The 57,671-nt window shown below is 68.9% G+C and carries 51 protein-coding genes and 1 pseudogene (1 of these 52 running past the window's edge); 28 read left to right on the top strand and 24 right to left on the bottom strand.

All coding sequences use genetic code 11. From position 1 onward, the window contains the following. Positions 1-176 precede the first annotated feature (176 nt). The 3 genes from A5655_RS01700 to A5655_RS01710 all read left to right on the top strand — a co-directional run bounded on the left by A5655_RS01700 (position 177) and on the right by A5655_RS01710 (position 4,328). On the top strand, positions 177-758 hold the full coding sequence (locus A5655_RS01700) for a TetR/AcrR family transcriptional regulator (RefSeq protein WP_067004893.1): 582 nt from the start codon (positions 177-179) through the stop codon (positions 756-758). A 136-nt stretch (positions 759-894) separates the two neighbouring features. Next, complete coding sequence (locus A5655_RS01705) at positions 895-2,682, top strand: NAD(P)/FAD-dependent oxidoreductase (protein WP_067004895.1); 1,788 nt, start codon at positions 895-897, stop codon at positions 2,680-2,682. Beyond that, complete coding sequence (locus A5655_RS01710; RefSeq protein ID WP_082978428.1) at positions 2,679-4,328, top strand: NAD(P)/FAD-dependent oxidoreductase; 1,650 nt, start codon at positions 2,679-2,681, stop codon at positions 4,326-4,328. The genes A5655_RS01705 and A5655_RS01710 overlap by 4 nt, the downstream gene beginning before the upstream one ends. A gap of 405 nt (positions 4,329-4,733) precedes the next feature. Here the strand turns inward: A5655_RS01710 and A5655_RS29070 are convergent. Continuing rightward, a pseudogene (locus A5655_RS29070) lies at positions 4,734-4,925 on the bottom strand (MerR family transcriptional regulator); the annotation flags it as partial. Positions 4,926-5,002: 77 nt separating this feature from the next. Here A5655_RS29070 and A5655_RS01720 point away from each other — a divergent pair. Continuing rightward, entirely contained in the window at positions 5,003-6,283 is a 1,281-nt protein-coding gene (locus A5655_RS01720; protein WP_082978430.1) for a cytochrome P450, read from the top strand. Positions 6,284-6,482: 199 nt separating this feature from the next. On the opposite strand, the gene A5655_RS01725 is transcribed toward A5655_RS01720, so the two are convergent. Beyond that, complete coding sequence (locus tag A5655_RS01725) at positions 6,483-7,493, bottom strand: GlxA family transcriptional regulator (protein WP_067005270.1); 1,011 nt, start codon at positions 7,491-7,493, stop codon at positions 6,483-6,485. Positions 7,494-7,592: 99 nt separating this feature from the next. On the opposite strand from A5655_RS01725, the gene A5655_RS01730 reads away from it, so the two are divergent. The 4 genes from A5655_RS01730 (at position 7,593) to A5655_RS01745 (ending at position 11,896) form a co-directional block, all read left to right on the top strand. Then, on the top strand, positions 7,593-8,510 hold the full coding sequence (locus A5655_RS01730) for an NAD-dependent epimerase/dehydratase family protein (RefSeq protein ID WP_231999043.1): 918 nt from the start codon (positions 7,593-7,595) through the stop codon (positions 8,508-8,510). Beyond that, a complete protein-coding gene (locus tag A5655_RS28150; protein ID WP_067004901.1) occupies positions 8,507-8,932 on the top strand; it encodes an SRPBCC family protein in 426 nt (141 codons plus the stop codon). Before A5655_RS01730 ends, A5655_RS28150 begins: the two co-directional genes overlap by 4 nt. A 125-nt stretch (positions 8,933-9,057) precedes the next feature. Further along, positions 9,058-10,137 (top strand): sulfate ABC transporter substrate-binding protein, encoded by a 1,080-nt coding sequence (locus A5655_RS01740; RefSeq protein ID WP_067004902.1) that lies wholly within the window; start codon positions 9,058-9,060, stop codon positions 10,135-10,137. A gap of 19 nt (positions 10,138-10,156) precedes the next feature. After that, complete coding sequence (locus A5655_RS01745; RefSeq protein WP_067004904.1) at positions 10,157-11,896, top strand: SulP family inorganic anion transporter; 1,740 nt, start codon at positions 10,157-10,159, stop codon at positions 11,894-11,896. Here the strand turns inward: A5655_RS01745 and A5655_RS01750 are convergent. Together A5655_RS01750 and A5655_RS01755 are read right to left on the bottom strand one after the other, a co-directional pair. Beyond that, positions 11,884-12,729 carry an SDR family oxidoreductase gene (locus tag A5655_RS01750; protein ID WP_082978431.1) on the bottom strand — a complete coding sequence of 282 codons (846 nt, stop codon included), beginning with the start codon at positions 12,727-12,729 and terminating at the stop codon, positions 11,884-11,886. The genes A5655_RS01745 and A5655_RS01750 overlap by 13 nt on opposite strands. A 23-nt stretch (positions 12,730-12,752) precedes the next feature. Then, positions 12,753-14,057, bottom strand: coding sequence for a sodium:proton exchanger (locus A5655_RS01755; RefSeq protein ID WP_067005275.1), 1,305 nt, complete (start codon positions 14,055-14,057; stop codon positions 12,753-12,755). Positions 14,058-14,375: 318 nt separating this feature from the next. Here A5655_RS01755 and A5655_RS28475 point away from each other — a divergent pair, with 318 nt between their 5' ends. After that, positions 14,376-14,978: a bifunctional 2-polyprenyl-6-hydroxyphenol methylase/3-demethylubiquinol 3-O-methyltransferase UbiG gene (locus A5655_RS28475; RefSeq protein ID WP_067004906.1), complete on the top strand. Its 603-nt coding sequence runs from the start codon at positions 14,376-14,378 to the stop codon at positions 14,976-14,978. On the opposite strand, the gene A5655_RS01765 is transcribed toward A5655_RS28475, so the two are convergent. Genes A5655_RS01765 through A5655_RS01775 form a run of 3 tightly spaced genes read right to left on the bottom strand, consistent with a single transcriptional unit; the run spans position 14,975 to position 17,256 of the window. Next, the gene (locus A5655_RS01765) at positions 14,975-15,793 is read right to left on the bottom strand and encodes an SDR family NAD(P)-dependent oxidoreductase (protein ID WP_067004908.1); all 819 of its coding nucleotides are present in this window, start codon (positions 15,791-15,793) and stop codon (positions 14,975-14,977) included. The genes A5655_RS28475 and A5655_RS01765 overlap by 4 nt on opposite strands. Next, entirely contained in the window at positions 15,794-16,207 is a 414-nt protein-coding gene (locus A5655_RS01770) for a nuclear transport factor 2 family protein (protein WP_067004910.1), read from the bottom strand. After that, the gene (locus tag A5655_RS01775; RefSeq protein WP_067004913.1) at positions 16,207-17,256 is read right to left on the bottom strand and encodes a zinc-binding dehydrogenase; all 1,050 of its coding nucleotides are present in this window, start codon (positions 17,254-17,256) and stop codon (positions 16,207-16,209) included. Before A5655_RS01775 ends, A5655_RS01770 begins: the two co-directional genes overlap by 1 nt. Before the next feature lie 125 nt (positions 17,257-17,381). On the opposite strand from A5655_RS01775, the gene A5655_RS01780 reads away from it, so the two are divergent. From A5655_RS01780 to A5655_RS27655, 8 genes are all read left to right on the top strand, one after another. Further along, positions 17,382-18,242, top strand: a complete 861-nt coding sequence (locus tag A5655_RS01780) for a helix-turn-helix domain-containing protein (protein ID WP_067004915.1) — start codon at positions 17,382-17,384, stop codon at positions 18,240-18,242. 39 nt (positions 18,243-18,281) lie between these two features. Further along, positions 18,282-19,991 carry a serine/threonine-protein kinase PknH/PknJ gene (locus tag A5655_RS29170; protein ID WP_304441636.1) on the top strand — a complete coding sequence of 570 codons (1,710 nt, stop codon included), beginning with the start codon at positions 18,282-18,284 and terminating at the stop codon, positions 19,989-19,991. Then, entirely contained in the window at positions 19,988-20,479 is a 492-nt protein-coding gene (locus A5655_RS27650; RefSeq protein WP_156764649.1) for a nuclear transport factor 2 family protein, read from the top strand. Before A5655_RS29170 ends, A5655_RS27650 begins: the two co-directional genes overlap by 4 nt. Continuing rightward, positions 20,476-21,735 (top strand): hypothetical protein, encoded by a 1,260-nt coding sequence (locus A5655_RS01795; RefSeq protein ID WP_082978434.1) that lies wholly within the window; start codon positions 20,476-20,478, stop codon positions 21,733-21,735. The genes A5655_RS27650 and A5655_RS01795 overlap by 4 nt, the downstream gene beginning before the upstream one ends. 8 nt (positions 21,736-21,743) lie before the next feature. Then, positions 21,744-23,150, top strand: coding sequence for an MmgE/PrpD family protein (locus tag A5655_RS01800; protein ID WP_067004919.1), 1,407 nt, complete (start codon positions 21,744-21,746; stop codon positions 23,148-23,150). A 47-nt stretch (positions 23,151-23,197) separates the two neighbouring features. After that, positions 23,198-23,962 carry a DUF2127 domain-containing protein gene (locus A5655_RS01805; RefSeq protein WP_067004921.1) on the top strand — a complete coding sequence of 255 codons (765 nt, stop codon included), beginning with the start codon at positions 23,198-23,200 and terminating at the stop codon, positions 23,960-23,962. Further along, complete coding sequence (locus A5655_RS01810) at positions 23,963-24,808, top strand: SDR family oxidoreductase (protein WP_067004922.1); 846 nt, start codon at positions 23,963-23,965, stop codon at positions 24,806-24,808. 154 nt (positions 24,809-24,962) lie between these two features. Next, complete coding sequence (locus tag A5655_RS27655) at positions 24,963-25,127, top strand: hypothetical protein (protein ID WP_156764650.1); 165 nt, start codon at positions 24,963-24,965, stop codon at positions 25,125-25,127. Positions 25,128-25,143: 16 nt separating this feature from the next. Here the strand turns inward: A5655_RS27655 and A5655_RS01815 are convergent, their stop codons facing one another. After that, on the bottom strand, positions 25,144-25,734 hold the full coding sequence (locus A5655_RS01815; RefSeq protein WP_231999044.1) for a CGNR zinc finger domain-containing protein: 591 nt from the start codon (positions 25,732-25,734) through the stop codon (positions 25,144-25,146). An 85-nt stretch (positions 25,735-25,819) separates the two neighbouring features. Here A5655_RS01815 and A5655_RS01820 point away from each other — a divergent pair, with 85 nt between their 5' ends. From A5655_RS01820 to A5655_RS01830, 3 genes are all read left to right on the top strand, one after another. Continuing rightward, positions 25,820-26,512 (top strand): SDR family oxidoreductase, encoded by a 693-nt coding sequence (locus A5655_RS01820; RefSeq protein WP_067004924.1) that lies wholly within the window; start codon positions 25,820-25,822, stop codon positions 26,510-26,512. A 241-nt stretch (positions 26,513-26,753) separates the two neighbouring features. Beyond that, the gene (locus tag A5655_RS01825) at positions 26,754-27,206 is read left to right on the top strand and encodes an SRPBCC family protein (protein ID WP_067004926.1); all 453 of its coding nucleotides are present in this window, start codon (positions 26,754-26,756) and stop codon (positions 27,204-27,206) included. Between the two features lies 1 nt (position 27,207). After that, positions 27,208-28,014, top strand: coding sequence for an SDR family oxidoreductase (locus tag A5655_RS01830; RefSeq protein WP_067004928.1), 807 nt, complete (start codon positions 27,208-27,210; stop codon positions 28,012-28,014). 16 nt (positions 28,015-28,030) lie between these two features. On the opposite strand, the gene A5655_RS01835 is transcribed toward A5655_RS01830, so the two are convergent. The 3 genes from A5655_RS01835 to A5655_RS01845 all read right to left on the bottom strand — a co-directional run bounded on the left by A5655_RS01835 (position 28,031) and on the right by A5655_RS01845 (position 30,898). Then, positions 28,031-28,777, bottom strand: a complete 747-nt coding sequence (locus A5655_RS01835; RefSeq protein ID WP_067004930.1) for a class I SAM-dependent methyltransferase — start codon at positions 28,775-28,777, stop codon at positions 28,031-28,033. Positions 28,778-28,885: 108 nt separating this feature from the next. Further along, positions 28,886-30,262 carry an adenylate/guanylate cyclase domain-containing protein gene (locus tag A5655_RS01840; protein ID WP_067004932.1) on the bottom strand — a complete coding sequence of 459 codons (1,377 nt, stop codon included), beginning with the start codon at positions 30,260-30,262 and terminating at the stop codon, positions 28,886-28,888. A 42-nt stretch (positions 30,263-30,304) separates the two neighbouring features. Then, positions 30,305-30,898: a TetR/AcrR family transcriptional regulator gene (locus tag A5655_RS01845; protein WP_067004934.1), complete on the bottom strand. Its 594-nt coding sequence runs from the start codon at positions 30,896-30,898 to the stop codon at positions 30,305-30,307. Between the two features lie 105 nt (positions 30,899-31,003). On the opposite strand from A5655_RS01845, the gene A5655_RS01850 reads away from it, so the two are divergent. Next, on the top strand, positions 31,004-31,939 hold the full coding sequence (locus A5655_RS01850; protein ID WP_067004936.1) for an oxygenase MpaB family protein: 936 nt from the start codon (positions 31,004-31,006) through the stop codon (positions 31,937-31,939). Here the strand turns inward: A5655_RS01850 and A5655_RS01855 are convergent. After that, a complete protein-coding gene (locus A5655_RS01855; RefSeq protein WP_067004938.1) occupies positions 31,936-32,922 on the bottom strand; it encodes an amidohydrolase family protein in 987 nt (328 codons plus the stop codon). The genes A5655_RS01850 and A5655_RS01855 overlap by 4 nt on opposite strands. A 255-nt stretch (positions 32,923-33,177) precedes the next feature. On the opposite strand from A5655_RS01855, the gene A5655_RS01860 reads away from it, so the two are divergent. The 3 genes from A5655_RS01860 (at position 33,178) to A5655_RS01870 (ending at position 36,578) form a co-directional block, all read left to right on the top strand. Further along, entirely contained in the window at positions 33,178-33,963 is a 786-nt protein-coding gene (locus A5655_RS01860; protein WP_067004940.1) for an SDR family oxidoreductase, read from the top strand. A 114-nt stretch (positions 33,964-34,077) separates the two neighbouring features. Next, entirely contained in the window at positions 34,078-35,166 is a 1,089-nt protein-coding gene (locus A5655_RS01865; protein WP_067004942.1) for an AMP-binding protein, read from the top strand. 35 nt (positions 35,167-35,201) lie between these two features. Then, entirely contained in the window at positions 35,202-36,578 is a 1,377-nt protein-coding gene (locus A5655_RS01870) for an aldehyde dehydrogenase family protein (protein WP_067005284.1), read from the top strand. Here the strand turns inward: A5655_RS01870 and A5655_RS01875 are convergent. After that, positions 36,575-37,309: a cutinase family protein gene (locus A5655_RS01875; protein WP_067004944.1), complete on the bottom strand. Its 735-nt coding sequence runs from the start codon at positions 37,307-37,309 to the stop codon at positions 36,575-36,577. The genes A5655_RS01870 and A5655_RS01875 overlap by 4 nt on opposite strands. A 256-nt stretch (positions 37,310-37,565) precedes the next feature. Here A5655_RS01875 and A5655_RS01880 point away from each other — a divergent pair, with 256 nt between their 5' ends. Together A5655_RS01880 and A5655_RS01885 are read left to right on the top strand one after the other, a co-directional pair. Next, positions 37,566-38,480, top strand: coding sequence for an SDR family NAD(P)-dependent oxidoreductase (locus tag A5655_RS01880; RefSeq protein WP_067005285.1), 915 nt, complete (start codon positions 37,566-37,568; stop codon positions 38,478-38,480). After that, positions 38,477-40,048: an AMP-binding protein gene (locus A5655_RS01885; RefSeq protein ID WP_067004946.1), complete on the top strand. Its 1,572-nt coding sequence runs from the start codon at positions 38,477-38,479 to the stop codon at positions 40,046-40,048. The genes A5655_RS01880 and A5655_RS01885 overlap by 4 nt, the downstream gene beginning before the upstream one ends. Here the strand turns inward: A5655_RS01885 and A5655_RS01890 are convergent. The 3 genes from A5655_RS01890 to A5655_RS01900 form a co-directional block, all read right to left on the bottom strand. Continuing rightward, positions 40,045-44,886 carry a cation-translocating P-type ATPase gene (locus A5655_RS01890; RefSeq protein ID WP_067004948.1) on the bottom strand — a complete coding sequence of 1,614 codons (4,842 nt, stop codon included), beginning with the start codon at positions 44,884-44,886 and terminating at the stop codon, positions 40,045-40,047. The two genes, A5655_RS01885 and A5655_RS01890, sit on opposite strands and share 4 nt — an antisense overlap. 361 nt (positions 44,887-45,247) lie before the next feature. Then, on the bottom strand, positions 45,248-45,472 hold the full coding sequence (locus A5655_RS01895; RefSeq protein ID WP_067004950.1) for a hypothetical protein: 225 nt from the start codon (positions 45,470-45,472) through the stop codon (positions 45,248-45,250). A gap of 42 nt (positions 45,473-45,514) precedes the next feature. Then, entirely contained in the window at positions 45,515-45,913 is a 399-nt protein-coding gene (locus A5655_RS01900) for a nuclear transport factor 2 family protein (protein ID WP_369807139.1), read from the bottom strand. A gap of 43 nt (positions 45,914-45,956) precedes the next feature. On the opposite strand from A5655_RS01900, the gene A5655_RS01905 reads away from it, so the two are divergent. Both A5655_RS01905 and A5655_RS01910 read left to right on the top strand, forming a co-directional pair. Further along, a complete protein-coding gene (locus A5655_RS01905; protein WP_067004952.1) occupies positions 45,957-46,814 on the top strand; it encodes a rhomboid family intramembrane serine protease in 858 nt (285 codons plus the stop codon). Positions 46,815-46,822: 8 nt separating this feature from the next. Beyond that, positions 46,823-47,272 carry an SRPBCC family protein gene (locus A5655_RS01910; RefSeq protein WP_067005287.1) on the top strand — a complete coding sequence of 150 codons (450 nt, stop codon included), beginning with the start codon at positions 46,823-46,825 and terminating at the stop codon, positions 47,270-47,272. Positions 47,273-47,283: 11 nt separating this feature from the next. Here A5655_RS01910 and A5655_RS01915 read toward each other — a convergent pair whose 3' ends face one another. The 8 genes in view from A5655_RS01915 to A5655_RS01950 are tightly spaced (at most 46 nt apart) and all read right to left on the bottom strand, a layout consistent with a single transcriptional unit that may run on beyond the window. Continuing rightward, a complete protein-coding gene (locus A5655_RS01915) occupies positions 47,284-48,426 on the bottom strand; it encodes an NDMA-dependent alcohol dehydrogenase (protein WP_067005289.1) in 1,143 nt (380 codons plus the stop codon). Between the two features lie 46 nt (positions 48,427-48,472). Continuing rightward, positions 48,473-49,894 carry an aldehyde dehydrogenase family protein gene (locus tag A5655_RS01920; RefSeq protein ID WP_067004954.1) on the bottom strand — a complete coding sequence of 474 codons (1,422 nt, stop codon included), beginning with the start codon at positions 49,892-49,894 and terminating at the stop codon, positions 48,473-48,475. Positions 49,895-49,910: 16 nt separating this feature from the next. Then, positions 49,911-51,623, bottom strand: a complete 1,713-nt coding sequence (locus A5655_RS01925; RefSeq protein ID WP_067004956.1) for a thiamine pyrophosphate-binding protein — start codon at positions 51,621-51,623, stop codon at positions 49,911-49,913. Between the two features lie 2 nt (positions 51,624-51,625). Further along, entirely contained in the window at positions 51,626-52,801 is a 1,176-nt protein-coding gene (locus A5655_RS01930; protein WP_067004958.1) for a CaiB/BaiF CoA-transferase family protein, read from the bottom strand. Further along, positions 52,794-53,729 (bottom strand): SDR family NAD(P)-dependent oxidoreductase, encoded by a 936-nt coding sequence (locus A5655_RS01935; RefSeq protein ID WP_067004960.1) that lies wholly within the window; start codon positions 53,727-53,729, stop codon positions 52,794-52,796. Before A5655_RS01935 ends, A5655_RS01930 begins: the two co-directional genes overlap by 8 nt. After that, a complete protein-coding gene (locus tag A5655_RS01940) occupies positions 53,730-55,577 on the bottom strand; it encodes an NAD(P)/FAD-dependent oxidoreductase (protein WP_067004962.1) in 1,848 nt (615 codons plus the stop codon). Further along, positions 55,574-56,953 carry an SRPBCC family protein gene (locus A5655_RS01945; protein WP_067004964.1) on the bottom strand — a complete coding sequence of 460 codons (1,380 nt, stop codon included), beginning with the start codon at positions 56,951-56,953 and terminating at the stop codon, positions 55,574-55,576. The genes A5655_RS01940 and A5655_RS01945 overlap by 4 nt, the downstream gene beginning before the upstream one ends. Beyond that, positions 56,950-57,671, bottom strand: the 3' portion of a protein-coding gene (locus A5655_RS01950) for an SDR family NAD(P)-dependent oxidoreductase (protein WP_067004966.1). It continues 127 nt past the right edge of the window; only the last 722 of its 849 coding nucleotides appear in the window; its start codon lies off the right edge, out of view; its stop codon occupies positions 56,950-56,952. Before A5655_RS01950 ends, A5655_RS01945 begins: the two co-directional genes overlap by 4 nt.

The raw sequence follows: 57,671 nt of genomic DNA on the forward strand, positions 1-57,671 counted from the left end.
CTGGCCACACACCGCATGGCCGCGGCGATGATCCGCCGGCGGGTCTCCTCGCCGCTGGCGCCGCCCGGGCGCCCCAGTTGTGCCCGCGTCATTGTGACGTCCTCACTTCCGGCTAACAGCGTCAAATATAATCGGCCGATCAATTTATGTGCCGGTTCCGTAGGGGGGTGCCCCGCATGAGCCCCGCCCGGTCGCAGCTGGGGCGCCCGCCGGGCGCCAGCGGCGAGGAGACCCGCGCTCGAATCATCGTCGCCACCATGCGCTGCGTGGCCAGGGCCGGCTATTCGCGCGCGACCATCCGCGAGATCGCCCGCACGGCCGAGGTGACCAGCGCCAGCCTGTACAACTACTTTCCCACCAAGTCCGAGCTGATCAAGGCCGCCATCGCGGCCAGGACCGACGTGGCGCTGCCGCGCCTGCGCGAGGCCGCCGGCGGCCCCGGCGACGTGATTGACCGGATCGAAGCGGTGCTCGACGAATCGGGCCGGCTGATGCGCGAATACCCCGACCTCGCGGCTTTCGAGTGGGCGATCCGCGCCGAAGGCGCCATCGACCCCCGGGAGGCCGGCGCCGGGTTCCAGGCGTTCCGCGAGATCATCGAGGGCATCGTCGAAGGGGCCGACAGACCCGGATCGGTGGAAGCGATCTACTCGCTGATCTATGGCCTGACCGAGCTGGCCGCCACGCTGCCGCCGGACGACTACCACGCGGCGCTGGGGTCGGCCAAGCGACTGATCAGGGGCACGCTATTTGGCTGAGGCGCCTGGCCGCATCGAGACTGCGGCCAGAGCGCCGTTCGGCCAGAATTTCGCGCGCTGAGTGCAGACTCGGCGCGCATTGATATGATCAACTGATTGATTATATAGTCGGCGGGGAACCAGGACGAGGAAGCCGATGCCAAGACCTGCGACCGTTGGCGTGGGGTTCGACGTCGACGCGCTCCGCCGCAAATACGCGGACGAGCGCGCCCGTCGGCTGCGCCCGGACGGAATCGCGCAGTACGTCGAGACGGCGGGCGCCTTCGCGCGATTCGCCGAAGACCCATGGGTGGACGGAACGTTCACCCGCGAGCCGCTCACCGACGAGGTCGACGTCGCGGTCATCGGAGCCGGTTTCGGCGGGCTGCTGACGGGCGCGCGACTGCGTGAGCTCGGTGTCGAAAGCGTGCGCCTGATCGACCGGGCGGCCGACGTGGGCGGCACCTGGTACTGGAACCGGTACCCGGGGATCGCCTGTGACGTCGAATCCTATGTGTACATGCCGCTGTTGGAGGAACTCGACTATGTCCCCGCGGACAAGTACGCCAGGGGATCGGAGATCTTCGCCCACTGCCAGCGCATCGCCGAGCACTACGAGCTCTACCGCGACGCGTGCCTGCAAACCGACGTGCATGAGATCCGTTGGGATTCAGGGACTTCCCGCTGGATCATCCGGACGAACCACGGCGACGAGATGCGGGCCAAGTTCGTCTCCATGGCCAACGGCTACCAGGCCAAGCCCAAGCTGCCCGGGATCGCCGGCCTCGGCAGTTTTCGCGGTCCGGCCTTCCACACCAGCCGGTGGGACTACGGCTACACCGGCGAACAACTGGAAAACCTGGCGACCAAGCGCGTCGGCATCATCGGCACCGGCGCCACGGCCATCCAGTGCGTGCCACACCTCGCCGCTGCGGCACAGCACCTCTACGTCTTCCAGCGCACGCCGTCATCCGTCGACGTGCGGGCCAACCGGGCCACGGATCCGCAGTGGGCCACCACATTACGGCCGGGCTGGCAGTCCGAACGCATCCGCAACTTCCAGATCCTGACGGCCGGCGGCCAGGCCGACGAGGACCTGGTCGCCGACGCCTGGACGAGTATCACCCGCAAACTTCCGGTCATGCGCCACGACGGCGCCGCCCCGGCCCCCAGCATCGAGCTGGCCGACTTCGCCAAGATGGAGGAGATTCGCGCGCGCGTCGACGAGATCGTGGTGGATCCCGCGACCGCCGAGGCGCTCAAACCGTGGTACGGCTACTTCTGCAAGCGGCCCTGTTTCCACGACGAGTACCTGCAGACCTTCAACCGCGACAACGTCACGCTCGTCGACACCCGTGGCCGTGGGGTCGAGCGCATCAGCGAGGCCGGAGTCGTCGCCGACGGGGCGACATACGAACTCGACTGCCTCATCTTCGCAACGGGTTTCGAGGTCGGCACCGACTACTGCCGCCGCACCGGGTTCGAGCTGATCGGCCGCGACGGCGTGACGCTGACCGACCGATGGCGCGACGGCGTGCGCACGTTCCAGGGCTTGTGCGCCAACGGCTTCCCGAACTGCTTCATCGAAAGCATCGCCCAGGCGGGGCTGACGGTGAACTTCCCGTACCTGTTGGACGTGCAGGCCAGCCACGCCGCGTGGATCATCGCCCGGGCGCTGGAGGGCGGCGTCACCGAAATCGAGGCGTCACCCGAGGCCGAGGCCGCGTGGGTCGACCTGGTGGTGGCCCGCTCCGCGGCGACCGCCGAGCGCGCGAGGACCTGCACCCCCGGCTACTACAACCGGGAGGGGAAGGCGGACGCCAAGACTCGGCAGGGCAGCTTCTTCATCGGCGCACCCACGGAGTACGCGGACATGCTGGAGGCGTGGCGCGCGAAGGGGGACCTGCAAGGGTATGAGATCCGCGGCGCAAAGGCCACGCCGTGACGAGCCGGGGGGCCCGTCGGCGCTACGCGGTCGGCCGGCTGCGGGCGGCGACGCGCCGTCGGCGCCCACCGAGGGTGGCGATCATCGGCGCGGGCTTCGGCGGCCTCGGCGCGGCGGTGGCGCTACGCCGCGCCGGCATCGACGACCTGGTCATCATCGAGGCCGGCGACGGGGTCGGCGGCACCTGGCGCCGCAACACCTATCCCGGCGCCGCCTGTGACATCCAGAGCCACCTGTACTCCTTTTCCTTCGCGGCCAACAAGGCCTGGAGCCGCACCTACGCCCGACAGCCCGAGATCCTGGCCTACCTCGAGTCCGTGGCCGACGACTTCGACCTGCGCCGCCATCTCATGCTCGGCACCAAAGTGCGTTCCGTGCAGTGGAATTCCGACGGGTGTTGCTGGGACTGCGAATTGGACCACGCCGGGCAAGCCGCGACGCTGACGGCCGACGTCGTCGTCTGCGCCGTCGGATTGTTCGGGTCGCCGAAGCGTCCCGAGATCGCGGGGCTGAGCGAGTTCGGCGGCACCCTCATGCACACCGCCCAGTGGGATCACCGCGTCGAGCTGGCCGGCAGGAAGGTAGCGGTGATCGGCACCGGCGCCAGCGGCGTGCAGGTGGTCCCGGAGCTCGCGAAGGTCGCGCAGCGGGTGACGGTGTTCCAGCGGACTCCGCCGTGGATGGTGCCCAAGGACGACCGGCCCTACAGCGCAGCGGAATTGGCGCGCTTCCGGCGCGACCCCCTGGCGGTGCGCCGCGCGCGCTGGCAGATCTGGAAATTCCAGCACGACAACACGGCAACCTTCGCCGACGACCCGGTGGTCGCCGCGCGCACGCACGTCGCGACGTCGTTTCTGAAGCGCACCGTGGCCGACGGGCGGCTGCGCCGCGCGCTGACCCCGGACTATCCGTTCCGCTGCAAGCGGGTGCTGCTGGGCGACGAGTATTACCGCGCGCTGCAGGCGGACAACGTCGAGCTGGTCACCGATCCCATCGCGCGGGTCGCCGAGACGTCGGTGATCACTGCGGGGGGCCGGGCCGTCGATGTCGACGTGATCGTCCTGGCGACCGGGTTCGAGACGTCGCGCTACCTGTCGGGGATCGACGTGATCGGCGTCGGGGGTCAGCGGCTGCACGAGCGCTGGGGCGCGGACCCGAGCGCCTACCTTGGCGTGGCGGTCGCGGGCTTCCCGAATTTCTTCATGCTCTACGGCCCCAACACCAACCAGGGCGGCAACTCGATCGTCTACATCCTGGAGGCGGGCGCGCGGCTGGTGGCCAGCGCCGTCACCCGGGTGGCGCGCCGGGGCGGCTACATAGATGTGCGCCCGGAGGCCGAAAGGCGCTACAACGAACGGCTTTCCGCGGATCTCGAGCGCACCGTATGGACCCAGTGCGACAGCTACTTTCGATCACCCAGCGGCCGCATCGTGACGCAATGGCCCTACACCGAACTGGACTACGCCCGCCGCACGTGGCGGCTGCGCCGACGAGATTGGGTGCACCAATCAAGAAGTGCTCCGCCGCTTTCGGGGTCTCCTGGGCACGTCCATCTTGGCGGCTTCCTCGGTGGCGATCCGGCCCGCCACGTTGTCTATCGCCCGGCGGAACGCCTGCATGCCGAGACCGATTCCCAGGGACCGTAATTGGACGGTCTTCTCGGCGATCGCGGGCCAGTCGTCGATGGGTAGCCCGGCATGCAGGAATGGCTCCCAGATTTCATCGCGATAGAGGTCGACGAACGCCTGCATGCTGGCGATCTGGTGATTGGTCATGTCGGTCAGCGCCCACGCGATCTTGTCCAAGGGCAGGCCGATCGCGACGAGCTTCTCGACGTAGTCGAACGTGCGCGTGTCGGTGATGACGAGCAGCTCGTCGTTTACGACGTCGATCAGCCCGCAGCCCGCCAGGTGGCGCTCCGCGTCGGGGCCGAACTGTTCGGCCAGGTCGGCCCGTTTCATCTCCATCGAGCCGGTGAGGTTGGCGGGGCTGAGCGCTTGCGAGGTCAGCCGCCGCAACTCCGGCGCCGAGTCACCGGACTGGTCCAGGACTCGCCGGATGATGTCGAGCGGAAACCCCTGTGCGCGAAGAGATTTGATGCGCTCGATGTGTGAGATGTGGTCGTCGTTGTAGATCCCGACCCGACCGCGTCGCTCTGGCGGTGGCACCAAGCCGTTGGTTTGCCACTCGCGGATGTTCCGCGCCGTCATATCGACGCGGCGCGCGAGTTCGTCGATCGTCATGTCCACCGCGATGACCCTTGTCGATTACGGAAAGTTACGTTACGGTCCAGTGCGTAACTATACAGGTTAGGTGATCGATGACGCTCACTGACGGGGTTCGCTTCACCGGCTCGGCGGCGCGCACACTGGCCGGCGCCGTGCTGGCCAACGCCGCTGGCGCCCGCCGGCGCTCGCCGGTCGATGCGGACATCACCGCCTACGATCCGCTGGACGCGGCGACAGCGGCCCAGCCGCACGAGGCTTATCGCCGATTGCATGCCGGCGCTCGGGTGCAGTACAGCCCGAAGCGCAGGGTGTTCATCCTGAGCCGGCTGGACGATGTCCGGGCCGCCGCCCGCGATGACGCCAACCTGTCCAGTGCCGACGGGCCCATGCTCACCCGGATACGCACGCCGATTTTGGTGTCGCTCGACGGCGAAGAACACGCCCGGCAGCGGCGTCAGGTGCTGCCGGCGTTCACCAGGGCGGCGCTCGACAGCTGGCGGCCGATCATCGACCGGTTGGCCGCGGAGACGGTCCACGACGTCCTGGCCAACCCGGGGTGCGACGTGATGCAGCGACTGGCGATACCCATGCCGGTGCGCCTCATTGCCCAGTTGCTCGGCGTTCCCGACACCGACGTCGACGACTTTCGGCGGTGGTCGGAAGCGTCGGTACAGATCACCGACGTCGACCTCTCGGCGCGCGGTGTCCGCAAGCTGGCGGGCTCGATGTTCGGTTCCGTGGCGATGCACCGCTACTTCACGCGGCAGTTCGCCGCGGGCGGATTGAAGGGCTCGGATACGATCCTGGGTCGGCTGCTGGCGGAGAACGAGGCCGGCTCGCTGCCAGACCGCGAGCTGTTCTACTTCGCGATGCTTCTGCTTTTGGCCGGCAACGAGACCACGACCAATCTTCTCGGCGGCATGTTCGCCACCTTGGCCGACCACCCGGAGCAGTATGGCCTCCTGCGTGCCGGTCCCGACCTGGTGCCGATGGCGGTCGAGGAGTTACTGCGCTACCTCTCACCGGCGCAGAACGTGTACCGCACCGCGCTCAGGGAGTACCCGGTCGGTGATACGACGATCCCGGCGGGTGCGCGGATCATGCTGTCGATCGGCGCGGCCAATCGGGACCCGAGGGCGTTCGACCAACCCGACGCGTTCCGCGTGGACCGAAATCCCACACAGCACATGACTTTTGGGTTCGGCGCACACCTGTGCATCGGAGCGCAATTGACCCGCATGGAGGCCCAGGCGGTGCTGCGCGAACTCGTGACACGTGTCGACCGGATATCCGTGGTCGGCGCGCCGCAATGGTCCACCAATAGCTTGCTCCGCGGACCGACGCGCCTGGCGGTCCGTCTGACGCCCGCGTGAGGGTGTGCCGGGTGGCGGTCTTGCGCGGCGCCTGAGCTACGCGCCGCATCCCTGCGCCGCACACTGCCAGTTCGATGAGGCGGTTAGGCAGCGCCCGTCGCGGTGTTGACCCGCAAAGGGCTGGCGGGCGTCTTCTACCTGGCTCCATGCTGATTCTCAACGCTGTGCCGGGAGCGGCGAATGCCGATGACACCGCGGATCAATTAGCCTGATTTCGTCGAGCGCGCGGGCGAACGCCTCTACGGGTGACGACGTTATCGGACTGGTCGGGGGAATGGGTGAAAGCTGCGCGATAGGCGCTCGGCGTCAACCCGGTCTTGTTCACGAGATGGTCGCGCAGCGAATCCACGCTTCCGAGCCCGCTGCGGCGCGCGATGACGCCGACGGGAAGATCGGTGGTTTCCAGGAGCTCGCGCGCCCGGCCTATTCGAAGTTGTAGCAGCCATTGCAACGGGCTCAGCCCCGTTTCGTCCCGGAATCGCCGATTCAGTGTGCGAATGCTTGTGTTGGCATGGTTCGCCAGGTCGGCGAGGGTTAGTTTGTCGGCAACTCGTGTCAGGGCCCAGGCGCGCGTCTGATCCAAGGTGGTCGGGGCGGCCGACGGCACCGGAGAGCTGACGAACTGCGCCTGTCCGCCCGGGCGCACCGGAGCGACGACGGCCAGGCGGGCGACGGTATTCGCCACGGCCGCACCGTGATCGGTTCGAATCAAATGCAGGCACAGGTCGATTCCCGCGGCCAGCCCCGCCGAAGTGACCACCGGACCGTCCTCCACGAACAGGACTTCGGGGCGAAGCCGCACCCGCGGATATCGCTGCTCCAGCTCCGCCGCGTAGCGCCAGTGAGTGGTCGCGCACCGCCCGTCCAGCAAGCCGGCCTCGGCCAGCACGAAAGCGCCGGTGCAAATCGACGCGATCCGCGCGCCGCGCCGCGCCGCGTTTCGCAGGGCCGACAACAGCTGGGGTGCAAAGTGTTCCCTGCTGCCGGTCCCGCTGACCAGGACGGTGTCGGCGTCGTCGATCGCGGCCAACCCGTTGGGGACGATCACCTCGAAACCCCCGCGCGTGGCGATCAGTCCGGGATGCGGGGTGCAGGTACGCGTCGCGTAGAGCGGGCGACCGTCGATCTCCACGCCGCCGAACAGCAGGTCCGGTATCGACAGCTCGAACGCGCCGACCGGCGGGACGGCGACGACCGCGACCCGATGCATGGCTAGAACCTCCGCAACCATGGCATTTATGCCACTTCCGCAGTGTAGCCAGTCCGACGAATAGTGGACCCGTCGACGTGTCGAAGGAGAAATATGTCCGTGAAAGTTGTTGTGGGAGCGGGTGGTGCGGGTGTCGCGACAGCCGAGCTCCTCGCCGATGCGGGCCACGAGGTGCGGCTGGTCACCCGAAGCGGCAGTGGTCCGATCCATCCGCGGATCCGGCGGATCGCGCTGGATGCGTCGAGGACCGACGACCTCGTGGCCGTTCTCGCCGGAGCCGACACACTGTACAACTGCGCCGCGCCGCCCTATCACCTGTGGCGCACGCGGTTTCTCGCCTTCGCCTCGGGCATGCTTGCCGCGGTCGTCGCGGTGGGGGTCGACTACGTCATGCTGGGAAACCTCTACGGCTACGGCCCGGTTGCCGGGCCGATCACCGAAGACCTTCCCCTGAAACCGAACTCGGTCAAGGGCGAACTGCGCGCTCAGGCCTGGGTGCAGGCCAAAGCCGCCCACGACGCGGGACGAATCCGCGTCACCGAGGTCCGCGCCAGCGACTTCATCGGCCGCGGTGCGTTGTCGATTTTCACGATCATGGTGGCGCCGAAGGTGCTGGCCAAAAAGACGGCGTTGTTTCCCGCCGACCTCGACGCGCCCCACAGCTGGACCGGGACCGTCGACGCCGCCCGCGCGCTGGTCACCATCGGTGCCGAGGAGCGCAGTTGGGGACGGCCGTGGCACGTTCCGACCGGGCCCCCGGTATCGCCGCGGCAGTTGGCGAACACGCTGGCCCACTGCGCGGGCGTAGGCGCCCCAAAACTTCGCCGGATGCCGGGCTGGCTGCTGGCCGCCGCGGGTCTGGGTTCGACAGTGGTGCGCGAACTGCCCGAGATGCAATATCAGCTACAGAAACCATTCGTGATGGACTCGTCCGAGACCGAAACAACATTCGGTTTGACCGCGACCACAACCATTGCCATTTTGCGCGACTCCTTGCCCCACGGCGGCCGGCCGTGACCGAGGTCCGCGAACATTGCGAGCTGGGAGAATCGGCACCGCGTGTGTGGAAATTGATCTCCGATTTCGAGGGATTCATCCAGCTTCTCGTTGCCCCGCGCGGCGGCAAGGTCGAGACCGAGGGGGCCGGCGTGGGTATGACGCGCACGGTCACCGTTGACGGCGAGCGTGTGGTCGAACGCCTTGATGTCCTTGACGAGTCACGTTGGCGAACAACGTATTCCATGGTGGTCACTGGCCCGTTTCCGGTGACGGGCTACCAAGCGACAATCACGCTGCATCCCCGCGGTGGCAGCAGGTGCGCATTGGACTGGGAGGGCTCGTTCATCCCCGCCGGTGCCAGCGAGCGGGCCGCCGCGGACGCGGTTCGGGCCGTCTACCTCGAGGGAATCGCACTGATGCGTCAGCGCTTTGGGTCCTAGCGGCGACGCCCTACTTATCTTCAGCCTGATTCTCAACGCTGCGCCGAAGTGGCCCGATCGTTAGCATCCTCAAAAGTATTGGTGCCGGACGAAATTGTCCGCGTTTGCCGTGAGAGGACGCCTGGATGTTGAAAGCGCGTCCGGCATTAGAGCGTTTCCGCCCTCGGTGGCACATCGGCTGGCTCAACGTCCTCGGTGTCGTCGCCGTGGTCCTCGCCGCGTCGGCGATCGTGATCAAGAACGTTCCGACTGCCGGAACCAACCGAATCCTCAACGTCTCCTACGACCCGACCCGTGAGCTGTACGCTGCGATCGACAGGGCGTTCATCCCGCAATATCGCGCGCACACCGGAATCAGCTTGGAAATCAAGGAGTCTCACGGCGGTTCCGGCCGCCAGCTGCGCAGCGTGCTCGACGGCAGCCAGCGGGCCAGCGTGGTGTCACTGGCGCTGATCAGCGACGTCGAGACGCTGAGCAAGCGGGGCCTGATCGCACCCGACTGGCAACGGCGGCTGCCGCACAACTCGGTGCCGTACACGTCGACCATCGTCTTCGTCGTCCGCAAGGGCAATCCGAGGGCCATCCACGACTGGCCCGACCTGATCAAGGGCGACGTGTCCGTGGTGACCCCCGACCCGCGCAGCTCGGGAAACGGCCAGCTGAGCGTCCTCGCGGCCTGGGGCTCGGTCACCACCCGGGGCGGTAGCCACGCCCAAGCGGCCGACTACGTGCGGTCGCTGTTGCACCATGTGGCGGTCTCCGACGCCGGTGCCCGCGGCGCCGGCGACAGCTTCACGCTGGCGAAGATCGGCGACGTCCAACTGACATGGGAGAACGAGGCGCTGCGCGAGGTGGCGGCCGACAAGGAGGAACTGCAGCTGGTGTATCCACCGGTCAGCATCCTCGCGGAACCCGCCGTGGCCTGGGTCGACGCAAACGTCGCCGATCCGAAGACCGCGGGATACGCCAAGGCCTATCTGGACTACTTGTTCACCGACGCCGCACAAGAGCAGGTGGCGCAATACGGTTACCGCCCCTTCAAGCCGGAGATCCTGGCCAGGCATGCCGACCGGTTGCCCCCGCTCGCGCTGTTCCCGATCGGCGCCGTCGCCAAGGATTGGAGCGACGCGCGCGAGCAGTTCTTCGGCATCAACGGAATCCTCGACTCGATCTCCGCGCCGCCGGACGCGGCATCGGCGACCTAGCGGAAAGACCGAACGCACCGTGGGCTTGGCGCTGAATTACGACCTGGTGAAGGGCCGGCACGATCTCATCGCCGGCCTCACCCTCGCCGCCATTTCGTTTCCGCAGGCGATGGCGTACGCGTTGATCGCCGGCGTCGACCCGCGCTTCGGGGTCTACTCGGCGATCGTCGTGACGATCGTCGCGTCGATCTTCGGCTCGTCGTCGCACTTGATCAACGGGCCGACGAGCGCCATCTCGCTGCTGGTCTTCGGCGCCCTCGCGTTCATCGATTCGGAGAACAGCACCCAACTCTTCGAGGGGTTGTTCCTGCTGGCCGTGCTGGTCGGCGGATTTCAGATCGTGATCAGCCTGTTCAAGCTGGGCAACCTGACCCGCTACATCTCCGAGTCGGTGATCATCGGCTTCATGGCGGCCGCGGCGTTGCTGCTCGCTGCCGGGCAGCTGGGCAACGCACTCGGGGTGCGCGACAAGGGAAACGGGCACATGCAGGTGTTGCGCCGGGTATGGCTCACCCTGACCCACGGCGACGCGATCAACTACCGCGCCGTGACGCTCAGCGTCGCCGCCGTGGTGCTGGCGGTCGTGTTGCGCAGGCTGGTGCGACGCTTCGGCTGGCCGCAGGTCGACATGCTCGTCGTGCTGATCGCCACCGCCCTGATCGCCTACCTGACGGGGTGGTCGATTCCGGGCGCCAACGGGCATACCGCCGTCGCGGTGGCCGCGAAGATCCCGCGCAGCCTGCCCACCCCGCACATCCCGGAGGTCCACACCGACTGGCTGCCCGAGCTGTCGACGGGCGCGCTGGCGATCGCGTTCGTCGGCATCATCGAGGCGCTGTCGATCGCCAAAGCCATTGCCTACCAGACAAAACAGGAGATCGACTACAACCGGCAGATCATGGCCGAGGGCCTGGCCAACCTCACCGGCGGCTTCTTTCAGAGCCTGCCGGGCTCGGGCTCACTTTCGCGATCGGCGATCAACTTCCAGTCCGGCGGGTTGACCCGGTTCTCCGGGATCGTATCGGCCGCAACGGTTGCCGCGGCGCTGCTGTTGTTCGCGCCCCTGCTGCGCTACGTACCCCAGGCGGCGCTGGCCGGGCTGCTGCTCGTCACGGCCGCTCGGCTGGTCGACTTCAAGCGCCTGATCTACACGCTCAAGGCGTCGCGCTATGACGCGGGCCTGGTGCTCGTCACCGCGTTCACGGGAGTGGCGATCGATCTCGACAAGTCGGTTCTGCTCGGTGTGATCCTGTCGATTCTGCTGTTCGTGCCCCGCGCGGCGAAGCTGAAGGCCAAGGAGCTGATCGTGACTCCCGAACGCGTTGTTCGCGAACGCATTCCGGGCGACCCGGCCGATCCCTCGATCGTCATCTATGACGTCGAAGGCGAGCTGTTCTTCGGCGCCGCACCGGAATTGGACCGCTACCTGTCGGAGATCAGGCAGCGGATCGACAGCGACGACGTCCGATTCGTGGTGTTGCGGCTCAAACGGGTGCGCCATCCCGACGTCGTCTGTATCGAGCGCATCGAGCACTTCCTTCGCGACGAGGCGGCCCGCGGCGTTACCGTCCTGCTCGCCGGGGTGCGCGCCGATACGCTCGAGCTGCTGAAAAACGTTGGTTTCCAGGGTTGGTTCCCCGCCGGGCACGTTTTCCCCGAGGAAGACGAGGAATACTCCGCGACGCTCAAAGCGGTGCGCTATGCGCACAACGGGCTGGCGGAACCGGCCCCGCCCGCCGATCTGTACTACCTGGTCTGATTCGCGGCGGCCGCCCTGGCCCGTTCCGTCATCGACGCGATCACGCCGCCGTCGTTGAGGATGTCGGTGCCGGTGAGGTAACCCGCTTTGTCACTGGCGCAAAACGCGAGCAGCTCGGCCATCTCTTCGGGCTTGCCCCAACGCGGGACGGCGGCATCGGCGACCATGGCACCGGCCCCGGCCTGCTCTTCCAGCCGGCCCATCTCGGTGTCGGTCGACCCCGGAGACACGGAGACGATGCGCAGCCCGCGCGCGTTGAACCGCTCCGCCTGCGCCTGGCTGTACCACTTGACGAAGGTCTTGCTCAGCGCGTAGGCGAGGCCCGACCGGGCCTCCTCGGGCGCGATGTCGCAGGCCGTCAGCATGGCGCCCATGAAGGTCTCGGGGTCTTCAAGGGCCAGCGGAAATTGATGTGTCGGAACGATTTCCGCGGGGAGCATGTAGGCCGACATGGACGCCACGTTGACGACCACCGCGCCCTCACCGGCGATCTCGTAAAACGCCTCGTCGACGTTGACCGTGCCGACCGCGTTGGTCCGCATGACGTAGTCGGCGGGACCCATGCTCGGACTGACGCCGGCGGTGTGGATCACCGAGGCGACCGTCCCGAGCCCGTTCGCGGTGTCGAGCAGGTCCGCGACCGCACGCCGGTCGGTGACGTCACAGTTGACGGCCGTCGGGGTCATCCCGAGGCCTTCCAGGGTCGCGGCCGCGCTGTCCAGACGGTCCTGCCGCACGTCGCAAAGGACCACGGTGTGGTCGCGGCCAACGATTTTGGCCGTGGCCAGACCCATTCCGCCGGCGCCGCCGGTGATCACCGACACTCGATTCATAGGTGGACCGTATACGGGGTGCCCTACCTCGGCAGCGGCGGTCCCTCCACCTCGTGGTGGGGGCGGCCACTGTGGCGGATCGCCCTGCCGACGAACGGCGCCCGGAACGTGGCGACCAGGTGGCCGCGGTTGATGATCAGCCCGATGACGGCCACCGCGGTATACACACCGCAGAGCGCCAGCCGCGCGTGCGTGGAGACCAACGGGAACTGGACGAAGAACAACGTCAGCAGCGCGCACGCCGCGACCCGCGGGAAACGCAGCCCCAGGATCAGCGCAACCCCCATCAGCGTCTGGGTGGCCGTCAGCAGCACCTCCTCGACCTGGCGGGAATCGAGCGCCAGCGAGAACCCGCCGCCGCCCAGCACGTGGGCCACCGGCAACGATCCGATCAGCAGCGTCCACTGGTTGACCTTGGACGAGATCAGCGTGGCGATCGCCGCAGTGCCCTTGCCGCGGGAGGCGAATATGACCGCGATGATGAACTCGGGCGCCTCCGATGCCAGCGGCGCGAGCCACTGGACGAGCAGGAACCGGTCGATGCCGAGCTCGGTGCCCGCCGCGACGAGGTTGTCGGCGAACGGCTTGGCGCACAGCAGAATCACGGCGCCCGATGTCGCGAAGAGACCGATTACGGCGACCCGCCGAACCCGGTCGGGCAGCTCCCCGAGCGCGGCCGCGGTGCCGATGAGGTCCGGTTCCTCCACGTCGCCGTGGCCGATCTTGTACAGGTAGAAGCCGAACCAGGCCAGCAGCGCCAGCCCCAGCGCCATGTGGATCTGCCCGGTCGCCGGCATGACGAACGCCGCGACGCCGGCGATCAGCAGGAAGCCGAGTTCGACGCGATTGGCGGGCTCGAGCGCCACCGCGGCGGATTTGGGGGCGGATTTGCCCGCGCCCGCCCTTCGCGGGACGAGGATGCTGACCAGCACCACGACGGGCCAGCCCAGCCCCATGAGCAGGCGGTTGGACCCGGTCATGTTGGCGGCAGCGTACTGGGTGTATTCCGGATTGTGGCCGGACACGTAGGCGTAATAGAGGTCCACGGCGTATTCGGGCAGCACCGCCACCAGCGCGAGCACCGCGATGGCCAGCCCGCCGGAGACGTCGATCTGGGCGGCCTCCGCGGCCCACGCCAGCAGGAAGCTGGCCGCCACCACCGCGGCCCCGTAGGTCAGCAGGGCGGCGACCGGGTCCAGGTGCAGGCCGAGGATCCTGATCACCACCGCGGGGGCGATGAAGATCGCGGTGATCAGCGCCGAACGGGCCAAGGTGAAATGCCAGGCGCGCGATCTCGTCGCGACGGTGGCGGCGTCAGTGGCCGGCATCGTCATCCTTCAGCTCGAAGAGGGGTGCCGATCATTGGTGATTGCATTGGCTCGCATGCCGTGGCGAACTGCTGCCAAACCTACCCGCGAAACCATGAGCCAGCAACGCGACCGGCGAAGCGAACGGGCGGCACAACGCCTCCCGTCTTCGCTGGCCACGTCGGTCAGGACGCAAAGTTCGGGCTGGCTGATCCGAAACTTTGGCAAACCTTTCATGGCGTTGTGGTGGCGTTTTGCGGTGCCCGCGCAGTGGCCCGGTACGCCGTACGCCACGGACGGATCAATGGACGCACAGATAGCTCGATTAACTTCGGGGAAGTGCGCTCCGCCGGTCAGCCGTGGAACATCAATATCCACTACGACGCATTGCTGGAGTCCAAGGTTCCCCGCACGGCGCGGCGGGTGCTCGACGTCGGGTGCGGTGACGGGTTCCTCGCCGCCCGACTGACCCGGCGCGCGCCGGACGTGACCGCCCTCGACGTTGACGGACCCGTCCTGCAACGCGCCCGGGTCCGGTTTGCCGCGGCGCCCGTGCGCTGGCTGCAGGGCGACGTCATGACGGCCGACCTCCCCCGGGCGGGCTTCGACGCCGTGGTGTCCAACGCCGCGCTACACCACATTGACGACACCCCCGCGGCGTTGGAACGCCTCGCCGGTCTGGTGAGTCCGCGCGGCACCCTTGCCGTGGTCACCTTCGTCAAACCCTCGCTCCGAAACGGCTTGTGGCACTTGACGAGTTGGGTCGCATGTGGCGTTGTTAACCGCGTCAAGGGCAAGTGGGAGCACACCGCGCCGATCAAGTGGCCGCCTGCCGCAACTCTGCAGGAGCTGCGAGACGATGCCCGCACGACGTTGCCCGGCGCCGAGGTCCGGCGGCTGCTCTACGGCCGGGCGCTGATTTCGTGGCGCGCGCCGGGTTAACCCGGCGGCCCCATCGCCGCGGCCGCGGCCTGCGCGAAGAGTTCGACGGTCTGCTTGCGGGTCAGTGAACTTGTCAGCTGCTCGGCCGCGCGCATCGCATCGCCGACGAACCAGGTCGGACCGTTCGTGAGGTTCTCGAACGCCTCCGCGATCACGTCGTCCACGGTGGCGGAGCCCGGTGGTGTGTCGTCGGGCGAACCTATCTGGCCGCGGCGGTGCTCGAGCCGGCGCAGCGCGGGCGTGTCGGTCTTGCCGAGGATCAGGCCCACGACGTCGACGCCTTTGTCGTGCAACTCGGCCCACAACGCCTCGGCGAAGACCATGTCGAACGCCTTGGAGGCGCCGTACGCCACCATGTTCGACCCGCCGGCCAGCCCCGCGCCGGAACCGAAGATGACGATGCCGCCGCTGCCCCGCTCGACCATGGCGGGCGCGAAGTGGTGACACAACTGCATCGGCACCATGCAGTTGCGTTGCACCATCGCCTCGGCGGCCTCGATCGGGTTGGCAAGGAACGGTTCGTAATTCGGATCAGCGCCCGCGCAGTACACCAGGAAACCGATCTCCAGATCGCTGGTGGCCGCGGCGATCGCCGACGCCGCGCCCGGCTGCGCGAGGTCGATAGCGAGGGGGCGGGTTTCGACGGCGTGCTTCGAATGAATCTCCGCGGCGACGGCATCCAGCGCGGATTGGCGGCGGGCCAGCAGGACCACGTTGACGCCGCGCTGGGCGAGCCCCGCTGCGAACGCGGCGCCCAGACCGTCGGAAGCCCCGGCGACCAGCGCCCAGGGTCCGTACTTGGTTGCGAACGTCAACTAGGGGCTCCCCACTGTGCAGACGCGCACGACGGTGAATCGCCGCCGCGCGATGCGCCAACCGTCGGCGGTGCGCACGATGTCGTCGTCGTAGAAGCCGATCCCGTTGGCACCGGATTGGTTGTCGGCGAACATGATCAGGGCGTCGACGTAGGTGCGTGCCGTGGCGTTGTCGCCGTCGATCGTGATGACTTGGTTGGTCAGGCGGTGCAGAGTATGACCCGCCAGGGCGTGCGTCTTGTCCATGAAGTCCGTGACGGCGTCGACGCCGCTCCACGAGCCGATCTCGCCGTAGTCGAGCTGGCAATCCTCGGTGAACACCGTTCGAAACAGCGGCCAGTCGCGTCGGTCGATCCCGGTCGCGTAACGAACGAGCAGCTCCGAGATTTCCTGCCGGTCACCGTTTTCGGTCATCAGAAGTCTCCATTCGGGTGGACCACGATGCGTGGCGGGCCGTCGGACCGGCGGGCCAACTCGAGCGCGCCCGGGACATCGTCCAGACCGATGACCTTACCCACGCTCGGCAGCGGATCAAGCCGTCCCGACGCGATGGCGTCGAGGGTTCCGTACCAGTCCTGCGGGTGTGGGCCCCCGCCGAACTGGATTGTGACGCCCTGCCGGGTGGCGGTGGTGACGTCCAGGGTGTCGCCGGTGTACCAGCCGCCGGCGCAATAGATCCGGGTGGCCATCTCGGCCGACTCGACGATGCTCTGGATGAGCCCGGCGGTGCCGACGCACTCGAACACCACCGCCGGGCCGGGCAATCCGCGTTGCGCGCGAACCTCCCGGAACGCGTCGGACCAGGGCTGCTCGGCGGGGTCGACGGTGACATGCGCGCCGAAGCGGTCTCGGGCCAGCGCGCGGCGGTCGGGCTTGTAGTCGGCCACGATGATCGGCTCGATGCCGCGGGCGGCCAGGGCGGCGACGGCCGAGAGGCCGATCGCCCCGGCACCGATGACGACGGCGATCTCGCCCGGTCGGACCTGCGCCGACCGGACGTAGAACTCGCCGACGGCGAACGCGTCGGTCAGGGCGACCGCGTCGCTGGGGGCGTCACCCGGCACCGGCTTGGCCGCCGCCTCCGAAACCACCAGCAGCTCACCGAAACTCCCCTGGGCCTCCGGGTGCTGACCGATGATGCGCATGCCGCCGGCGCCGCCGTCGACGAGTCGCACCGGCATCGCCGTCACGCGCGCGCCGACGGCGAACTGATCGGTGCAGCCAGGCCCGTGGCCGATGACCTCGCCGACGAACTCGTGGCCGAGCACGATATCGCGGTCCGGGTCGTACAGCGAACGGCCGGTGGGATCGTCGAGCGCCAGCTCGGGGTGGTCCATGAAATGAACGTCGGACGCGCAGATCGCGGTGCTCAGTGTCCGCAGTAGCAATTCGCCCGGCCCCGGCGCCGGATCCGCCGTCTCGCGGACCTGCAGCCGGCCGTCCCTCAATACAACGGCGCGCAACGCATCAGCCTCGTTTATTTTCTCGAATAATCGATATAGGATCTCGAATGCTCGGAGCAACCATATGAACCTCGCCGCAAAGGAGTCAAGACATTCGCGGATCGCCGTCGGCGCCGACCGCCCGAGTGCTGGATGTGGTCGAGCTCCTGGCCCGGTCCCCGGACGCGCCGCTGCGCTTCTCCGACGTCGTGCGCGAGCTCGACCTCACCCAGGCGACGGCCCACGCGATCCTGAAGACGCTGTGCGACCGGGGCTGGGTCAGCCGCGACCCGGTCGCGAAGACCTTCATCCTCGGCCCCGCGCTCGCGGTGGTGGCCGCGCGCACCGACACCGCCCGCCCCCTTGCGCATGCGGCCCGTGCCGCGGCGTTGCGGCTCTCCCGCGAAGTCGGCTACGCCGGGTCGGTGGTCGAGCGATTCGGCGATTCGCTGGTGGTGACCGCCTTCGAGGGTGACCCCGCGACGCAGCCGGCGGGCATCCCGGGCGATCGCATTCCCTACGCCCCGCCCTTCGGCGTCGCACTCGCGGCCTGGGACGGCGAGGAGGAACGACGGGCATGGATCCGCCGCGGCGCCGGCGACAACATCGATCGCGTCGAGCGCCTCGAACGCGTCCTGGAGCACACCCGCGAGCGCGGGTTCGACGTCGACTGGACGACCCCCGCGCTGGCGCAGGCCGTCCAAGCGGTCGGCGGCCTGGATCACCACGAGATGCCGACTCCGGTGCGCCACATCCTGGATCAGCTGCTCGCCGAGTTCACCACCATCGGCTTCCTCTCCGACGACAATCCGGGTCGCCGCAAGCAACCCGTGGTCACCATCGCGGCACCGGTTTTCGACCATCGTGGACAAGCCGCCCTGATGCTGGCGGTGCATCCGCTGTGCCCGCTCAGCGCACGGCAGATCCGGGTCATCGGCGAGAAGCTCACCGGCGAAACGGCGGCGATCACACGATCGCAAACGCACGCGGTGGATCGGACCGTCTAAGTTAGCCGTACGGATAGGGGGTGACCGTAGGGTGTTCGGGTGCTGACAAGCGGGTCAGTGGTGTGCGGGTACCGCATCGAGCGGGTGCTGGGCGCCGGCGGGATGGGCACGGTGTACCTGGCGGCCGACCCGACCCTGCCGCGCCAGACCGCGCTGAAAGTGCTCTCCTCCGAACTGTCGCGCGATCCCGATTTCCGGGCCCGATTCATTCGTGAGGCGGACACGGCCGCCTCGCTCGAGCATCCCCAGATCGTGTCGGTCTACAACCGGGGGCAGACCGACGAGGGCCAGCTGTGGATCGCGATGCAATTCGTCGATGGCACCGACGCCGACGCGGCACTGCGCGAGGGGACCATGGCCCCGCAGCGCGCCGTGCACATCATCGCCGAGGTCGCCAAGGCACTCGACTTCGCCCACGCCCACAACGTGGTGCACCGCGACATCAAGCCCGGCAACTTCCTGCTGTCCGGCCCGACCGGTCCCGACGAGCGAGTCCTGTTGGGTGACTTCGGAATTGCCCGCGCCTTCGACGATGTCGGGCTGACCGCAACCGGCTCGGTGATGGCCACCGTCGCCTACGCGGCACCCGAGGTGCTGTCCAACGCGCCGATCGACGGCCGCGTAGACATCTACTCACTGGGTTGCGCGCTGTTCCGGCTGCTGACGGGCCAGACACCGTTCCCGGCCACCAACGGCGCGGCGGCGGTGATGATGGGGCACCTGTTCAGCCCGCCGCCGCGGGTGACGGATGCGGTGCCGTCGCTGCCCGACGCGCTGGATCGGGTGATCGCCATCGCGATGGCCAAGGACCCGGCGGCCCGGTTCGGTTCGGCAGGGGAGCTCGCCCACGCGGCGGCCGGCGCGCTGCGCGATGCCACGCGTCGAGCGCCGCTACCGCCCGTACCCAGCGGTCGGGTCGGCCCGTATCCCGTGCAGTCCCCGGCGCCGGAGTGGTGGCAGCACAGCGGACAGCGCACCCTGGCCCCGGATGCGCGCCCGCTACCGCCGCGGCGCCCACGCCGGTGGGGCCTGATCGGCGCCGCGGTGGCCGCCGTCGTATTGGTCATCGCCGCGGCGGTCACCGTGCTGGTCTGGCCCGAGCCCCGGACCGGGGGCGACGACGCCGGCAGCGGGCCGGCGCCGGGCCCATCCGCGCAGGGCCCGCCGGCCACCAATATCGCTGCCGCCCAACTGCGCTCGATCCTGCTGACGGCCGCACAGATTCCGAACGGAACGAACGGAGGCCCCCTGGTTCTCGAACACGACGGCGCCACCTTGTCGGACGACTCCGCGACTCTCGACAACCCCCAGTGCGCCGGGGCGTGGGCACCGGCACAGCAAGCGGCGTACGGCGAGAGCGGCTACACCGGCGTGGCGGTGCAGGTCCTGCGCGCCCTGAACGAAGCGGCGTGGCAGGACAGTGTCACCCAGGCCGTCATCGCGTTTCCCCCCGACAAGGCGGGACCGACGTACGTCACCCAGCGCGGGCAGTGGGCGCTCTGCGGCGGCAAGGCCGTCACCGTGACCGCGCCGGGCGCGGCCGGTCAGGCATGGGACTTCGCCCAGCCGACCACCACCTCCGGTGTGCTCGTCCTGGCCGCCGCCTTGCGCGGGGGCGGCGGCTCCTGCCAGCACGGCATGCAGGTGCGCGGCAACGTCATCATCGACATCCGGCGGTGCCGCTCCACCGGTGACCCCGACGTCGCTGCGCTGGTCACCGCGACCTCCGCCAGGGTGCCGCGCCAATGAGGCGGGCAAGGCGGGCAACGGCATCGGCGTGGGCCAAGGCGGGAGCCGCGCTGGGCGTCGCCGCCATCGCCGCGTCCTGCTCCGTCGTAACCGGCGGCACTCCGGTGCTTCCGCACACCACCACGTCCGCGGGCGCAGCCGGCCCAACCCAGCCCCCTCTGACGCCGCCACCCCCGACGACCCAGTCCGCCGAAGACCAGATACGCCAGACCGTCATGGCGTTTCAAGACGCCTACAACACCCAGAATTGGGACGCCTACACCGAACTGATGTGTTCGGCCATGCGGGTCGAATTCACCGGTTCGGTAATGGATTACCTCAAGAAGAGCCGCGCCCAGAACGGCCTCACCACCGTCAAGATCACGTCGGTCGCGGTCACCGGCGATACCGCCACCGCGACAATGGACGCGCAGAACGAGGCGTTGGGTTCCGGCTCCGTGAGCTTGCCGCTGAAACTCGAAGACGGCTGGAAGATCTGCAAACCGTGAAAAGCCCGGTGCCACAGGCGAAGAAGACGATCCTCGCGGCGCTGGTCGCCGCCGTGCTGGTGGCCTGCCACCACAGCACTGCGGGAACCGCGCGCCAGGCGTCCCAGCCGGGATCGAACCCGTCGGCTTCGGTGAATCCCTCGCTGCTCGATCCGGGCAACTACCCGACCCGCCCGTTGCCCCCGCTCGGTGACGCCGGGTCCGAGGAAGCCGGTCGCCTCGTCGAGGGCCGCCGCATGGCCGCCTTTGTCGTCGGGCCCTGGCAGGCCGACCCCTCCCTTACCGTCCCGGGTTCCAACAGCTCGGCGACCGTGATCAAAAACTTCGACCAACTCTCCCAAGTCGTCTGGACACCAATCACGGGCGGCGCCTTCAACCTTCCGTTCGTGGTCGGATTCATGTCCGAGCGGCAAGCGCCCGGCCCCGACCACCCGATGTCGCTGCGCAATGCCGTGCTGCGCTTCGCCAACCCCGCCGCCGCGACCTCGGCGGCTCAAGGCATGCACGCCAGGGCGATGGCCATGCCACGCCTTCCCAGCGCCACGCCCATCGTCACCGAACCCGAGCAAGCCGTCCCCATCCCGGGTCATCCCGACGCAGCGGCGGCGCTGCTGGCCTACCAGGACGGCGCCCAGACGGTGCGCGAACTGTCGGTGTTCACCGCCCACGGTCCCTACGTTCTCGTTCAGGTCGCGCGCTGCGGCGCCGGAGCGGACTGCGAAGCGCCGCTGGCCGCCCGCACGATCGACCTTCAGATGCCGCTGATCGACGCGTTTCGGCCCACCGACGCCAACCAGTTCCCCGCGCTTCCGCTAGACCCCACCGGTCTCGTCGCCCGCACCCTGCCGTTGCCGGCCGACCAGACCACCCCGATGTCGGGGGCCGCCTACGAGACGGCCGGCGCGCTGCACCTGGAAGACGACCCGGTCCAGGCCGGCCCGGCCCTGGCCGCGGCGGGTGTGGACTACGTGTCCGTCAACCAGGCCACCCTCTACCAGGCCAAGGATCCCACCGGCGCCCGGACGCTTGCCGACGCCTACAGTGACATCGTGGCCAAAACGCCGGCGGCACAGGCGGCTTCGCCGGTGCCCGGCCTTCCCCAGAGCCGTTGCACCCGTGTTGCCGGGGCCAACGGGCTGGTGCCCCGCTATTGGTGCCTGGCCGCCTCGGGCCGATACACGATCAAAACCGTTGCGCGCCAACTTGATAACGCCCAACGCCAGATGGCCGCGCAGTACCGGATGCTGGCCGGGTAGCTGTCACCATGGCACCTAACCACGTTGTCGACGATCTCGCCGGCTTCGTCGTCGGCGCCGAGCCCGCGGACCTGAACGGACCGCCCCGGGCGTTGCTGAAACGCAACGTGCTGGACAGCGTTGCCTGCGCCGTCGGCTCACTGAACGGAGAGCTGATCGCCACGATTCGCGAACACACCGACCAATTCAGCGGTGCCCCCACGGCGACACTCGTGGGCGGCGGCCGGGCATCGGTCGATCAGGCGGCCTTTTTCAACGCGGTCCTGGTGCGCTACCCCGATCTGCTCGACACCTATCTGACGGTGGGGGGCCTGTGTCATCCCGCCGACAACTTCGGTGCGATCCTGGCGGTGGCCGAGCACGTCGACGCCGGCGGCGCCGATTTCCTACTCGCCCTTGCGGTGGCCTACGAGGTCCAATGCCGGTTCAGCGTCCAGGTTCCGGTGATGGCCCGCGGGCTCAATCATGCTCTGCAACTGGCGATGTCGGTCGCGGCGGGGTCGGCCAAACTGCTCGGGCTCGACGCCGAGCAGACCGCTGACGCCATTGCCGCAGCGGCGGCCGACAACGTCTCGCTTGCCACCGTGCACGCCGAACCGGTCTCGAACTGGAAGGGCATCTCGCCCGCGATCACCGGTATGCGCGCGGTGTACACGACGATGCTGGCCGGCCGCGGCGTGACCGGGCCTAAGTCGCTGTTCGAAGGCCCGCACGGCCTGGTGCAGCTCTTCGATCAGCCGATTGACTTCCACACCGCAGACCGGGCGCTCGCCTGCGTCGAGCAGACCTACCTGAAGCAGTACTGCTCACTTATCCACGGGCAGGCCATCATTGACGCCGTCCTGGCGATCCGCAGCGACAACGACCTGCGCGGCGAAGACGTCGCGCGGGTGACCCTGGAGGTCTTCCAGGGCGCCTATGACTTCGCCGGCGGGGGAGTGTACGGCGGCAAGGACCACCCGCTGACCAAGGAGCAGGCCGACTACAACCTGAAATACCTCAGTGCGGTGGCGCTGCTCGACGGCGGCGTCGGCCCGGAGCAGCTCGAGACCGAACGCGTGCTGCGCGGCGACGTTCAGGACCTGCTGGCGCGGGTCGACGTCTCGGCCGCGGCCGACCTGACCGCGGACTACCCGCAACGCACCGCGGCCCGCGTGCACGTGCTCATGCGCGACGGGCGGGAATTCAGCCGCGAGCAGAGCGATTACGAGGGATCGCCCACCCGGCCGATGTCCTGGGAGCGCGTCGTCGACAAGTTCGGCTGGCTCGCCGAGCCGTTCTGCGACGAGGCGCTGCGCGACGACATCGTCGCCGCGGTCGACCACCTGGACGAGATCCCCGTCGCCGAGCTCACCGCCCTGCTCGGCGCGGTCAGTCCGGGCGCTCGCTGCCGCCGCAGCAGGGTTCGCTTCTGACACCCCGCCCCCTTGCGCCGTTCGCTGCGGGCGTTGAATGATCGGCCATGCGCAAAGATCGCGGCATCAACCGGTGGGAATTGGTCACCTGCGCGCTGGGCGGGCACGTCACGTACGCGCCGGACGAGCAGGCGCTCGCCGAGAGGCTCAGCGGCACCACCGGACTGGGCGAAGTCTGGCGCTGCCTGCGGTGCGGGGAATTCACCGTCGGCGAGCCGCATGGCCGCGGCCACGCCGACGACGCACCGATGATCATGCGCGGCAAGGCTTTACGACAGGCCATCATCATTCGTGCGCTCGCGGTCGAACGGCTGTTCCGGGCGGTGGTGATCGCGCTGGCGGCCTATGCCGTCTGGAAATTCCGCGGCGCGCGCGGGGCCATCCAGGCCACCCTGGACCGTGACCTCCCGGTCTTCCGGGCCGCGGGGTTCAAGGTCGATCAGATGACGATCGTGCACGAGCTGGAAAAGGCGCTGGCTGCCAAGCCATCCACCCTGGCCCTGCTGACCTTGATGCTGGTCGTCTACGCGCTGATCGAGGTCATCGAAGCGGTCGGCCTGTGGTTGCTCAAGCGCTGGGGCGAGTACTTCGCGGTGGTGGCCACCTCGGTCTTCCTGCCGCTGGAGATCCATGACCTCGCCAAGGGCATCACGATGACCCGCTTGGTCACCTTCGCGATCAACGTTGCCGCCGTGATCTACCTGCTGATATCGAAACGGCTGTTCGGGCTGCGGGGCGGTCGCGAGGCCTATGACGAGGAGCGCCGGGGCGAGCAGTTGCTCGACGTCGAGCGCGCCGCCACCACGACCTGAATGGGTACTTACGCGATCAGCGGATCGGCGTCCGGGATGGGCCGCGAGGCCGCGCAGCGGCTCCGCGCCGACGGCCACACCGTGATCGGCGTCGACCTGAAGGATGCCGACGTGGTCGCCGACCTGTCGACGCGGGACGGCCGCGGCGCGGCCGCCGACGGCATCCTGGCGGCCTGCGGCGGCAAGCTCGACGGTGCCGTGCTGGCCGCCGGGCTGGGCCCGAGCCGGGGCCGGGATCGTCCCCAGCTGATCGCCCAGGTCAACTACCTCGGCGTGGTGGAACTGCTCGTCGCCTTGCGACCGGCGCTGGCCGCGAAGGAACGCGCCAAAGTCGTCGTCGTGTCCAGCAATTCCACGACGACGGTGCCCGCGGTGCCCGGGCGGACCGTGCGAGCGTTGCTCGGACACGATGCCGACAGGGCAGTGCGAACCGTGCGGCCGTTCGGGCCGGCCGCGCCGACGATGATGTACGCGGCCTCGAAAATCGCGGTGACCCGCTGGGTGCGCCGGCATGCGGTGCGGCGGGAGTGGGCCGGCGCCGGTGTGCGCCTGAACGCCCTGGCGCCGGGCGCCATCTTGACGCCGATGCTGCAAGAGCAGCTGGCGGATCCCCGGCAGGCCAAAGCGGTTCGATCGTTCCCGGTGCCGGTGGGCGGCTTCGGCGACGCCGGGCAGTTGGCCGAATGGATGCGTTTCATGCTGTCGGATTCCGCCGACTTCCTTTGCGGCAGCGTTGTTTTCGTCGACGGCGGGACCGACGCGTACTTCCGCGCCGACGACTGGCCGAAGGCCCTACCGGCGCGCCGGATGTTCGGTTATCTGCGACGGTTCAGAGCCGGCGTGTGACGAGCCCGTCGCACCGCCGCGAATGTGCCTGACGCCACAACACGGCTTTTCGCGACGTTTACCCCGGCGCGGCGCGCCCGTAAAACCGCCGGGATGCAATTCAATGAGTCGGCGAACTGGCCGAACGGACAAGGGACGGACAAGGACGGCAACTGTGCCAACACCGCAGCACTGGATGAGCCAGAGCCCGACCAGCCTCGACATAGTCACCCCGATCAAGGCACGGGCGTGTGACGCCCTGCAGGCGGTGCTGAGAAGCGCGCCGCGCCAAGCGCGTTCCCACGCGCGGATCATGCCGAAGGGGGTCGAGCGCTGCTGAGGGCCTGCGCTTCAAACTAGCTGCCCGCGCGGTCGCGTTCGCGCCGGCGGGCGCGCGAAGCCCGCAAATTCGCGGCGTTCCCACACGTCTTGACGTCGTGCCAAACCCCGCTGTTGTTCTTCGACCGGTCGTAGAACGTCGACGCGCACCGGGGGTTGTGGCACCGCTTGATCCGCCGCCAGGTGCCGTCCCGCTGGCTGAGCAGAACCTCTCCCCACAGCGCCGACGCCAGCCAGCGCCAGCCGGTTCCGGCGGGTTCGAGCCGCACCTCGCCGGCCTCTGACAGCGTCAGGGAGGCCGCGGCGGCGCCGGTTCCTCGTCCCGGCTGCGATTCCCCCGCGACCAGTCCTGCGATCGTGTCCCGCAGGGCGCGAAGCTTCGCCACGTCCGCGTCGCCGAGCGGCGGCGGCCGCACGTCCAGGCCGCGCGCGGTCGACCATGTCCGCACCGCGGCGGCCGCCCACTCGCCCGCGACGGACGCGTCGGCCAGCAGGTCCGGCCCGTAGCCCTCGATGCCCGCCGTGTTGAGGAAGTCCTGGACCAGCCCCAGGCCACCGGGCGCCGGGGCGAGCTCGTAGCGCTGTGACGCACGCCATGCCAAAGACATATCCTAAAGATACTTGTCTATGTCGCGGCGGTCAACTACAGTGACAGAAGCAAAATGCTTTCGACTACGTCTAGGAGCACACATCATGGTCAACATCAAAGGCTCGACGGTCGTGGTAACCGGCGGGCAGCGCGGACTCGGCAAGGCCATCGTCGACGAGTTCCTGCGGCGCGGCGCGGCGAAGGTGTACGCCACCGCGAGGGCGCCCAAGCCCAGCGAGGACCCTCGGGTGGTCAGCCTCGAGCTGGACGTCACCAAGCCGGATTCGGTTGCGGCGCTGGCCAGTACTGCGTCCGACGCCGACATCGTCATCAACAACGCCGGCATCATCGGCGCGTCGCAGCTGCTCGGCAGCGACATCGAGGAGGTGCGCGCGGTGTTCGAGACGAACTACTTCGGCGCGCTTCGGGTCGCCAAGGCGTTCGCCCCGATCCTGGCCGACAACGGAGGCGGGGCGCTGGTCGACACCCTCTCGATCCTGTCCTGGGTGGCCGGCTTCGGCGGCTACGGCGACTCCAAGGCGGCGCTCTGGTCGGCGACGAACTCGCTGCGCATCGAGCTCGAAAAGCAGGGCACCCTGGTGACCGGCGTGCACCTGAGCTTCACCGAGACCGACATGACCAGCGGCTTCGACGTGCCGAAGAACGACCCGCGCCAGGTCGCGCGGCAGATCGTCGACGGCATCGAGCGCGGCGACGTGGAGGTGCTGGCCGACGACGACACCCGGCACATCAAGGCCGCACTCTCCGGACCGGTCGAGGCGCTCCGCGCAGGTTAACGGGCAGCCGACGTTAAATGGCCTGTCCGAAGGCAGATCCCCGTCTTGTGACGGTGGGTCAAGCAGGCCGTGGGGGGCCTCACCCAAAAATGGGCTTGCTGCACTTCGGACAGGCCACCGGGTCGCCCCGGTAAGGACCACGATCGCAGCCAAGGCGCGAGCGCGGCGACGGCCGAAGGTCCCCGGCCCTCCGCCGAAAGTCACATCCACGCCACCCCGGCGGTCATGTTTGGATGGCGACATGGAACCCGAACGCATCGTGAGCGCGACCCGCGTCATCTCGGCGAGCGCCGAGCGGATTTTCGAGCTGATCGCCGATCCCGCTCAGCAGCCGAGCTGGGACGGCAACGACAACCTCGCCTCGGCCGCCCCGGGCCAGCGGGTCCGCCAGGTCGGTGACGTGTTCAAGACGACGCTGACCAACGGCGCCGTGCGGGAGAACCACGTCGTGGAGTTCATCGAAGGCACGAAAATCGCCTGGTGCCCAGCCGAACCCAAGAAGCTGCCGCCCGGCCACCTGTGGCGCTGGGAACTGCAGCCGATCAACGCGACCCTCACCAGCGTCACCCACACCTACGACTGGACGGAGCTGAACGACAGCACCCGGCTGGCCAGAGCAGCCTCGACGACGTCCGACATGCTGCGTGAGTCGATCGACCGGCTCGCCACGCTCGCCCAGGCGAGCGACGGCTGACATGGCGCTCCCACCGCCGGGCGCCGACCGCGCCGCCATCGTCACCGGCGCCTCGTCGGGAATCGGCGAACAGTTCGCCGGGATACTCGCGCGGCGCGGCTATCAGGTGGTGCTGGTGGCCCGCAGCGCCGACCGCCTCGCCACGCTGGCCGCGCGGCTCGGTCCGCACGCACACCCGCTGCCGGCCGACCTGTCCGATCGCGGCGCGCGGGCGGGTCTGCCCGACCGCGTCGCGGCCCTCGGTCTGGTCCCGGACATCCTGGTCAACAATGCCGGCCTTTCCACGCTCGGCGTGGTCGCGAAATCCGTTCCGGAGCAAGAGGTTAACCTCGTCGAGGTCGATGTGGCCGCGGTGGTGGACCTGTGCAGCCGGTTCCTGCCGGGAATGGTCGACCGCCGGCGCGGCGCCGTGCTGAACGTGGCATCGGTGGCCGGGTTCGGTCCGCTGCCGGGCCAGGCGGCGTACGGCGCCGCCAAGGCCTTCGTGTTGTCCTACACCCACAGCCTGCGGGGCGAGCTGCGCGGCACCGGTGTCGGCGCGACGGCGCTGTGCCCGGGGCCGGTGGACACCGGATTCGGCGAGGCGGCCGGTTTCTCCAAGGAGGAGGCCGAATCGGCCCTGCCACAGGTGATGTGGGTGCCGGCCGACAAGGTCGCCCAGGCCGGGATCGACGGCCTGGCGGCCGGCAAGGCCGTCGTCGTGCCGGGCCGCGTCAACCGGGTGGCGTCGGCCTTCTTCCGGGTCGCGCCTCCCGAGTTGCTGTTGCCGGTGCTGAGGCGCGGCCACCCGGCCTTCAAACGGGGCTGAACCGGGGCTGAAACGCTCAGCCGTTTTTGCCGCGCACCCACTGGAACGTGCCGTAGTTCTTGACCCGCACGCTGACGAATCCGTTGTCTTCCAGGATGTCGCCGATTTCGTCGTCGCCGAACACGTGCGCCCCCACGTTCGGCAGCTTTTGCCAAAACCTGGCGGCCTGCCCGACGGTGGGCACCATGATCGCCAGCCGGCCGCCCGGCCGCAACACGCGGGCCATCTCGGCCAGTGCCGCCGCGGGATTCGGAACCAGCTGCAGCACCGCCGTCGAGACCACGGCGTCAACCGTGTTGTCGCGCAGCGGAAGTCGCTGCGCGTCGGCCTTGATGAAGCCGACCTGCGGCCCGGCTTCGTTGCGGACGGCGCGGGCCAGCATCGCCTCGGAGATGTCGACGCCCAGGGCCAGCCCGTCGGGACCGGCCGCGCGGGCCAGCGACGCGGTGACGTTGCCCGGGCCCGAGCCGACGTCCAGCGCCACGCCGCCCGGCGGGATGCTCAGCCACTCGATGGGCAGTGCCCACGCGCTGATCAGCCGCCGCGACAGGGCCTGGGCGTTGTCGTACAGCATCGACCCGATCGGTGACGCCCACGCCGCTTGTATCGGGCCCGTGTTCTTCGGGACGGCGTCGCCCTCGGCCGATGCGGTGCCGAGCAGATCAAGGTAGCCCTTGCTCACGTCCGGATCCACCGGCGCATCGGTGAGTAGATCCAACGCTCGGCGCAGCGCGGGCGGCAGCGAGACATGCACGTCGGTCACGCGTACTCCTTCGATCAAAAATCAAGTGGTGCAGCAGAAATCGAGGTGGGCGCCTTGTGAGCTCCGGCTCCGACACACCCCCGCTGGCAGCCTACGCCGAACCGTCCGTTACTGCCGGACGGCGGCGCGCTCGCGCACCAGGGCGCACAGCTGCCACCGACCCGGGACGCCTTTGAGCTCGCTTTCGCCCCGGTCGGAGAACCGGTGGCGCGAGCCGGTCACGATGTCGCGCACCGTCGAGGACACCAGCACCTCGCTGGCATCGGCGAGCGCCGCCACCCGCGCGCCGATGTGCACGGCCATGCCGGCCACGTCAGCCCCGCGCACCTCGACCTCGCCGGCGTGAATCCCGACCCGAACCTCGATGCCCAGCACACGCACCGCGTCGACGATGTCGTCGGCGCAGGCGAGCGCGGCGCTTGGGCTGGAGAAGGTGGCGACGAACCCGTCCCCGGCGGTGTTGACTTCACGCCCGCCGAACCGCTGCAGTTCGTGCCGAATGATGGTGTCGTGGTTGTCCAGCAGGTCGCGCCACCTGCCGTCGCCGAGCAGGGCGGCGCGTTCGGTCGAGCCGACGATGTCGGTGAACACGATGGTGGTCAGCAGGCGCTCCGCGTCCGAGCCGCCCCGCATGCCGGTGATGAACTCCTCGATCTCGTCGAGCATCGGCGCGGTGTTGCCGACCCAGTACAGGGTGTCCTCGCCCGGCAGTTCCACGAAGCGCGATCCGGCGATGTTCTCCGCCAGGTACCGGCCGTGCTCGACCGGGGTGAATTCGGAGCCGGCGCGATGGAGGATCAGCGTCGGCGCGGTGATGCGCGGCAGGGTGTCGCGCACGTCGGCCTGGCGGATGGTCAGGATCATCGCGCGCGCCATGCTGGGCGACGCGGCACGGTTACCGGCGGCGTCCCACCAGGCGCGGAAGGCGTCGTCACGGGCGACGCTGGGCGCGATGATGCCCAGCATGTCGAAGCCCTGCTCGACGGCGTCCGGGTCCGTTAAGACGGTCGTATACGGGTCCAGCTCCTCGATCTTGGCGCCCATCGGGTAGTCGGGGGCATACAAACTGCGGGCCGCACCGTTGATGATCACCAGGCTGCTCACCCGTTCCGGGTACTCGGCCGCCAGCACGAGCCCTGTCATCGCGGTGAAGCCGGGCGCCACGATCGTGGCCCGCTCGCAGCCCACCGCGTTCATCACCGAGACGACGTCCTTCGACCAGAACTGCGGCCCGATCACGTCGATCGAGGGCACCCGCGACGACAGCCCGATCCCGCGCTGGTCGAGCCGGATCACCCGGGCGAACGACGCCAGCCGTCGATGAAACCGGTACATCGACGGCTCGGCGTCGACCGAGTCGATCGGAATCGAAGGCCCGGGCAGCAGTATCAGGTCGATCGGCCCATCGCCGAACACCTGGTAGGCGATGTCCGTCTCGCCGCAACTGGCGTATCGGGTTCGTGGTGTCCCAGAAAATCCAGGCACGAGTCAAAGGCTAATGCAGCCCACCGACAAGAGGCGCTCCGCTCAGCGGGCGATGATCGGGACCAGGTATCGGGCGGCGTAGTCGCGGACGGCCGCCTGGTCCGACGTGTCGAGCCGGTCGGTGGGGAACACGATGATGCCGAGCGCGACGCGCAGCAGGATGTCGGCGATGTCGGCGAGGTCGGGGTCGGAGATGTCGGCCCCGCAGCGCCGCAGCGTGTGCGCGATCCCGTCGGCGAATTGGCGAATCGGGAAGACGTGGGACCGGGAAAACATGCCGAGCAGCTCGGGCTCGCTTTCGGCGATCCGCGAATAGAGGCGGGAGTCTCCGACGAGTCGCACCCCGAGCGCGAACGCCTCGATCACGGCCTCTTGCGGGGTGCAGCCCGCGGTGGCCCGGTCGAGCGTGGCGAAGAAGTTTTCGGCCTCGCGGCGGACGACATGCGCGAAGAGGTTCTCCTTGGTCGGAAAACGCCGGTAGATGGTGCTTCGGCTGACCCCGGCGCGGGCCGCGACGTCCTCGATGTTCGCGCGGCGCACGCCGTAGGTCTCGAAGACCGTCCGCGCGGTGTCCAGGATGGCGCGGTCGACGTCGGTCGCTTCGGCGAGATTGCCGTCGAGGCTGCGGTTCTCCATGGATCACGACCCTCACTGCAATCAAGGCGCGACGCTGTTACTGTGACACAAAGATACGCATTTGTTCCTCTGTTTCACACCCCGCGTGTCGGACGGGAGGTTGGAATGACGGCGCAATGGGCCGACCAGGATTTCGACACCGGTGTTCGCGAGGCCGTCCCCATGCCGGTCGACGACGAAATCAACGTGGCCGCGCCGCGGCTCGGGCCCGAGTCGTTGACGTGGAAGTTCTACGGGGATCACCGCACCCAGTTCTTCGGCTTTCAGCGCACGGCCGGCGTGGAGAACTGCATCGAGCAACTCGCGCAGGGCGTGCTCGATCACTCGGTGATCTTCAGCGACACGTTGGGCCGGGCGAAGCGAACGGGTCCGCCGCTGATGAAGACGGTCTACTCCGACGACCCGCACGGGTGGGGCCGCAAGGTCCGCGATTTCCACAAGCCGATCAAGGGCACCATCAGCGACGGCTCTAGATATCACGCGCTCAACCCGGAGTTGTTCTACTGGGCGCACGCCACCTTCGTCGATCAGGTCATCTACACGGCCGAAACCTTCATTCGCCGGTTGTCCCGCGCGGAAAAGGAACAGATCTTCAACGAGGGCAAGATCTGGTATGGCCTCTACGGGGTCAGCGACCGCGGCCAGCCGCAGACCTACGACGAGTTCCTCGCGTACTGGGACGAGATGCTCGAGCGGTTCGTCCCGCACAAGACCGTCCTGTACGGCACGGGCTACATCCGGAAGGGGATACCGGGCCCCCGCTGGATTCCCGGGCCGGTCTGGAAGGTGTTGTCCGCGCCGCTCAACGCCTACGCCCGGCTGGTGCTCGTCGGAACCCTGCCGCAACAGATGCGCGACGTGTGCCAGCTGCAGTGGGATGCCAAGAAGGAGAAGCGTTTTCAGCGGTTCGCCGCCGCGGTGCGCGCGCTCAATCCGGTGATCAACCGGCTGCCGGTGTCGTTGATCTACCTGCCGTGGGCGGCCGCGGCGTGGCGCCGCGCCGGCGTCGACCCGCGCAAGCTGCACAATCGCGCGGCTTAACCGATCCGCAGCAGCCGTTCGGCGTTGCCGTGGGCGATCTTCTCCCGGTCGGCCGCGGACAGCGTCGTCCGCTCGAGCCCCCGGACCGCCTCGTGGGACGACTCGTAGGGATAGTCGACCGAGAACATCACCGCGTCGGCGCCGACCTCCAGCACCGCGCCCAGCATCACCGCCGGGGAGAACACCCCGCTGTTGGTGAAGACGACGTTGGTGCCGAGGTACGCCGACGGGGCGCGCCGCAACGGAGTCGTGGTCGCGTCCATTTTCAGGGTGGCGTAGCGGGAGTCCAGCCGGCTGCGCTGAAACGGCAGGAACTCGCCCATGTGCCCCAGGATCAGCGTCGCTCCCGGATGCCGGTCGAACACGCCGCCGAACACCAGCCGCAGCCCGTGCCCGCTGACCTCGGCGCTCCAGCTCCATGTCGCGCCGTACAGTTCCGGGCGCCCGTCGATGACCCGCCATCGATCCGCCGGTGGCGCGCCGGGGTGCAAATACAGCGGCAGGCCAAGGGATTCCACCGCGGACCACAGCTCGTCGTATTCGGGCGCGTCCAAATAGCGTCCGCCGGGCCCGCTGATGCAATCGTTGACCAGCCCCCCGCACAGCCCGTCCTGGGTGACGGCGCGCTCCAGCTCCGCCGCCGCGGCGGCCGGGTCCTGTAGCGGCAGGGCGGCGAACCCACGGAACCGATCGGGATGCCGGGCAATGATTTTCGCCAGGTAGTCGTTGGCGAGCCGGGCGTTGGTGCGCGCCTTCTCGGCGTCGATGTCGACCTGCAAACCCGGGGAGGTCAGGGACAAGACCTGCAGGTCGATACCGGCGTCGTCCATCTCGGCCAGCCGGTATTCGGTGAAATCGGGCAGCCGGCGCTCGTACCGCTCGGCGATTTCGGGCTTCATCAGCTGCATCAGTCGCTGATGGGCCGGCTGCAGGTCGGCCAGTTCCGGAACGAAAAACGCTTCCTCTAACGCGATGTAGCGCATCGGTCTCCCTTATCGTGATGGCGGTTGTCGCCCTCGACCCTGCGCCAGTGTCGCCCATCCGCGAAACGAATGGTTCGCATCGGGCCCCTCGGGGCGCCGCGCGAGGCGCGTGACGTGCGGTTCTGGGTGGTGTGGCCGACCCGCGTCGACGGAGATCCGAGGCGGCCGGCTGGTTCAAACCGCACTCGGGTCTACCCATCGGTCGCCGAAAGCACGAAAGTGAGGGGTAGGCGAAACCGACGGAGGGGAGCGGGCATGCAGATGACGGGCAATACGGTGCTGGTGACCGGAGGCGGCAGCGGAATCGGTCGCGGCCTGGCCGAGGCGTTTCACCGGCTCGGCAACCAGGTCGTCATCGCGGGCCGGCGGCGCGAGCCGCTGCAGGCCGTCGCGGCCGACAACCCGGGCATCCAGACGCTCTCGCTGGAACAAGGCGATCCCGCCGACATCCGCCGGTTCGCCACCGAGCTGACCGACCGCTATCCGGACCTGAACGTCGTCGTCAACAATGCCGGCGTCCAGCGCGTGGAGGACCTCACCACGACCAGCCCCAGCGCGGCGGAGTTGACCGTCGCCATCAACCTGCTCGGCCCGATCCGTCTGACGGCGGCGTTGCTGCCGTCGCTGCTGAAGAAGCCCCGGGCGGCGATCCTCAACGTCACGTCGGGCCTGGCGTTCATACCCAGCGCGGTCACGCCGACGTATTGCGCCACCAAAGCGGCGCTGCATTCCTACACGGAGTCGCTGCGCTACCAGCTGCGCGGGACGGCGGTCCAGGTGATCGAGATAATCCCGCCGCACGTGCAGACCGCGCTGCAGCGGGGGCGGGGATTCGACTCGGGCGACCCCCGGGCGATGCCGCTGGACGACTACATCGCCGAGACGATGAGCCTGTTGCAGACGCAACCGGAGGCCGACGAGATCATCGTGGAGCGCGTCAGGCCGTTCCGGTACGCCGAACGCGACGGCGTTTACGACGAGATCTACTCCGCCCTCAACGAGGCGATCACGGCGGCCGTCACCCAATCGCGCAACAGCTGAAAACCGGCCGGCCACAAAGAATTTGCCGAGCGATGGGGCAACGTTCAGCGCCCGTATGCCCGGCGCGCCCCGGCACGGTTGTCGGGCCGGTCGCGGATGCGACAGGATCGACACATGGGCGACTTTTCGTTGCTGGACGTTCCCCGATCGGTTCCCGTCGCGGACCCCGACGCGTACCTGCGCGCCGCCATGGCGTGGCACTTCGGTGCGGACACCGGTTCCCCGTTCTGGCTGCGTACCGCCCGCACGCTGGACTTCGACCCGCTGACCGACATCAAGACCTTTGCCGACCTCCGCCTATTCCCCAACCTCGTCAACGAGTTACGCAGCGCGCCGGTCGAGGATCTCATCCCGCGCGGCTACGGATCGCCCCCGCCGCTGCCCCAGATATTCGAATCCGGCGGCACCACGGGCGCCCCGAAACGCACTGTGCAGATGCCGGATTGGATCGCGCAGGTCGTCGAATGGCAAACCGAGGACTTCGCGCGGGGCGGCTTTGTCCGTGACCGGGGTTTCCTGTGCCTGATGCCGAGCGGCCCGCACGGCGTCGGCTACTTCTCCCGCCTGGTCGCCGAGCGGCTGGGCGCGGTCTTCCACGCGATCGACATCGACCCCCGCTGGGTGAAGAAACTCGCGGCGCGCAAGGCGGCCGGCGAAGTGGCCGCCTACATCGACCACGTCGTCGATCAGGCGGCGTTCGTACTGCGGACGCAGAACGTCGCCAACCTGCACACCACGCCGCCGCTGCTCGACGCCATCGCCCGGAACGACCGGGTGGTCGACCTGGTCAACGACAAGGTCCGCTACCTGTTGCTCAGCGGTGCCCACGTGGACGCCGACACCCTCGACCTGCTGCGCGACATCTTCCCGGACACGACGATCACCATGGCCTTCGGCAGCACCATGGTGCTGTCGCAAGCGGTCACCCGGACCACCGACGGCGACACGTTCGTCTTCGACCCGCGCACACCGTATGTCGTGTTCTGGGTCGTCGACCCCGACACCGGGGAGCGAGTGCCGTACGGGCAAAGAGGACAGGTGGTGATGAACCACATCAGCAAGGGGATGTTGATACCCAACAACCTGGAGCGGGACCTGGCCATCCGGATGCCCGGGCCGGCCGGCGAACTCAGCGATTCGGTCAGCGGGGTGCGGCCGGTCGCCACCTTCGAGGGCGAGGCCGTCATCGAAGGCGTCTACTGACCGTGGGACGCGAACAGGCGCGCCTCACAACCGATTTGATGCGCATCGACGCGCTCGGTGCGGACGGCGAATATCGGACCCGTAACCGCGAGGTCATCCTGGACACGGCCGGCGCCGCGGTCGCCGAGCTGAGCATCGTTCCGCCGCTGTATGTTTCGCGCACCATCGGCACGCAGCGCAAGGCCGCGCCGCTGCCCGTCGGGCAGCGCGAAGCGGCGCTGGCCGACGCGGCCGACCTCTTCGCGACCGCCGTCATCGGCGGCCTGGACTTCGAGGAGTACGTGCGGCTGGCCAGCGGCATTTCCGGGCTGCCGATCGCCGTCGCCCGAGCCGGCGCGCGTGGCGTCGCCGACGCGGTCGCCTCGGCATTCGAGGCGGTGCGACCGGCCCGGCCCGCCGGCGCCGCGCTCGACTGGCGCGAGGAGCGTGCCCGCCGCGGCGGTGCGGTGTGGGCGCGCCGCGGGGAGGTGTTCGCCGTCCATGCGGCCGGTAACGGCCCGGGCGTGCACGCGCTGTGGCCCCAGGCGCTCGCGCTGGGATACCGGGTGGCGGTGCGCCCGTCGCGCCGCGAGCCGCTGACCGGCCACCGGCTGGTGAATGCCCTGCGCCAGGCGGGGTTTCGTGCCGAAGACGCGGTCTATCTGCCCACCGACCACGGCGGCGCCGACGAGATCATCCGCTCGGCCGACCTTGCCATGGTGTATGGCGGCCAGGACGTGGTGGACAAGTACGCCAACGACCCCGCCGTGATGGTGAACGGCCCCGGGCGTTCGAAGATCCTCATCACGGCCGACCGCGACTGGCGCGACCACATCGACCTCGTCGTCGACTCGATCGCCAACCTGGGCGGGATGGCGTGCGTCAACGCCACCGCCGTGCTCTACGAGGGCGACCCCGCCCCGCTGGCTCATGCGATCGCCCGGCGGTTGGCGGACATCGAGCCGCTGCCCGGCCAGGACGAGCGCGCGATCCTGCCCACCCAGCCCCTCGACAAGGCGCAGGCGCTGGCCGCCTATCTGGCCGCCAAGGCCGCCGGGTGCACGCCGCTGCTCGGCGCCGACCGGGTGGTTGCCCCGATCGGCGACGGCTGCGCGGCGCTGCGTCCGGCGGTGCACCTGCTCGAGGAACCCGGCTCCGGCCGGCTCACCGACACGCTCAACACCGAGTTGCCGTTCCCGTGCGTGTGGGTGGCGCCGTGGTCGCGCGCCGCGGGCGTCGAGCCGCTGCGACATTCATTGGTGCTCACCGCCATCACCGGCGACGAGCGGCTCGTCGACGACCTGCTCGCCGAACCGACGGTCGCCAACGTGTACTTCGGAGGCCACCCGACGTTCTATGCGGCGCCCGAAATCCCGCATGACGGGTTCCTGGCGGACCTGCTGATGCGCAACAAGGGCTTCCTCAGCGACTAGCTGCCGAAGCCCCCGCCTTGCGTTCCGACCGTCGTCGCGCCGCTTCCACCGAGGTGGCTGGCCGCGAAGGCCGCGCCCTTGTCGATCATCTGCCCGTCGGACGCGTAGGTGTCGTGCGCGGCGAAATTCATGCCGTCGGAGCAGACCGGATCCTCGGGGGCACACACCTTGACGGTCTTCGCCTGATACAGCGGGCCGATGGCGACCGGGGGCTCGTTGAGGAAGTTCATCGCGCGGACGTTGGGCATGCCGAAGAGCACGACCGAGGAGACGTGGTCGGCCACCGAGGGGTCCATCGGTTTGGGCACGGTCGCGGGGTCGACGCCGTCCGGCACGGCGGCCGAGGTGACGAAGCCCATCACGGCCGCGCCCTGCGAGTAGCCGCCGAGCACCATCTTGGTGTTGGGGCAGTCGTGCGCCATCGAAACCACATGGCCGCCCGCATCTCTGATGCCGTCGAGGCCGGTGTCCCAATCGTTGCTGGCGGGGTAGTTGACCGGGTAGACGTCCAGCGACTTGCCGCCGATGCGCGAGCGCAGGTCATCGACGAATGCCTGTCCGGTCGGGCCGACGCCAGGAGCCTCACCGGTACCGCGGGCGAACACTACCTGTACGTCTGGGCACGGCTGGGCGGCGGCGGAGGGGATGGCAGGCGCGAAGACGGAGGCGCTGAGGCCCGCCCCGGCGACTACCGCTGGACCAAGGAAACGAGGGAGGTGACGTGCGATCATGCCGCAATTGTGCCCATCTGAATGCCTGTCTAAACAGTGATCTTCCGGCCAATTATTTCAGATCCGTAAATCGTCCGGCGGAGGCGCGACGGCGCGCCGGCGACGCATCCGCGTCGGGCCGCGAGAGATGCCGGGCGCCGGGCCGGAGCGCGGGCCCGTGTTTCGGTGTGGTCTGCTAGCGGTAGTCCGAGTCGAGGCATACGGTCGAGCCAGCGCCGCCCCTCGCGCGCAATTCGGAGTGAATGCGGCAGTGAACGTGAATGTGATAGCGCGGCCCTTCGCGAAGGCCTTTTCGGGGGCCTTCGCGGCGGCCACCGATCGATTGGCGAATCCGGCGCGGGTCTCCGATCCCGACCGGCTGCGCGCCACCGTGTCCGGCAAGACGGTATTGGTGACCGGGGCGTCGTATGGCATCGGCGAAGCGACGGCCCGCAAGATGGCCGCCGCGGGAGCGACGGTGCTGATCGTCGCCCGGTCGGCGGAAAGGCTCGAGGACATTGCGGCGGCCATCAACGCCGGCGGCGGTCGGGCGGTGGCGTACCCGACCGACCTCACCGACGAGTCCGCGGTCAGCGAGCTGACCAAGCGGGTCACCGAGGACCATGGCGCGGTGGACATCGTGGTGAGCAACGCAGGCAAGTCGCTGCGCCGCTCCCTGCATGACCAGTACGACCGCCCCCATGACTTCCAGCGCACCATCGACGTCAACTACCTCGGACCGATCCGGCTGCTGCTGGGCCTGCTGCCGGCCATGCGCGAGCGCGGCGGCGGGCACATCGTGAACGTGTCGAGCGTCGGGGTGCGCGTCGTACCCGGTCCGCAATGGGGCGCCTATCAGGCCTCCAAGGGCGCGTTCGATCGTTGGCTGCGCAGCGTCGCACCGGAATTGCACGCCGACGGCGTGGACGTCACCGCGGTCTACTTCGCGCTGGTCCGTACCCGGATGATCGCGCCCACGCCGGTCCTGGGCCGGCTTCCCGGCTTGACCCCGGACGAGGCCGCCGACGCGATCGCCAAGGCGGTGATCGAGCGGCCCCGCACCAACGAGCCGCCCTGGGTGTGGCCGGCCGAGCTGGCCTCCGTGCTGCTGGCCGGGCCCGCCGATCGCGCGGCCCGGTTGTGGCACCGGCGCTTCTTCGCCAACGCCGAAGCCCAAGAGGGCCAACGATGACGGACAGTGTGGTCGGCACGGCGGTGCGGGCGTTGCTGCGCTCCCGGCTGCTCAGCCCGCCCTCCCCGGTCGCCGGATTCCGGCTCCTTCGGGAGGCCCGCCGGGGCGGCACGAACCCCTACACCCTGTTGGGCGTCACGGCGGCCCGCTGGCCGGACCGGACCGCAATCATCGACGGCGACGGCGCCCTCACCTACCGCGAGCTGCGATCGGAGACCGAAGCCCTGGCCCGCCGGCTGTTCGACCACGGGGCCGGGCCGGACCAGGCGGTCGGGCTCATGTGCCGCAACGGACGGGGCTTCCTGAAGGGCTTCTTCGCGGCCGCCTTGGTGGGCGCGGACGTCGTCCTCGTCAACACGGAATTCCGGACCGACGCGCTGGCCGCCGCGGTCGGCGCCCACCGGGTCACGACGATGGTCGCCGACGACGAGTTCGCGGAGCGGGTCAGCGCCGCCGACCGATCGGTGGTGGTCGTCGATCCGGCGACATTCCGGGAGCGCGACGACGGCCGGCGGTCTCCCAGACCCGACGTGGCCGCGCCTGGGCGGATCATCCTGCTCACGTCGGGCACCACCGGCAAGCCCAAGGGGGTGCCACGCACACCGCAGCTGCGTTCGGCGGTGGGCGTCTGGGTGACGATCCTCGATCGCACCGGGTTGCGGACCGGGTCGCGGATCTCGGTGGCAATGCCGATGTTTCATGGTTTGGGGCTCGGCATGCTGATGCTGACCGTTGCCCTCGGCGGAACCGTGCTGACGAATCGCCACTTCGACGCCGAAGCCGCGCTCGCGCAGGCATCGCTGCATCGCGCCGATGCCTTCACCGCGGTGCCGGTCGTCCTCGCGCGCATCCTGGATCTGCCCGAGCGGGTACGGGCGCGGAACCCGTTGACCTACCTGCGGGTGGTGCTGTCCAGCGGGGATCGGCTGGATCCCAGCCTCGGGCAGCGGTTCATGGACGCCTACGGCGACATCCTCTACAACGGCTACGGCTCAACCGAAGTCGGCATCGGCTCGCTGGCCACGCCGGCCGACCTGCGGGAGGCCCCCGAGACGGTCGGAAAACCCGTCGCCGGCTGCCCCGTGCGCATCTTCGACAAGAACGACAGACCCGTCGGAGCGCGCGTCACCGGCCGCATTTTCGTCGGCGGGGAGCTGGCGAGTGAGGGCTACACGGACGGTGGCGCCAAGGCCGTCGTGGGAACCATGACCAGCACCGGCGACATGGGCTATCTCGACAACTCGGGCCGGCTCTACATCGTCGGCCGCGAGGACGACATGATCATCTCCGGGGGAGAGAACGTCTACCCGCGCGCGGTGGAGAACGCGCTCGCCGAGCACCCCGACATCGCGGACAACGCCGTCATCGGCGTGCCCGACGAGCAGTTCGGTCATCGGCTGGCCGCCTTCGTGGTCGCACAGCCGGGGCGCAGCCTCGACCCCGAGGGGCTGCGGGATTACCTGAAGGGCAGGGTTTCCCGCTTCGAGCAGCCGCGAGACATCAACATCGTCGACAGCATCCCGCGCAATCCCGCGGGCAAGGTCGTGCGCAAGGAGTTGTCGACCTAGGAGTCGGTTATTGCCCGGTCTTTCTTGGGCTCCAGCGCGGCGACCCTGTTGGACAGCCAATTGGGCGCCAGCACCGACACGGCGGTGGCGCCCGCCGTCGCGCCGATCACCCCGGACCAGGCGACCGGCCCCAGGGGCGTGCAGCCGAAGAACTGGCTGACGCCGGGGGTTTGGACGATGGCGACCAGCACACCCGCGCTGCCCAGGGCGGTGGCCAGGACCAGGGGGCTGTGGCGGCGGGTCAGCAGGGTCTGCGCCAGCTGCGTGCTCACCAGCGCGGTGAGACCCATTGTCGCCGTGCGGCGTTCGGTGCCCGGGGTCCAGCGCCCGATGGCCCAGGCCGCCGTCGCGCCGGCGCCGGTGACGGCGCCCCGGGTGACGATCTGGCGCATGAGCGGCGCGTCAAGCGACGGCGACGGCTCGGACAGCGCCGCCAGCTGGAAGGCCCGCTGCATCTCCTCGGCGTCGCGGCCGGAGTCGTCCTCGTCCTCTTCCGGCTGCGGGTATTGGGGGGTGACCGCGACCGCGAGCGCGGGAAACATGTCGGTGAGCAGGTTCACCAGGAGCAGTTGACGGGTGCCCACCGGCGCCCGGCCGGTGCCCAACGCGGTCCCGATGATGGTGAAGAGCACCTCACCGACGTTGCCGCCGACCAGGATGCTGACCGCGTCCCGCACGCCGCCCCACATCCCGCGGCCTTCGACCAGCGCGTCGAGCAGGACGCCGAGGTCGTTGTCGGTCAAGACGATGTCGGCGGCACCGCGTGCGGCCGACGAACCCCGGCCGCTGACGCCGATGCCGACGTCGGCCATGCGGATCGCGGCGGCGTCGTTGGCCCCGTCGCCGACCATCGCGACCGCCTGCCCGCTGCGCTGCAGCGCCGCGACGATCTGCACCTTTTGCTCCGGGCTGACACGCGCGAAAACCTGCACGTCGGCGGCGAGTCGGGCCCGGGCGTCCTCGTCGAGGGCGGCCAGTTCGGCGCCGGTGGCCTCACGGGCATCCGCCGGCAGCCCGAGTTGACGCGCGATCGCCCGGGCGGTGATCGGGTGGTCGCCGGTGATCAGCACGACCCTGCGCCCGGCCTCCACCAACGCCTCGATCAGCGGCCGCGCCGACGGGCGCGCGGTGTCCGCCAAACCGACGAAGCCGACCAACTCCAGGTCGCGCGCGGCGGCGTCGACGTTGTCGGCGTCGGTGTCCTCCTCGGTGGTCCCCTGGTCCCACGGGCGCCGCGCCACCGCCAGCACGCGCAGGCCCTGCCCGGCGAGCCCGGATACCAACGACTCGGCGTGGCCCGCGTCTCCGTCCCCATTGGCGAAACGGCACCGCGGCAGGATCTCCTCGGGGGCGCCCTTGACCATCAGCATGGGCTCCGCCGTCGCGGCTTCGGCGGTGACGATCGAGGCGGAGTAGCCGCGGCTGGACTCGAACGGCACCTCCGCGAGGACCGTCCACTCCGAATCGCCCTGTCCATCAAGCGAATTGGCGGCGGTCAGGATGGCCTCGTCGGTGGCGTGCGCGTGCCCCTGCCCGTTGTGCGGCTGGGTGCACGCGCGTGCGGCGATGCGCAGCACCCCGGCGGCGCGCGGCTCCGTCGGGTCCGGGAAGGGGCCCTTCGCGCTGGTGTCCTTCGGAACGACGCGGACGAGGCGCAGGCGGTTCTCGGTAAGGGTGCCGGTCTTGTCGAAACACACGGTCTGGACCCGGCCCAGCGCTTCGACGGCGCGTGGGGTGCGGACCAGCACGCCGCGCCGCGACAGCCGCTGGGCCGCGGCGAGCTGCGCCAGGGTGGCCACCAGCGGGAGGCCCTCCGGGACGGCCGCCACCGCGATCGCGACGCCGTCGGCGACCGCTTGGCGCAGCGAACCCTGGTGCGCCAGAGCCAGTCCGGTCACCGCCGCACCGCCGGCGAGCGTCAGCGGGAGCACCTTGCTGGTCAATTCCCGCAACCGCGCCTGCACCCCGGCGGCCGACTCGACATCGGCGATGGCCGACATCGCCCGTTGCGCGGCGGTGCCGGCGCCGGTGGCCACGACGATCGCCCGGGCGCGGCCGGCGACGATGGTGCTGCCCTCGAACAGCATGCTGGCCCGGTCGGAGTCCGCGACGGCGACGGGATCGACCTGCTTGTCCACCGGCAGCGACTCACCAGTGAGGAAGGATTCGTCGACCTCCAGGTCCTCGGCCACCAGCAGGCGTGCATCCGCGGGCACCACTTCGGGGGCGGCCAGGTCGATGATGTCGCCCGGGCGCAGCGACTTGGCGCTCACCGTCACGGTTCGTTCGGTGGAACGGGCCGCCTCGAGCCGGCGGCGCGCCGTCGCGACCGTCGGCAGCACGACGCGCCGCGCGTGCCGGTCCTGCTCGGCGAACAGCTCGGCGACCGCCGCCTCGGCCCGCAGCCGTTGCACCCCGCCCGCGATCGCGTTGGCCGTCATCACGCCCGCGACCAACAGCGCGTCGACGTTGCTGCCGACGATCGCCGCCGGCGCCGCGCCCACCGCCAGGATGGGGGTGAGCGGGTCGGCGAGCTCGGCCCGTGTCGCGGACAGCAGCCGCCCCACCCGGGTGGCCGGGCCCCGCAGCGGCGCGACGAGCGGGTTGTAGGAGAGGTCGTCGAGGACCTGGCGCCAGGGCGCCTCCCCGGGCTCGACGGCCAGGGTCCGCGTGCGGCTGGCCAGCCGCGAGTAGACGATTTCGGGATCCAGGGCGTGCCATGCGGTCAGCGGCTGCGGCGTGGGATCCGGCAACCGGAGCGCCCTGGCGGCCGAGAAGGCGCCCGATACCAGCGCGGCCGCGGCGGCGGCGTTGACGGGATTGAGCCAGCGCTGCACGGCCAACGGATTGGCGGTGCCGGGTTCGCCGGTGACCAGCAACAACCCGGCCAGCGTGCTGCCGCCCTTGGCCAGGCGCACCGACGATTCGGTGGCCTCCCGGGCCACCGGAAGTGTCGAGAGGATCCGCACCGCCGCGGCGAGATCGGTTCCGGTGATGATGTCGGCGGTCCACGGCGTCGCGGCCTGCGGGTCGTCGAGGGCCACGCCGACGTCGGCGACCGCGAGCGCCGCCAACGTATCGGTGGACGCGAAGTCCCGGTGCACGGCGGTGATCAGCAAGACCGGTCCGCGGTCCGTCCGCAGCTCGCGGACCAACTGGAGCAGCGGCGTTCCCGCCGGATGGCTCACGGCGACGCTGGCCGTCAGGTCCTCGGTGCCGGCGACGTGGCGCAACACCACCCGCGCCCCGGTCCGGTGGGCGGTCTGCAACAGCGGAATCGCGAACGGGTCGACCTCCCACCCCACATCGACGCCGCCGACGCGCTCACCGTCGACGATGAGGTCGGCGTGTTCGAGGCCCTGGGCGGGCGTCGCCGACGGCTCCTGGGCCCGAAGCCAGCGCAGGCGGGCTCCGGTGGCGGGCAATTCGTCGGGGTCGGGTTCGGGCGCCTCTTCGCCGTGCAGCAGCGCGTCGGCGACCTCGTAGACCCGGTCCTCGTCCCAACCGGGTATGTCGCCTCGCGCCTGAAGCACCGCGCGGTTGTCGCCGCGCAGTGCCGCCCCGTCGATGACGACCACCTTGACCCGGTCCAGCCGGCGCAGGGCGCCGGGGTCCAGGATCAGCTGTCCGGCGCTGGCGAGCCCGCGCCCCAGCACGGCGGCGAAGGTCTGACGGCCCACGTGCGCGGCCCGCGGCACGCCCGCCAGCAGCGCCCCGGCCGCGTCTTCGGTGCCGCCGCCGGCCAGCAGCGCGCCGGCCGCGGCGATCAGCGATGCGTTCGCGGCCTGGTCGGCGTACTCCTCGACCGGCCCGGCCATGGAACCCTTCGCGGTGTCGATGGCGGCGTCGATCGCCCCGCCCACCATGACGTGCGATACCTCGCCGGCCGCCGCTGCGGCCCAGTTGTGCCGCGGGACCTGCGAGCTGGGCCCGGCCGACGAGATGACGGGCACCACCGGCGCCTGGGGCCGGTCGGGCGAGGCCAGCTGCGGCTCCCGCTCCCGCCATCGCTGACGATGAGCCGACGCCTCCGAGATCTGCAGGCTGCGTTGTGCCAGGTCCAGCAGCGGTGTGCCGACCGCCTGGGTGAGCCCGTTGGCCAGGGCCGTCGAGGCGCTGAGCGCGATGTCGGTGCCGACGCGACCCAACCGCGACTCCAGGACGGCCACCACCCGCGGCTGGTGATTGAGCAGGGCGGCGGCGGCGCGCGCGCTTCGCGGCGCCACGGGCAGGCGGCCGAGCCAGCCGGTCACCGCGGCCCCGATGGCCGCGACGTCCATCGCCGCCGCGGTGAACGGGACCAGAATCGCCAACGGGTTGCCCGGATCGGCGAACGGCGCGGTGCGGGTCACCGCCTTCGGTCCGGCGAAGGCCAGATCGGCGGCCACGCCGCAAACGGTTTCCCGGACCTCGTCCAGCACCTCGTCGGCGTCGGCGTCGCCGTCGAGTTCGACCACGAGCCGGCCGAGCGCGCCCTCGACGTGGGCGCTGGCGACGCCCGCGATCCTGCGAACCGGTTCCTCCACCACCGCCGCGTGCTCGTGCCAGCTGGGGAACGGCAGCAGTGGATCCAGGTCCAGGTGCACTCGGTTCCCGCTGTGCCAGCGCACCGGCGGGGTGACGCCGTTGCGGGAGCCGTTGGACGCGCCGATGCCGATCGCCCGGCCCGTCGTGTGGGCCATCGACGAAACCACCGGGCTGGCCAACTCCATCACCGGGCTGGCGAACATCTCCACCGCGCCCGCGGCGCCGGCCGCGGTGGAGACGCCGGCTCGCGCCACCTGCGCGGCCCCGCCGGTCACGCCAGCGACGACGCTGGCTACACCCGGAATCCTCATTCCGTCACCCTTCAAACGTCTACCCGCGCCTAATGATCCTGGCGTGCCAGTGGCCTGTCCACATATGGGCCGGATGGGCGGCCACGCGATAGCACCAGCGAGTGGGCGCGTTGGACTCGCTCGGTTACCAGGGGTGCAATCGCTTCCTTGCCAAAAGGTTACCGGGTTTGCGACACGCCAAACCTGCCGAAACGCGCAGAGCTGGGGAAACCTCGGGCCGGGGCGCGGTCGCGGCGTGCTCAGGCTGAATCACGTTGGCAGAAACGGCATTTCGAGCGTGGCGAATGGCGCGAGGCCAAAAACACGAATGCGCGGTAGCCGTCGAACGGCTACTCGCGCATATTCGGCTTGAGGATTCGGGCTACAAACTCCGGTGGTGCGCCCGGTCCACCTGGTACCCGGCCGGGAAGGACTTCTCGATGACCTGCAACTGATGGTCCACTCGGGACTCCAGCTCGAGAACCACGCAGCTGTCGCCGAGGGCTTTCGATTCGAGAACTATGTACCGCTGACCACAATCGGTGATCGGGTCGCCCGAGTGCAATTTCTCGACCGCTACCGACTCCGGGGTTCCATCTGCCTCCATCCGTCCACGGTAGGTCAATTCACCGAGTGAGGGAATAGACCGCTAGGTGGTGTCGGCCTGTCGCTGTTTGAAGAACACGCTGACGCGAGAGATCAGCCCGTCGTCGCCCCGCTCGATGAGAATGCATTCCGGCCACGTCGCGCCGACGCCGTCGATCTCGAACGCCTCGGTCAGCTCGACGTAGGACAGGCGATCGTTCACGTGCGAGACCCGCTGCACCTCCAGCCGGTGGCCCTTGAGGGTGGTACACACCTTGCGTAGGTAGGCGACGTAGTGCCGCTTGCCCTCGACGACATCGCAGAACGGGCCTTCGCGGGTCAGTCCGTCGTCGGCGATGGTGGTGGCAAGGCCGTCCCAATCGTGGGTGGCCAGGCATTCCAGGTAGCGCTCCACGACGCCGGCGCCGATCTCAGTCGCAATCGGTGACCCCACGAGAAACACAGTAAGGCACCGCGGCGGCCCGGGAAACGGCGAGAATGGTCCGATGAGTGCACCCAGGCCACCGGAGGCCGAAGCGCCGACCTGCTACCGGCATCCCGGCCGCCAGACCTACCTCCGCTGCAACCGCTGCGAGCGCTACATCTGTCCGGACTGCATGCGCGCGGCCGCGGTCGGTCACCAGTGCGTGGAGTGCGTCCAGGCGGGCGCCCGGACGATCCGGCAGCCCCGCACGCAATTCGGCGGGCGGGAGCGGACGGGCGCGCCAGTGGTCACCTACGCGCTGATCGCGATCAACGTGCTGGTGTTCGCCCTGCAGATGTCGGTGCGGGGCTTGCAAAGTCAGCTCGTGCTGTGGCCACCCGCCGTCGCGGACGGCCAGCTGTACCGATTGGTGACCTCGGCGTTCGTGCACTACGGCGCCGCTCATCTGTTGCTGAACATGTGGGCGCTGTACGTGGTGGGGCCACCGCTCGAGATGCTGCTCGGCCGGCTGCGGTTTGGCGCGCTGTACGCGCTGAGCCTGCTGGGTGGGTCGGTGCTGGTCTACCTGATCACGCTGAACACCGCGACGGCGGGCGCATCGGGCGCGGTGTTCGGACTTTTCGGCGCCACATTCGTGGTGGCCAAGCGGCTCAACCTGGACCTGCGCTGGGTCGTTGCCGTCATCGCGATCAACCTGCTCTACACCTTCGTCGCTCCGGCCGTGAGCTCCCAACGGATCAGCTGGCAGGGACACGTGGGCGGGCTGGTCACCGGCGGATTGATCGCCGCGGCTTACGTTTACGCGTCGAGGGAACGGCGCAACCTGATCCAAGCCTCGGTGACGGTCCTGGTATTGGGTGTGTTTGCCGCGTTGATCTGGTGGCGCACAGGTGTTCTCGCCGCGGAGCTGTATCTGTGAGCTGGTGGATGGTGCACGCCGAAACAGAGCTGTCCGAAGACGTGCCCGCCGCGCCCGGCGACGTCCGTGATTTCTACGCGGATCTGAACAACATCAAGATCGTGCATCCGCTGATCGTGTCCGTGCAGGCCACGTCGCGCACCCAAACGCCGGAAGGCTACCTGCAGAGCTACCGGGTGGTGGATCGGATTCCGTTGGGGCCGTTCACGATGCGAATCACCTATCGCGCGCGGCTGCACGTCCGTACCGACGGCGAGGTGACGACCGAGGCCGACCAGTCACCGGGCGTGCGCCTGCGGGGGACGGTGACCTTCGCGCCGATCGACGGCGGAACCCGTATCACCGAGCGGATCCGGATCGCCGCGCCCCGGCCGCTCGCCGGGATGACGACGCGCGAGGCCGTCAAGGCCCACGTCGAAATGCTGGCCGGCATCCGGCGCCACTTCGAAACCGCTTGAACGGACGCCTTTTAGGGGTCGGCGAAATCGATGATTCCGCGAATGTTGCGCCCCTCGCGCAGGTCCGCGAACGCCTCGTTGATCTGGTCGAGGCCGTAGTGGCGGGTGACCAGCTCGTCCAGTTTCAATGCGCCCGCCTGATACAGCGACAGCAGTAGCGGCACGCTCGTGCGGGGGTTCATCCCGCCGTAGAGGGCTCCCCTGAGTTGTTTGGCCGACAGCGTCATCTCCTGCAGCACCAACGGCGTCGGGGGCTCGGTGTACGGGGTGATGCCGGTGAGCACGCAGACCCCGCCCTTGCGCAGCAGCGTCATCGCCAGCGGGATCAGGTCCACGTGCACAACGCCAGGGCAGACGACGACACGGTCGGCCATCAGGCCCGCGGTGATCTCCCGGACCAGCGGTATCGCGTCCTGCGCGGAGGCGGCGGTGTGCGTGGCCCCGAAGATCTTGGCCGAATCCCGCTTCGACTCAACGGGGTCGACGCCGACGACATAGGTTGCGCCGACGGCGCGGGCGCCCTGCAGCGCGTTCATTCCGACACCGCCGGTCCCGATGACGACGACGGTGTCGCCCGGCTCGGTGCCCGCCGACAGCGTGGCGGAGCCCCAGCCGGTGCTGACGCCGCACGAGACCAGCGAGGCGGCATGGAACGGGATCGCCTCGTCGATCTTGATGACGGAGCGCTCCGAGAGCACCGCGTATTCCGCGAAAGTGCCGAGTTGGCCGTAGGCCAACAGGTTTTCGTCGCCGAGGTGCCGTCGACACGTTCCGTCGGTGGGCATCTCCCGCACGAACAGGCTCGCGCCGATGTCGCAGATGTAGCTCTGGCCGTTGACGCAGAACCGGCAATTGCCGCACGCCGGAATGAACGAGAGCGCCACGTGGTCCCCCGGCCGCACCGTCGTCACGCCCGGCCCGACCTCCGCGACGACACCCGCGCCCTCGTGGCCGCCCAGCAGCGGGAACCAGTCCGGCGCGGGCTGACCGCTCGCGGCCAGCACCTCGGGCGTTGGCACCACGTCGCCCGTGAACAGGTGGTCGTCGGAATGACAGATGCCCGCGACGGCCATCCGCACCAGGACCTCACCGGCGTGCGGCGGATCGAGAACGATCTCGCGGACTTCCCAGTCCTCGCCGACGCCGCGCAACACGGCGGCGCGACACTTCATGGCAACCTCCCCGGTGGCGCGCGGCCTACTAGGGCGCAAATCCCAAGGTGCTCTTGACCTCCAGGTATTCGTGGAACCCGAACTCGCTCCACTCCCGACCGTTGCCGCTGTGCTTGTAGCCGCCGAACGCCGAGTTCATGTCGAAGGCGTGGTTGATCGTCACCCAGCCGGCGCGGATCTTGCGGGCCACCTCCCGGGCCTTGTCGAGGTCGGCCCCCGACACGTAGCCGGCCAGGCCGTAATCGGTGTCGTTGGCGATCTGCACGGCCTGATCGAGGTCGTCATAGCCGAGGATGCACAGCACCGGACCGAAGATCTCCTCGCGCGCGATCGTCATGTCATTGGTGACGTCGGCGAAAACGGTCGGCTTGACGTAGTAACCCTTTTCCAGCCCCGCCGGCCGGCCGGGTCCGCCGGCCACCACGGTCGCGCCCTCGTCGATGCCCGTCTGGATCAGGCGCTGAACCTTTTCGAATTGCGCCTGCGAGGCCACCGGTCCGATCGCCCGCTTGTCGTCGGGGCTACCGACTTTCACCTGCTCGGCGGCCCCGCGCGCGATGTCGATGGCCTCGGCCATCCGCGAACTCGGGACCAGCATGCGTGACGGCGCGTTACAGCTCTGGCCGGTGTTCGGCATCATGTTGGCCACGCCGGCGCGGACGCTGTCGGCGAACCCCGCGTCGTCGAGGACGATGTTGGGGCTCTTGCCGCCGAGTTCCTGGGTCACCCGCTTCACCGTCGTGGCGGCGTTCCTGGCCACCTCGACTCCGGCGCGCGTGGACCCGGTGAAGGACACCATGTCGATGTCGGGGTGGCTGGCCAGGGCGACGCCGACGCCGGGGCCGTCGCCGTTGACGAGGTTGTACACCCCGGCCGGGACGCCCGCGGCGTCGAGAATCTCGGTGAAGATCTGGGCCGAGAACGGCGCCACCTCGGACGGTTTCAGGATCATCGTGCACCCGGTCGCCAGCGCCGGGTACACCTTGACCGCGATCTGGTTGAGCGGCCAGTTCCACGGCGTGATCAGCCCGCACACGCCGATCGGCTCCTTGGCGATCAGCGTCGCCCCGTGCTGTTCGGAGAACGAGAAGTTCTTCAGCACGTCGATGGCGGTCACCAGATGACCGAGCCCTAGCTGGACCTGCGGGCCGGCGGCCAGCGACGGCGGCGCGCCCATTTCCTCGGTGACCGCGTCGGCGAGATCGCCCGCGCGCTTGCCGTATTCGGCGAGGATCGCCTCCAGCAGGTCGAGGCGCTGTTCGCGGCTGCTTTGTGACCAGCCGTCGAACGCGCGCCGGGCGGCGTTGACCGCCACGTCGACGTCCGCGGCCGAGCCGAGCGAGATCTTCCCGGCCACCTCCTCGGTCGCCGGGTTCTCCACGTCAAAACTGTTGGGCCGCACCGGGTCGACCCAGCGGCCGTCGATGTAGAACTTCAGGTATTCGCGCATCAGATCATCCTTCTCGTTACTGGGTTCCCTCGGCGTACCAAGTTCGGAATCGGTCGTACTTCGGCATCTCCTCGGAGTTGGCCTTCGGGTCGATGCACACGTGCACCACGCCGACTTTGCCACTCGCGTAGGCGCGCTTGATCGCCGGGCCGATTTCCTCTTCCTTCTCGACGTACTCACCGTGGCAGCCGAAGCCCTCGGCGATCTTGTCCATCCGGACGTCCTTGCTCCAGTGCACGCCGGGCTGGGGCGACGGCTGGGGGAAGGTGCGCTTGTAGACGCCTACCTCGAGGCCCCACTGGTGATCCACGCCCACCACACATACCAGCGGAAGCTTTTGCCGCGCGGCGGTTTCCAGCTCGGCGATATGAAAGAGGAATGCCGAGTCACTGGTGAGCAGCATGACCGGGCGCTTGCCGCCCTCGGCCACCGAGGCGCCGACGGCGTACGGCAAGCCGGTGCCTAGATGACCGAAGTTCTGGTTCCAGATCACGTCGCGCGGTTTGGTCTGCGAGTAGGTCCACTGGAAGATCACGGTCGCGCCGCCGTCGCGGACCATGATGCCATCCTCGAGTTCGTCGAACGCCTTGGTTGCCTCGACGACATAGCGCGCCGGGTGCACCGGGGTGCGACCCGTCGGGGCTTCCTCGGCCACCCGCACCAGCTCGGCGGCGTCGGCCTTGATCAGTTTCTCGAGGTGGGCCGACGCGGTGCGGGGCGCGTCGCGTAGCGCCTCGACCAGCTGCGGCACCACGCCGCGCAGATCGCCCACCAGCGCCACATCGATGGGCCGGTTGACGCCGATGGCGGTCGGATCCTGCTCGACCATCACCCATTTGCGGTTTGCATTGTTGGCGGCCCAGTGCTGAGTTCGGCCGTAGTGCATGGGCTCACCGAGTTCGGTGCCGAGCGCGACACACAGGTCGGACTCCTCGACGGCCTCGTTAGCGGCCGGGGAGAACAGATACGGGAACGTCCGGTCCTGCAGGCCCGGGATGAACGACGTGCCGCCGGAGGTCTGGATCACCGGGCAGGCCATCAACTGGGCGAGTTCCTTGACCTGCTGCTGAGTCCGCGAGGTGTGCACCGCGTGACCGACGAGCAGCACCGGGCTCTTGGCCTCGCGGATCAACTTCACGGCTTCGGCCACCTCGCGGCTGCCGGCGCCCTGGTTCACCAGCCGGTAGCTCGACGGGGCGGGTGCGGCATCGACGTCGAGCTCCTCGAGGATGACGTGTGAAGGGAACTCGACGTAGGACGGGCCCGGGGTGCCCGACATCGCCTTGCGGATCGCCTCGTGGACGATCTCGTCGGTCTGGTCGGCATACTCGATGGAGCTGCTGTATTTGACCGACGCCGCGAAAAGTGGCTCCTGCTGGACGAACTGGATGCGACCGCGCCGGACCCGGCGCTCGGTGATGCGGGCGCGCTGGCCGCCGAGGAAGATCACCGGCGAGTTTTCCACTAGCGCGCACTGGATCGCGCCGGCCATGTTGGCCATGCCAGGCCCCAGCGTGCCGATGCACAGCCCGGGCTTACCCGTCATCCGCGACGCCGCCTCGGCCATGAATCCCGCGCTCAGTTCGTGATGCGGTGCGACGACGGACCAGCCGCGGGCGTCGGCCTCGGTGAACATGTGCACGAAGTTCGGGTCCGGGATCCCGAACAGCGTGTTCACGCCCTCGGCCTCGAACAGGTCGAGGATGCGCTTGTAGACGGGCACAGCCATGTTCAAACTTCCTTTCCATCGCGAGCGAGGTGCCCCCGGCTCGCGCCGATTTCGGCAAGCACCTCTGCGGTGTCGGCGCCCAACTCCGGCGCCGGCCCCGCGACGCGACCGGGTGTCCGGGAGAACCAGGTGGGTACGCCGGGGAAGCGCACCGGTCCGTGCGGGGTGTCGACGGTCTGGAACATGCCGACTGCGTTGAGGTGCGGATCGTCGAACAGCGCGCCGGGCGTGTTCAGGGGCGCGGCCGGGATCTCGAGTTCGCGGAACAGCGCGAGCCACTCCTGGGTCGTGCGCTGCTTCATCGTCTCGGCCACCAACCCGTAAACGGTGTCGATCCGGCGTGCGCGCTCCTCCAGCGTCGAATACAGCTCACCGGCCCATGGCGGCCGCACGGCGTCGACGAACGCGTTCCAGTGCTTGTCGTTGTAGATCAACGCGGCGATGTAGCCGTCGCTGGTGCGGTAGGGACGGCGGTTGGGCGCCACGGTGCGCGGATACACGGCCGGCCCCAGGGGCGGGTCGAACAGGGCGCCGTTGGCGTGTTCGACGAGCATGAACGAGGCCATCGTTTCGAACATGGCGACCTCGACTTCCTGCCCCTCGCCGGTGCGTTCGCGGTGATACAACGCCATGGTCGTCGCGTACAGCGCGGTCAGCCCGGCGACCTTGTCGGCCATGATGGTTCCGACGTAGTCGGCCTCGCCGGTCAGCTGCTGCTGCACCGCAGGCAGGCCGCATTCGGCCTGGATGGTGTCGTCGTAGGCGGGCCGGTCCCGCTCGGGTCCGCGGCGTCCGTACCCGTAGCAGTTGGTGTAGACGATCGCAGGGTTGATCGCGGCGACGTCGTCGTAGGCGAAGCCGAGCTTGGCGATCGCCTTGGCGCGCATCGAGTGGATGAACACGTCCGCGGTCTCGACAAGGGCGCGCAGCGCCCGGGTTCCGTCGTCCGTCCGCAGGTCGAGCACGACGCTGCGCTTGCCGCGGTTCACGTTGACGAAGACGCCGCTCATGCCCGGCGCGGGACCGACCGAGATGTAGCGGGTGTTATCGCCCTGTGGGGGTTCGACTTTGATCACGTCGGCGCCCATGTCGGCCATGATCTGGGTGCAGTACGGCCCCATCACCATCGCGGTGAGGTCGATCACTCGCACGCCGGCCAGCGGCCCCGCGCTAGCCATGCAGCACGCCTCGACCGCTGGAACGGTGTGCGAGTTCGAAGCTGTAGCGGATGTGCCGGGCGTGACCGTCGGGCACCGCCGGAAAAACCAGCGGCGCCTGGATGTTTCGGATGGCGTCGAGATGCGCGCCGACGTCCTCGACCGTCCAGGCCGGCCGATGCACGCCGGGGCTCTCGGCGATGACCGCCCGCGCCACCCGCCCCGCCAGCGCGATGAACATCTCCCCGGTCACCGAACAGGCCTCGTGGGCAAGCCAAGCCACGACGGGCGCGACGAGCTCCGGGCCCATGGGCGGGTAGGCCGAGGTGTCGATCCCCTCCGCCATCCTCGTGACCGCGGCCGGCACGATGACGTTGCACGCCACGCCGTGGGCCGCGCCTTCGAGCGCCGCGACGTTGGACAGCCCGATCACGCCGGCCTTGGCGGCCGCGTAGTTGGCCACGTCGTGGTTGCCGTACAGGCCGCCGATCGATGACGTCAGCACGATGCGCCCGTATCCGGCGTCGCACATCACCGGAAATGCCGGGCGCACAACGTTGAACGCGCCGCGCAGGTGCACGTCGAGCACCGCGTCGAAATCCTCGTAGCTCATCTCTTTCAGCGATGCGCCGCGCACGTTCCCGGCATTGTGGACGAGGGCGTCGACGCGGCCGTACGTATCGAGCGCCGCTTGGATGATCGCCTTGCCGCCGGCCGCGGTGGCCACCGAATCGGTGCTGGCGACGGCTTGGCCACCGGCAGCGGCGATCTCGCGCACCACCTCGTCGGCCGGGCCGGCGTCGGTGCCGTCGCCGGTGAGGCCGCCCCCCGGATCGTTGACGACGACCTTCGCCCCCAGCGACGCCAGCAATAGGGCGTAGGAGCGGCCCAGCCCCCTGCCTGCTCCGGTGACGACGGCGACGCGGCCGTCGAATCTCATGTCCGACATCTAGTTTCCGAGGACCAGGCCATGCAGATCACCCTTGGCGCGCCACTCCTTGAGCAGGTCGTCGAAGGCGTAGAAGCCGGGCGAGTAGGGCTCCCCGAGAAACGAGCGGATGCCCTCTCCGCCCCCGCCGCCCTCGTTGTTGTAATAGCCCGGCGTGCAGCTCACTTCGAACGCCGAGTTGTCGATCGTGAGGTCCCGGATCGTGGCTACCCAGCCGTCCTGACCCTCCTGACTCGGTTCGACGGTGGTCGCGCCGCGCTTGATGGCTTCGGAGATGATGTAGGCGATGTGTTCGGCCTGCTGCTCGAACATCGCCGTGGTGTTGGCCGAAACGCCCCCCTGCAGGAAGCCGGTGTGGAACTGGTTGGGGAAGCCGCGAGTGGTCATGCCGTGCAGCGTCTTGTAGCTGTCGCGCCAGTGATCGAAGAGCGACAGGCCGTCACGGCCCTCGATCGCTTCCATCGCATAGCGGCGGCTGATCTCGGTCGAGATTTCGAAGCCGCTGGCGAAGATCACGCAATCGACCTCGTACTCGACACCGTTGGCGACGACGCCGTGCTCCGTGAGCCTTTCCACCCCCTTGCACTCCGACACGTCGACCAACGTGACGTTGGCATTGTTGAAGGTGGGCAGGTATTCGTCACTCGAGCATGGCCGCTTGCAGAGGAACCGGTAGTACGGCTTGAGCGCCTCGGCGGTATCGGGGTCCGCGACGATGTCGGCGATCCGGCGTCGCAGCCGCTCCATGATCTTGTAGTCCTCCTCCTCGCGGATCGCCATGATCTGCTCGATGCTCAGCGACGCGGGGTCGTCGCTGGCGGCGATCCGCGCGGTCATGTTGCGGCCCAGCTCGGTCCAGAAGTCGCAGACCTGATCCGCCGCGTCGAACACCACGCCCTCGAACGGCGACCACCGATGGAAGTTGCGCTTGCGCTCCGCCTGCCACCCGGGCTGCAGCGATTCCACCCAGGCCGGATCCGTTGGCTCGTTGCCCCGCTCGTCCACCGATGACGGTGTCCGCTGAAACACGTAGAGGTGGTGGGCGTCGCGGCCCAGGTGGGGAACCAGCTGAACCCCCGTCGCGCCGGTGCCGACGAGGGCGACCCGTTTGTCGGCGAGCCTGTGCAGGCGGCCGTTGGCGTCGCCGCCGGTGTAGTCGTAATCCCAGCGCGCCGAATGGAACACGTGGCCCTTGAAGTCTTTGAGGCCGGGGATCCCGGGCAGCTTCGGCCGGTTGTATGAGCCCTGCGTCATCACCACGAAGCGGGCGCGGATGTCGTCACCGCGGTTCGTCCGCAGCCGCCAGCGGTTGATCGAGTCGTCCCAGCGCACCGTGCGCACCTGGGTGGAGAAGATCGCCCCGTCGTACAGCCCGAAATGTTTGGCGATGCGCCGGCAGTGCTCGTAGATCTCCGCGCCGTCAGCGAACTTCTTGCTCGGCATGAAGTCGAGCTCTTCGAGCATCGGGATGTAGCAGTACGCGTCGTTGTCACACTGGATTCCGGGAAAGCGGTTCCAATACCAGACGCCGCCGAAGTCCCCGCCCATCTCGATGACGTGAACATCGTCGACGCCGGACTTCTTGAGGTAGGCGCCCGCCAGCAGGCCGGCGATACCACCCCCGAGCACCGCCACCTCGACATCCTCGGTGATCGGCGCCCGCGGAGTTACCGGCGTGTGCGGATCGACCTCGGAGAACTCGGCGAAGTCGCCCGTGAGTTCCAGATACTGCTTGGATCCTTCGGGGCGCAACCGCTTGTCGCGCTCGTGCAGGTACTTCTCGCGAAGCGCGTCGATGTCGATGTCTTGTGGGGTGTCGGTCGGCCCACAGGTGTCGAAATTCGTCATGGAATCTCTTTCGGCGCACCGGTACCCATGTACTTCGACAATTGGTAGTGCAGGTTGACGGTGCTGCGTTCGCGGTACGGGTTGGGCTTGGTGCCGGGGAAGCCAACGGATTTCATCCCCTGTTGCACGGCGGCCATGTTGGAGAAGTCCTGGGGCAATACCGAGCGCCACCGCGGGTCGCCCACCGGCGTGTACTCCCACTCCGTTTGCGGCTCTTCGCCTTTGGGAAACAGCTCGAAAACCGACACTTCGAAGATGCATTTGTCGGGGTTGTAGCCGGGGTCTGGCCGGGCGCCGTAGCACAGCGCAACCGTCAGACCCTGACCGATCTGGAAGTTCGGGAAGATCTGCCACGCGGTGCCGGCCTGCCCGAGGATGTCGGGCGGAATCGTCGGCCAGATCACGCCGCGGGCCTCGTCGTCGCGGCGCGCGGATGCCAGCCAATGCTCGAGGACCTTGTCCGCCGGGGTGCCCTCGGGCAGTTCGTCGACCAGCCGTTTGGCCGCGTTCACCAGCGTCTCGGTGGTGGAGGTGTTGGTTTCCTCCATCGTGTAGATCTGCATCTCCGCGGTCGAGACGCGGGGATCGGCGCCGGTGCCGAGGCGGATCTTGGACTTGGTCGCCGCGAGATCATCCGGGGCGTCATAGCCGATGTTGCTGTGCTTGCCCTGCGCCTTGGCCCAGCCCTTGAATTCGCCGAACTTGTTGAATTCCGGATGGGTCGTGTAGACGTGGTAGGTCTCGTTGAAGGCCTCCAGCGCGACCTTCCAATTGCAGTCGAAGTTCAACCACTTGCGCCACTTGTAGCGCATGTTCTCCAGGCCGAACGGGTCGAGGATCTTGGCCGCGGGAAACAGGTAGTCGGCCAGCGGCTCGCAGTCGGGGTCCATGTTGATCCACACCCAACCGCCCCACGTGTCCACGCGCACCGGCCGTAGGTGCGTGTTGTCGGGTGTCAGCGCGTCCTGCCAGTCCTGTCGCTCGCGAATGTGGGTGCACGCCCCGTCGAGGCCGTAGGTCCAGCCGTGGAAGCCGCACACGAACGACTTGCGGGCGCGGCCGCAGGCGTTCTTCGCGGCCGGCGGCGTGTCGATCCGCCGGCGGCCGCGGTGCATGCAGACGTTGTGGTGCGCGTGAAATTCGTGCTCATCGGTGCGCACCACGATGATCGAGTCGTCGAGGATGTCGTAGGTCAGGTAGCTGCCCACCTCGGGCAGCTCTTCGACGCGGCCGACCTGTTGCCAGACCTTTCGCCACAGCTTGTCGCGCTCGGCGCGGGCGTACTCCGCGCTGACGTAGGCCTCGACGCCGATCGTCATCGGCTTCGAGAGTTCCTCGGCTGCAGCGGATTTCACCTCCTTGGCCAGATCCGTCATTCCATCCTCCTGATCGCCGCGCGGAAGGATTCGTCTTTGAGGAACATCGAGGTGTTGTCGGCGTCGAGATGGCTCCACTTGAGGTCGAGGCCACCGTCGACGAGCAGCGTCTGGCCGGTGATGTAGCCCGACAGGTCCGAGAGCAGGAAAAGGATGGCGCCCGCCTGCTCCTCGGGCCGGCCACGCCGGCCCATCGCGATCGCCCGCCGGTCCCGGTCCGGATCCTCGTCCACGTAGGTGCGCGAGGCCGCGGTCTCGGTGACGCCCGGCGCCACGGCGTTCACCCGGATCCCGGACAACGCCAGCTCGAGCGCCATCGTGCGGGTCATCGCCGTGATCGCGGCCTTGGCGGTCCCGTAGGCGATGTGAAACGGCGCGGTGTTCATGCCGCTGATCGACGAGATCGACACGATCGACCCGGGCCGCCGCTGCCCGACGAGTTCGGCCGCGACGGCCTGGCTCATGAAGAACGCCGTTTCGAGATTGTCGGTGAAGATCTGGCGCCAGTCGCCGCGGGCCACCCGTGTCGACGCCATCCACGTCGACGGCTCGGCGCCGCCCGCGACGTTCACCAGACCGTAGAGGTCTCCGTCGGCGCGCCGCGCCTGATCGATCACCGCGGCGATGCCCTCTTCGGTCGACGCGTCGGCCGCGACGGGCACCACCGCCAGGCCTTGCTGCGCCAGCGGGGCGACGTGCTCGTCGAGGTTTTCCTTCG

This window comes from Mycobacterium sp. 1081908.1 (genome assembly GCF_001673535.1).
Classification (GTDB): Bacteria; Actinomycetota; Actinomycetes; order Mycobacteriales; family Mycobacteriaceae; genus Mycobacterium.

What these genes read in the sequence shown, in the direction of transcription:
- A5655_RS01700 (WP_067004893.1), top strand. Translation starts at nt 177, where the DNA reads ATGAGCCCCGCCCGGTCGCAGCTGGGGCGCCCGCCGGGCGCCAGCGGC.
- A5655_RS01705 (WP_067004895.1), top strand. Translation starts at nt 895, where the DNA reads ATGCCAAGACCTGCGACCGTTGGCGTGGGGTTCGACGTCGACGCGCTC.
- A5655_RS01720 (WP_082978430.1), top strand. Translation starts at nt 5,003, where the DNA reads ATGACGCTCACTGACGGGGTTCGCTTCACCGGCTCGGCGGCGCGCACA.
- A5655_RS01725 (WP_067005270.1), bottom strand. Translation starts at nt 7,493, where the DNA reads ATGCATCGGGTCGCGGTCGTCGCCGTCCCGCCGGTCGGCGCGTTCGAG.
- A5655_RS01740 (WP_067004902.1), top strand. Translation starts at nt 9,058, where the DNA reads ATGTTGAAAGCGCGTCCGGCATTAGAGCGTTTCCGCCCTCGGTGGCAC.
- A5655_RS01750 (WP_082978431.1), bottom strand. Translation starts at nt 12,729, where the DNA reads ATGAATCGAGTGTCGGTGATCACCGGCGGCGCCGGCGGAATGGGTCTG.
- A5655_RS01755 (WP_067005275.1), bottom strand. Translation starts at nt 14,057, where the DNA reads ATGCCGGCCACTGACGCCGCCACCGTCGCGACGAGATCGCGCGCCTGG.
- A5655_RS01770 (WP_067004910.1), bottom strand. Translation starts at nt 16,207, where the DNA reads ATGACCGAAAACGGTGACCGGCAGGAAATCTCGGAGCTGCTCGTTCGT.
- A5655_RS27650 (WP_156764649.1), top strand. Translation starts at nt 19,988, where the DNA reads ATGAGGCGGGCAAGGCGGGCAACGGCATCGGCGTGGGCCAAGGCGGGA.
- A5655_RS01800 (WP_067004919.1), top strand. Translation starts at nt 21,744, where the DNA reads ATGGCACCTAACCACGTTGTCGACGATCTCGCCGGCTTCGTCGTCGGC.
- A5655_RS01805 (WP_067004921.1), top strand. Translation starts at nt 23,198, where the DNA reads ATGCGCAAAGATCGCGGCATCAACCGGTGGGAATTGGTCACCTGCGCG.
- A5655_RS01810 (WP_067004922.1), top strand. Translation starts at nt 23,963, where the DNA reads ATGGGTACTTACGCGATCAGCGGATCGGCGTCCGGGATGGGCCGCGAG.
- A5655_RS01815 (WP_231999044.1), bottom strand. Translation starts at nt 25,734, where the DNA reads ATGTCTTTGGCATGGCGTGCGTCACAGCGCTACGAGCTCGCCCCGGCG.
- A5655_RS01820 (WP_067004924.1), top strand. Translation starts at nt 25,820, where the DNA reads ATGGTCAACATCAAAGGCTCGACGGTCGTGGTAACCGGCGGGCAGCGC.
- A5655_RS01825 (WP_067004926.1), top strand. Translation starts at nt 26,754, where the DNA reads ATGGAACCCGAACGCATCGTGAGCGCGACCCGCGTCATCTCGGCGAGC.
- A5655_RS01830 (WP_067004928.1), top strand. Translation starts at nt 27,208, where the DNA reads ATGGCGCTCCCACCGCCGGGCGCCGACCGCGCCGCCATCGTCACCGGC.
- A5655_RS01845 (WP_067004934.1), bottom strand. Translation starts at nt 30,898, where the DNA reads ATGGAGAACCGCAGCCTCGACGGCAATCTCGCCGAAGCGACCGACGTC.
- A5655_RS01850 (WP_067004936.1), top strand. Translation starts at nt 31,004, where the DNA reads ATGACGGCGCAATGGGCCGACCAGGATTTCGACACCGGTGTTCGCGAG.
- A5655_RS01855 (WP_067004938.1), bottom strand. Translation starts at nt 32,922, where the DNA reads ATGCGCTACATCGCGTTAGAGGAAGCGTTTTTCGTTCCGGAACTGGCC.
- A5655_RS01860 (WP_067004940.1), top strand. Translation starts at nt 33,178, where the DNA reads ATGCAGATGACGGGCAATACGGTGCTGGTGACCGGAGGCGGCAGCGGA.
- A5655_RS01865 (WP_067004942.1), top strand. Translation starts at nt 34,078, where the DNA reads ATGGGCGACTTTTCGTTGCTGGACGTTCCCCGATCGGTTCCCGTCGCG.
- A5655_RS01875 (WP_067004944.1), bottom strand. Translation starts at nt 37,309, where the DNA reads ATGATCGCACGTCACCTCCCTCGTTTCCTTGGTCCAGCGGTAGTCGCC.
- A5655_RS01885 (WP_067004946.1), top strand. Translation starts at nt 38,477, where the DNA reads ATGACGGACAGTGTGGTCGGCACGGCGGTGCGGGCGTTGCTGCGCTCC.
- A5655_RS01890 (WP_067004948.1), bottom strand. Translation starts at nt 44,886, where the DNA reads ATGAGGATTCCGGGTGTAGCCAGCGTCGTCGCTGGCGTGACCGGCGGG.
- A5655_RS01895 (WP_067004950.1), bottom strand. Translation starts at nt 45,472, where the DNA reads ATGGAGGCAGATGGAACCCCGGAGTCGGTAGCGGTCGAGAAATTGCAC.
- A5655_RS01905 (WP_067004952.1), top strand. Translation starts at nt 45,957, where the DNA reads ATGAGTGCACCCAGGCCACCGGAGGCCGAAGCGCCGACCTGCTACCGG.
- A5655_RS01910 (WP_067005287.1), top strand. Translation starts at nt 46,823, where the DNA reads ATGGTGCACGCCGAAACAGAGCTGTCCGAAGACGTGCCCGCCGCGCCC.
- A5655_RS01920 (WP_067004954.1), bottom strand. Translation starts at nt 49,894, where the DNA reads ATGCGCGAATACCTGAAGTTCTACATCGACGGCCGCTGGGTCGACCCG.
- A5655_RS01925 (WP_067004956.1), bottom strand. Translation starts at nt 51,623, where the DNA reads ATGGCTGTGCCCGTCTACAAGCGCATCCTCGACCTGTTCGAGGCCGAG.
- A5655_RS01930 (WP_067004958.1), bottom strand. Translation starts at nt 52,801, where the DNA reads ATGGCTAGCGCGGGGCCGCTGGCCGGCGTGCGAGTGATCGACCTCACC.
- A5655_RS01935 (WP_067004960.1), bottom strand. Translation starts at nt 53,729, where the DNA reads ATGTCGGACATGAGATTCGACGGCCGCGTCGCCGTCGTCACCGGAGCA.
- A5655_RS01940 (WP_067004962.1), bottom strand. Translation starts at nt 55,577, where the DNA reads ATGACGAATTTCGACACCTGTGGGCCGACCGACACCCCACAAGACATC.
- A5655_RS01945 (WP_067004964.1), bottom strand. Translation starts at nt 56,953, where the DNA reads ATGACGGATCTGGCCAAGGAGGTGAAATCCGCTGCAGCCGAGGAACTC.